The organism is Psychrobacillus sp. (assembly GCF_032154225.1).
In the GTDB taxonomy this organism is placed as follows: Bacteria; Bacillota; Bacilli; order Bacillales_A; family Planococcaceae; genus Psychrobacillus.
The window spans coordinates 692,060-749,730 of the sequence record NZ_JALDYF010000001.1; the positions used below are offsets into that span (position 1 = coordinate 692,060).

48 protein-coding genes and 1 riboswitch (2 of these 49 running past the window's edge) are annotated in these 57,671 nt (G+C 36.2%); of the genes, 15 read left to right on the forward strand and 33 right to left on the reverse strand.

Going from position 1 to position 57,671, the window contains the following annotated elements:
* Nucleotides 1–552, reverse strand: the 5' portion of a protein-coding gene (gene pdhA, locus RUH95_RS03530; protein ID WP_313891433.1) for a pyruvate dehydrogenase (acetyl-transferring) E1 component subunit alpha. Its footprint begins 561 nt before the window's first position; only the first 552 of its 1,113 coding nucleotides appear in the window; its start codon is at nt 550–552; its stop codon lies off the left edge, out of view.
* Between the two features lie 258 nt (nt 553–810).
* On the reverse strand, nt 811–1,455 hold the full coding sequence (locus RUH95_RS03535) for a YkyA family protein (RefSeq protein ID WP_313891434.1): 645 nt from the start codon (nt 1,453–1,455) through the stop codon (nt 811–813).
* 134 nt (nt 1,456–1,589) lie between these two features.
* Between RUH95_RS03535 and def the strand changes: the two genes are divergently transcribed.
* Nucleotides 1,590–2,147 (forward strand): peptide deformylase, encoded by a 558-nt coding sequence (def, locus tag RUH95_RS03540; protein ID WP_313891435.1) that lies wholly within the window; start codon nt 1,590–1,592, stop codon nt 2,145–2,147.
* 660 nt (nt 2,148–2,807) lie between these two features.
* Here the strand turns inward: def and RUH95_RS03545 are convergent.
* On the reverse strand, nt 2,808–3,581 hold the full coding sequence (locus RUH95_RS03545) for a Cof-type HAD-IIB family hydrolase (protein ID WP_313891436.1): 774 nt from the start codon (nt 3,579–3,581) through the stop codon (nt 2,808–2,810).
* A gap of 281 nt (nt 3,582–3,862) precedes the next feature.
* Between RUH95_RS03545 and RUH95_RS03550 the strand changes: the two genes are divergently transcribed.
* Together RUH95_RS03550 and rnjA are read left to right on the forward strand one after the other, a co-directional pair.
* On the forward strand, nt 3,863–4,072 hold the full coding sequence (locus tag RUH95_RS03550; protein ID WP_313891437.1) for a DNA-dependent RNA polymerase subunit epsilon: 210 nt from the start codon (nt 3,863–3,865) through the stop codon (nt 4,070–4,072).
* Between the two features lie 3 nt (nt 4,073–4,075).
* On the forward strand, nt 4,076–5,743 hold the full coding sequence (gene rnjA, locus RUH95_RS03555) for a ribonuclease J1 (RefSeq protein ID WP_313891438.1): 1,668 nt from the start codon (nt 4,076–4,078) through the stop codon (nt 5,741–5,743).
* 694 nt (nt 5,744–6,437) lie between these two features.
* On the opposite strand, the gene RUH95_RS03560 is transcribed toward rnjA, so the two are convergent.
* Complete coding sequence (locus tag RUH95_RS03560) at nt 6,438–7,097, reverse strand: potassium channel family protein (protein WP_313891439.1); 660 nt, start codon at nt 7,095–7,097, stop codon at nt 6,438–6,440.
* Nucleotides 7,098–7,168: 71 nt separating this feature from the next.
* A complete protein-coding gene (locus tag RUH95_RS03565) occupies nt 7,169–7,618 on the reverse strand; it encodes a thioredoxin-like domain-containing protein (protein WP_313891440.1) in 450 nt (149 codons plus the stop codon).
* 230 nt (nt 7,619–7,848) lie between these two features.
* Here RUH95_RS03565 and RUH95_RS03570 point away from each other — a divergent pair, with 230 nt between their 5' ends.
* From RUH95_RS03570 to RUH95_RS03595, 6 genes are all read left to right on the forward strand, one after another.
* Nucleotides 7,849–8,391 (forward strand): helix-turn-helix domain-containing protein, encoded by a 543-nt coding sequence (locus RUH95_RS03570; RefSeq protein ID WP_313891441.1) that lies wholly within the window; start codon nt 7,849–7,851, stop codon nt 8,389–8,391.
* Between the two features lie 15 nt (nt 8,392–8,406).
* Entirely contained in the window at nt 8,407–9,513 is a 1,107-nt protein-coding gene (locus RUH95_RS03575) for an ABC transporter ATP-binding protein (protein ID WP_313891442.1), read from the forward strand.
* A complete protein-coding gene (locus RUH95_RS03580) occupies nt 9,503–10,327 on the forward strand; it encodes an ABC transporter permease (RefSeq protein ID WP_313891443.1) in 825 nt (274 codons plus the stop codon). Before RUH95_RS03575 ends, RUH95_RS03580 begins: the two co-directional genes overlap by 11 nt.
* Complete coding sequence (locus tag RUH95_RS03585; RefSeq protein WP_313891444.1) at nt 10,311–11,114, forward strand: ABC transporter permease; 804 nt, start codon at nt 10,311–10,313, stop codon at nt 11,112–11,114. Before RUH95_RS03580 ends, RUH95_RS03585 begins: the two co-directional genes overlap by 17 nt.
* Entirely contained in the window at nt 11,111–12,184 is a 1,074-nt protein-coding gene (locus RUH95_RS03590; RefSeq protein ID WP_313891445.1) for an ABC transporter substrate-binding protein, read from the forward strand. Before RUH95_RS03585 ends, RUH95_RS03590 begins: the two co-directional genes overlap by 4 nt.
* Before the next feature lie 137 nt (nt 12,185–12,321).
* Nucleotides 12,322–13,497 (forward strand): MFS transporter, encoded by a 1,176-nt coding sequence (locus tag RUH95_RS03595; protein WP_397469471.1) that lies wholly within the window; start codon nt 12,322–12,324, stop codon nt 13,495–13,497.
* A 667-nt stretch (nt 13,498–14,164) separates the two neighbouring features.
* On the opposite strand, the gene RUH95_RS03600 is transcribed toward RUH95_RS03595, so the two are convergent.
* From RUH95_RS03600 to RUH95_RS03655, 12 genes are all read right to left on the reverse strand, one after another.
* Complete coding sequence (locus RUH95_RS03600; protein ID WP_313891446.1) at nt 14,165–16,765, reverse strand: VWA domain-containing protein; 2,601 nt, start codon at nt 16,763–16,765, stop codon at nt 14,165–14,167.
* Complete coding sequence (locus RUH95_RS03605) at nt 16,749–18,506, reverse strand: vWA domain-containing protein (RefSeq protein ID WP_313891447.1); 1,758 nt, start codon at nt 18,504–18,506, stop codon at nt 16,749–16,751. Before RUH95_RS03605 ends, RUH95_RS03600 begins: the two co-directional genes overlap by 17 nt.
* 11 nt (nt 18,507–18,517) lie before the next feature.
* Complete coding sequence (locus RUH95_RS03610; protein WP_313891448.1) at nt 18,518–19,393, reverse strand: DUF58 domain-containing protein; 876 nt, start codon at nt 19,391–19,393, stop codon at nt 18,518–18,520.
* Nucleotides 19,390–20,382, reverse strand: a complete 993-nt coding sequence (locus RUH95_RS03615) for an AAA family ATPase (RefSeq protein WP_313891449.1) — start codon at nt 20,380–20,382, stop codon at nt 19,390–19,392. Before RUH95_RS03615 ends, RUH95_RS03610 begins: the two co-directional genes overlap by 4 nt.
* A gap of 12 nt (nt 20,383–20,394) precedes the next feature.
* Nucleotides 20,395–21,843 carry a hypothetical protein gene (locus RUH95_RS03620; RefSeq protein WP_313891450.1) on the reverse strand — a complete coding sequence of 483 codons (1,449 nt, stop codon included), beginning with the start codon at nt 21,841–21,843 and terminating at the stop codon, nt 20,395–20,397.
* A 10-nt stretch (nt 21,844–21,853) separates the two neighbouring features.
* Entirely contained in the window at nt 21,854–22,705 is an 852-nt protein-coding gene (locus RUH95_RS03625) for an ABC transporter permease (RefSeq protein ID WP_313891451.1), read from the reverse strand.
* A gap of 2 nt (nt 22,706–22,707) precedes the next feature.
* Entirely contained in the window at nt 22,708–23,637 is a 930-nt protein-coding gene (locus tag RUH95_RS03630; protein ID WP_313891452.1) for an ABC transporter ATP-binding protein, read from the reverse strand.
* Nucleotides 23,634–26,054, reverse strand: coding sequence for a hypothetical protein (locus RUH95_RS03635; protein ID WP_313891453.1), 2,421 nt, complete (start codon nt 26,052–26,054; stop codon nt 23,634–23,636). Before RUH95_RS03635 ends, RUH95_RS03630 begins: the two co-directional genes overlap by 4 nt.
* Before the next feature lie 69 nt (nt 26,055–26,123).
* Nucleotides 26,124–26,999, reverse strand: a complete 876-nt coding sequence (locus tag RUH95_RS03640; protein ID WP_313891454.1) for a transcriptional regulator CcpC — start codon at nt 26,997–26,999, stop codon at nt 26,124–26,126.
* A 989-nt stretch (nt 27,000–27,988) separates the two neighbouring features.
* Nucleotides 27,989–28,435, reverse strand: a complete 447-nt coding sequence (gene cbpB, locus RUH95_RS03645; RefSeq protein ID WP_313891455.1) for a cyclic-di-AMP-binding protein CbpB — start codon at nt 28,433–28,435, stop codon at nt 27,989–27,991.
* Between the two features lie 108 nt (nt 28,436–28,543).
* Nucleotides 28,544–29,311 carry a 2,4-dienoyl-CoA reductase gene (fadH, locus tag RUH95_RS03650; protein ID WP_313891456.1) on the reverse strand — a complete coding sequence of 256 codons (768 nt, stop codon included), beginning with the start codon at nt 29,309–29,311 and terminating at the stop codon, nt 28,544–28,546.
* 87 nt (nt 29,312–29,398) lie between these two features.
* Nucleotides 29,399–31,459 (reverse strand): sensor domain-containing protein, encoded by a 2,061-nt coding sequence (locus RUH95_RS03655; RefSeq protein ID WP_313891457.1) that lies wholly within the window; start codon nt 31,457–31,459, stop codon nt 29,399–29,401.
* A gap of 200 nt (nt 31,460–31,659) precedes the next feature.
* Here RUH95_RS03655 and RUH95_RS03660 point away from each other — a divergent pair, with 200 nt between their 5' ends.
* Complete coding sequence (locus RUH95_RS03660; protein ID WP_313891458.1) at nt 31,660–32,130, forward strand: YkyB family protein; 471 nt, start codon at nt 31,660–31,662, stop codon at nt 32,128–32,130.
* A 490-nt stretch (nt 32,131–32,620) separates the two neighbouring features.
* On the opposite strand, the gene RUH95_RS03665 is transcribed toward RUH95_RS03660, so the two are convergent.
* The 7 genes from RUH95_RS03665 to RUH95_RS03695 all read right to left on the reverse strand — a co-directional run bounded on the left by RUH95_RS03665 (nt 32,621) and on the right by RUH95_RS03695 (nt 38,425).
* On the reverse strand, nt 32,621–33,526 hold the full coding sequence (locus RUH95_RS03665) for a chemotaxis protein (RefSeq protein ID WP_313891459.1): 906 nt from the start codon (nt 33,524–33,526) through the stop codon (nt 32,621–32,623).
* Nucleotides 33,527–33,606: 80 nt separating this feature from the next.
* A complete protein-coding gene (locus tag RUH95_RS03670) occupies nt 33,607–34,497 on the reverse strand; it encodes an NAD(P)-dependent oxidoreductase (RefSeq protein WP_313891460.1) in 891 nt (296 codons plus the stop codon).
* A gap of 120 nt (nt 34,498–34,617) precedes the next feature.
* Nucleotides 34,618–35,847 (reverse strand): hypothetical protein, encoded by a 1,230-nt coding sequence (locus RUH95_RS03675; protein ID WP_313891461.1) that lies wholly within the window; start codon nt 35,845–35,847, stop codon nt 34,618–34,620.
* Complete coding sequence (locus tag RUH95_RS03680) at nt 35,840–37,000, reverse strand: DUF58 domain-containing protein (protein ID WP_313891462.1); 1,161 nt, start codon at nt 36,998–37,000, stop codon at nt 35,840–35,842. The genes RUH95_RS03675 and RUH95_RS03680 overlap by 8 nt, the downstream gene beginning before the upstream one ends.
* Nucleotides 37,000–37,935: an AAA family ATPase gene (locus RUH95_RS03685; RefSeq protein WP_313891463.1), complete on the reverse strand. Its 936-nt coding sequence runs from the start codon at nt 37,933–37,935 to the stop codon at nt 37,000–37,002. Before RUH95_RS03685 ends, RUH95_RS03680 begins: the two co-directional genes overlap by 1 nt.
* Before the next feature lie 23 nt (nt 37,936–37,958).
* Nucleotides 37,959–38,120 carry an aspartyl-phosphate phosphatase Spo0E family protein gene (locus RUH95_RS03690; protein ID WP_313891464.1) on the reverse strand — a complete coding sequence of 54 codons (162 nt, stop codon included), beginning with the start codon at nt 38,118–38,120 and terminating at the stop codon, nt 37,959–37,961.
* Between the two features lie 92 nt (nt 38,121–38,212).
* Nucleotides 38,213–38,425, reverse strand: a complete 213-nt coding sequence (locus RUH95_RS03695; protein ID WP_397469472.1) for a hypothetical protein — start codon at nt 38,423–38,425, stop codon at nt 38,213–38,215.
* A 90-nt stretch (nt 38,426–38,515) separates the two neighbouring features.
* On the opposite strand from RUH95_RS03695, the gene RUH95_RS03700 reads away from it, so the two are divergent.
* From RUH95_RS03700 to RUH95_RS03710, 3 genes are all read left to right on the forward strand, one after another.
* Complete coding sequence (locus tag RUH95_RS03700) at nt 38,516–38,704, forward strand: YkvS family protein (protein WP_313891465.1); 189 nt, start codon at nt 38,516–38,518, stop codon at nt 38,702–38,704.
* Between the two features lie 117 nt (nt 38,705–38,821).
* Nucleotides 38,822–39,433, forward strand: a complete 612-nt coding sequence (locus RUH95_RS03705; protein WP_313891466.1) for a CPBP family intramembrane glutamic endopeptidase — start codon at nt 38,822–38,824, stop codon at nt 39,431–39,433.
* Between the two features lie 48 nt (nt 39,434–39,481).
* Nucleotides 39,482–40,063, forward strand: a complete 582-nt coding sequence (locus RUH95_RS03710; protein WP_313891467.1) for a hypothetical protein — start codon at nt 39,482–39,484, stop codon at nt 40,061–40,063.
* 730 nt (nt 40,064–40,793) lie between these two features.
* Here RUH95_RS03710 and RUH95_RS03715 read toward each other — a convergent pair.
* Together RUH95_RS03715 and RUH95_RS03720 are read right to left on the reverse strand one after the other, a co-directional pair.
* The gene (locus RUH95_RS03715) at nt 40,794–41,240 is read right to left on the reverse strand and encodes a MarR family winged helix-turn-helix transcriptional regulator (protein WP_313891468.1); all 447 of its coding nucleotides are present in this window, start codon (nt 41,238–41,240) and stop codon (nt 40,794–40,796) included.
* A gap of 73 nt (nt 41,241–41,313) precedes the next feature.
* The gene (locus RUH95_RS03720) at nt 41,314–42,381 is read right to left on the reverse strand and encodes an ATP-binding protein (RefSeq protein ID WP_313891521.1); all 1,068 of its coding nucleotides are present in this window, start codon (nt 42,379–42,381) and stop codon (nt 41,314–41,316) included.
* 177 nt (nt 42,382–42,558) lie between these two features.
* Between RUH95_RS03720 and RUH95_RS03725 the strand changes: the two genes are divergently transcribed.
* The gene (locus tag RUH95_RS03725) at nt 42,559–44,319 is read left to right on the forward strand and encodes a B12-binding domain-containing radical SAM protein (protein ID WP_313891469.1); all 1,761 of its coding nucleotides are present in this window, start codon (nt 42,559–42,561) and stop codon (nt 44,317–44,319) included.
* A gap of 678 nt (nt 44,320–44,997) precedes the next feature.
* Here the strand turns inward: RUH95_RS03725 and RUH95_RS03730 are convergent.
* The 6 genes from RUH95_RS03730 to RUH95_RS03755 form a co-directional block, all read right to left on the reverse strand.
* Nucleotides 44,998–46,350, reverse strand: coding sequence for a TrkH family potassium uptake protein (locus tag RUH95_RS03730; RefSeq protein WP_313891470.1), 1,353 nt, complete (start codon nt 46,348–46,350; stop codon nt 44,998–45,000).
* 99 nt (nt 46,351–46,449) lie between these two features.
* Nucleotides 46,450–47,220 carry a TerC family protein gene (locus tag RUH95_RS03735; RefSeq protein WP_313891471.1) on the reverse strand — a complete coding sequence of 257 codons (771 nt, stop codon included), beginning with the start codon at nt 47,218–47,220 and terminating at the stop codon, nt 46,450–46,452.
* A gap of 61 nt (nt 47,221–47,281) precedes the next feature.
* A riboswitch (yybP-ykoY riboswitch) is annotated at nt 47,282–47,379 on the reverse strand.
* Nucleotides 47,380–47,445: 66 nt separating this feature from the next.
* A complete protein-coding gene (locus tag RUH95_RS03740) occupies nt 47,446–48,534 on the reverse strand; it encodes an SDR family oxidoreductase (protein WP_313891522.1) in 1,089 nt (362 codons plus the stop codon).
* A 75-nt stretch (nt 48,535–48,609) separates the two neighbouring features.
* Complete coding sequence (locus RUH95_RS03745; RefSeq protein ID WP_313891472.1) at nt 48,610–51,678, reverse strand: efflux RND transporter permease subunit; 3,069 nt, start codon at nt 51,676–51,678, stop codon at nt 48,610–48,612.
* Between the two features lie 674 nt (nt 51,679–52,352).
* The gene (locus tag RUH95_RS03750; protein ID WP_313891473.1) at nt 52,353–53,927 is read right to left on the reverse strand and encodes a peptide chain release factor 3; all 1,575 of its coding nucleotides are present in this window, start codon (nt 53,925–53,927) and stop codon (nt 52,353–52,355) included.
* Nucleotides 53,928–54,015: 88 nt separating this feature from the next.
* Nucleotides 54,016–55,065 carry a M42 family metallopeptidase gene (locus RUH95_RS03755; RefSeq protein WP_313891474.1) on the reverse strand — a complete coding sequence of 350 codons (1,050 nt, stop codon included), beginning with the start codon at nt 55,063–55,065 and terminating at the stop codon, nt 54,016–54,018.
* Between the two features lie 106 nt (nt 55,066–55,171).
* On the opposite strand from RUH95_RS03755, the gene RUH95_RS03760 reads away from it, so the two are divergent.
* On the forward strand, nt 55,172–56,743 hold the full coding sequence (locus RUH95_RS03760) for an ATP-binding protein (RefSeq protein ID WP_313891475.1): 1,572 nt from the start codon (nt 55,172–55,174) through the stop codon (nt 56,741–56,743).
* Nucleotides 56,744–57,384: 641 nt separating this feature from the next.
* On the opposite strand, the gene RUH95_RS03765 is transcribed toward RUH95_RS03760, so the two are convergent.
* Nucleotides 57,385–57,671: the final stretch of a sensor domain-containing protein gene (locus tag RUH95_RS03765; protein ID WP_313891476.1), read on the reverse strand. Its footprint extends 1,894 nt past the window's final position; only the last 287 of its 2,181 coding nucleotides appear in the window; its start codon lies off the right edge, out of view; the stop codon is at nt 57,385–57,387.

The window sequence follows — 57,671 nt, forward strand, 5'->3', positions numbered from 1 at the left end:
ATAGAAATCTCCTTGTGAAGAACCACCATCACCAGTATACGAAATTGCAATCGATTTCTTGCCACGCTTCTGCATTCCTAGAGCAACTCCTGCTGCTTGTATAAACTGTGCACCGATAATAATTTGTGGTGGGAATACGTTTACACCTTCAGGAATTTGGTTCCCCATGAAATGTCCACGAGAGAATAAAAACGCTTGCCATAATGGAAGACCATGCCATACGATTTGTGGCACATCACGGTATCCAGGTAAGATAAAATCTTCTTTTTCAAGTGCAAATTGAGATGCAAGCTGTGACGCTTCTTGTCCAGCAGTTGGTGCATAGAAACCTAAACGTCCTTGACGGTTTAATGAAATTGAGCGTTGGTCTAGAATACGCGTATAAACCATTCGACTCATTAGTTCTACTAATTCCTCATCACTTAGGTTAGGATTTGCTTCTTCGTTAACAATTTTTCCTTCCTCGTTTAAAACTTGGAACATTTCAAACTTTGCTTCAATCTCTTGAAGCGTTTTCTTCGGGTCTAACTGCGGTAACTTGTTTGCAGCCATAATAGCAACTCTCCTATTCTTCTGTATTAAAGATTCTTTTCATTCTTAGTAGTACAATAATAATTCTCCCTTAGTATACTCAAGAATAAATCTACGGTCAATCATATAAATTCACGCTTTAGTTCTGTAAGAAAATTAAGAACCTGTCGGGCTGTACCAGTCATTTATTACACCTGTATTATATCAGATTATCATTTTAACAAATAATATATAACAAAAAAAACAGCCTATTTTAGGCTGTCTTTTTGTTATATCTATTCATTTCTCATCTTGAAGAGCTGTAAAAACCTCTTCTTTTACTTCGTTTAAACGTACCGTTAGTTCATTAAATTGCTCTACATGCTTTTGAACAACTTCGTTTTGCGCGTTTACTTCTTGCACTTTTTCTTGAATCGAAGTCATTTCTGACCCTTCTTCTATTAAGAGGCTGTATAAATCTTCTTGTAAGCTCGCAAGTGAATTATATTGTGCAGTTAACTCCTCATAAGAAGCATATCGATTTTTTAGTACTTCTTCTATTTGTTTCAGTGCTGTCTTTTCTTTTTCTTCTTTAACTTCTGAAATAAGCTTTTCTAAATCTACCATTTTATCTGATGCTAGTTTAATAGAAGCTGCTTCTTTTTCTACAAGTGTCAATCGTTCTCCAAGTAGTTTTTCCGTTTCATCTACTAACTTGGTTAACTCTTCTTTTTGCTCCTGCGTTAATTCCATCATACGTTGAAAATTTGTTTGTTCCTTCTTCTCAAATCCCACTAATTCCGACTGAACACCTCTATAATCTGCTTCTGATTCATAGATTGTTGTTAATATGTTGGATAGCTTTTGATTGGTTGATTCTCCAAAAGAACATGCCGATAATAATGTAAGAAAACATAAAGATAACATAACTACTATTTTTTTCATGAAGCAACCTCCTATTTCCATTCAACTATAATTGTTCTAGCTCCTAAATTCAACTAACGATTTAGCTGTTTTTGTTTAGCAAATCATGACTTTTCGATTATAATAGGATTATGAACACGGAAAGGACGATTATAATGATACTAATGAAAGACATTGTAAGAGACGGACATCCCGCTCTTCGTAAGAAAACAAGTAACATGACATTTCCTTTGTCTGCCGCAGATCAACAGTTAGCAGCAGACTTACTAGAATATGTAATAAATAGCCAGGATGATGAAATGGTCGAAATGTACAAAATAAGACCAGGCATCGGAATAGCCGCACCTCAAGTAAATGAGGATAAAAGAATGTTTGCGATATATTTAATAGACGAAGAGGATAAAGAAGTCAGCTTCGTCGCAGTAAATCCTAAAATTATTAGTCATTCTGTAGAAAAAACATATATTTCTTCAGGAGAAGGTTGTCTGTCTGTTGATGAAGTAATAGAAGGATATGTCCCAAGATATACACGCATTACAGCGACTGGTTTCCATCCAGACGGTACCGCATTTAAAATGCGCCTTAAAGGTCTTACGGCAATTGCATTCCAACATGAACTTGACCATTTAAACGGCGTCATGTTTTATGACCATATTAATAAAGTAAATCCATTTGCAGATATACCAGACGCAGTCCCTTACGACCGAGTATAATACACCAAGAAAAATCGAGTAAAATGACACCAGGTCCTTTAACTTAGCGCCGCAGTTCCCGGCTCACTCTAGGTTTCATATTGTGCTATAAGATGAACGATAAAATTTTTAAAGCTTGTTGTAAGTGGCTGCACCACTTACAACAAGCTTTTCTTCGATCATCGTATGGCAAATGTTCGCCTTGCGCTCGCCAGAAACTTCAGTGCCTAGTAGTTAAATACTTTTGGCAATAGGAGAAGCAAGTCGGTTCTATCTACTTTGCTGGTCGCCAAAGAGACAATTCTGGCGGCTATTTGTAGGTTTTTACAAAGAGACACTTCTACATTTGAACGTAAATTGGAGAAGTAGATGACAGATTTACTTCGTACGAAAATTGCCGGTCTATTTCTAATTAGAAGTGTTGATGAACTTTTTTCTCTTCCTCTTGCATGAAAATGATTATATAGAAAGAACATGAATCCACTCTCATAAGCAGGATGGCTGTAGTGAAAAGCGGCGACTCTAGCGGGAGTAGCGGATGTTCTTTGCGACGAGGAGATTGAAGCCGTGCCTGCCGAACGCGTCCGCTTGTAACTAAATCCCCTTTCCCATCCTCACTTCCTCTCTATAGGTACCGTAACCTCTGTGTTCAGGCTACATTTTTATATACTTTCTTATTTTTTAGATAAGATTTAATTTTTTCATAGCATTAACAAGCCCGTTTTCGGACACATGATCTGTAACAAATGTTGCTTTTTCTTTAAGTTCCTCTACCGAGTTCCCCATCGCAACGCCAGTTCCTACATACTCCAGCATCTCCAAATCATTTAAACCATCCCCAAAAGCAATTGCATCTTCGGGTGTTTTATTTAAATGAGTTAAAAGCAATTCAATTCCTTTTGCTTTCGAAACACCTAACGGTAAAACATCGCATGATACTCGATGCCAGCGAACAAATTTCAAATGAGGAAATGCTTTTTCATATTCTTCTTGAGCAGCAATATCACAAAAAATTAATGCTTGATGCACATCGTTTTCCAAATAGAAATTTTCTTCCGCTCGTGGAAAATCAATTTTCAAAGTAGAAATACTTTCATGTATATCATTATGCTCCAGCAAATTAGAAACCATTTCATTTGTGCCCATATAAACTAACGGCTGTTGTCTTTCCGATGCAAAATCTGTTAAGCGTTGAAGCGCTGTTCGATCAATAACACCACTATGGATAATTTCACCTTTAAATTGAACAACTTGACCATTGTAACAAACGAATGAGTCTATGTTTAACTGTTCAAATATAAATGATGCAGTAAAAGCCGATCTACCCGTCGCAATAACAACTTCATGACCATTTTCTTTCGCTTTTTGTATTGCTTCTACTACTCCGTCCGGGATTTTCTTGTCATGATCCAAAATTGTTCCGTCAATATCAAAAAATAAAATTTTATTCCCCATTAAAAAACCTCTCCCCTTAAATGCGAATAATTTGACTTTTCGGAGCAAATCCTTTACACAACCTATTTCTCCGTATATAATAAGCTTTGAGGAGTGAACAGCCATGTTGAAACGTCTAAAAAAGAAATTATTAAGACGACTCGGTGGATTACTCAGAAAAAAAACGATCGCATAAATTCTTATGCCCTTCATGATTTGGAGGGCTTTTCTTTATTTTAAATAAGTTGCGTGATAATATAAAGAGAATTGAATTATATTGAACGTGAAAAGGAGACTATAAAATGATTTTTAAAGTTTATTACCAAGAAAACGCACTACAAGTACCAGTTCGCGAAAACACACTAAGCCTATATGTGGAGGCAGAAAGCGAGCGCGAAGTTCGTGCTTCTTTAAAAGAGCGCAAGTACAACATCGAGCTAATCCAACTGCTTGAAGGTAATCATTTAGAATACGAACAAGCAAGTCAAAACTTTAAAGTAGAGAAAATTTAAATCATGAAATTTGTAAAGAATGATCAAACAGCTGTTTTCGCCCTCGGCGGACTAGGTGAAATCGGCAAAAACACTTATGCAGTTCAATTTCAAGACGAAATTATTTTAATCGATGCAGGGATTAAATTTCCAGAAGATGATTTATTAGGAATCGACTATGTCATTCCAGACTATACTTATTTAGTAAAAAATGAAGATAAGATTAAAGGACTTTTTATCACACATGGTCACGAAGATCATATTGGTGGAATTCCTTACCTACTGAAGCAAATTAATGTTCCAGTTTACGGTGGAAAGCTTGCACTTGGCTTGCTTCGCAATAAATTAGAAGAACATGGCTTATTACGCCAAACTAAAATGATTGTCATTGAAGAAAACGATATCATTAAGTTTAGAAAAACAGCTGTAAGCTTCTTTAGAACAACTCATAGTATTCCAGATGCATATGGAATTGTCGTAAAAACACCACCTGGAAATATCGTTCACACTGGTGACTTTAAATTCGATTTTACTCCAGTGGGAGAACCAGCCAACTTAACAAAAATGGCTGAAATCGGTCGTGACGGTGTACTTTGTCTATTATCAGATAGTACAAATGCTGAAATTCCAAACTTTACTATGTCAGAACGTAAAGTTGGCGAAAGTATGGATTCTATTTTCCGTAAAGTGAATGGACGTATCATATTCGCTACTTTCGCTTCGAATATTCATAGACTTCAACAAGTAACGGATGCCGCTGTGCTGCATAATCGCAAAATTGCTGTTTTCGGTCGAAGTATGGACAATGCGATTACAATCGGGCGTGAACTTGGTTATATTACTGCACCAAAAGAAACATTTGTAGATACGAGTGCATTAAATCGTCTCCCTGCAAATGAAGTACTTATTCTTTGTACAGGTAGTCAAGGGGAACCAATGGCAGCTCTTTCACGGATTGCTAACGGAACACATCGCCAAATTCAAATCCAGCCTGGAGATACAGTAATATTCTCGTCTTCTCCAATTCCAGGAAATAGAGCAAGCGTTAATCGCACGATCAATCTTTTATACCGTGCTGGTGCAGAAGTTATTCATGGTTCATTGAACAATATCCATACATCTGGTCATGGTTCACAAGAAGAACAAAAGCTAATGCTTCGTTTAATGAAACCAAAATTCTTTATGCCAATTCACGGTGAGTATCGTATGTTAAAAATTCATACAGAGCTAGCCGTCGATTGTGATGTTCTACCAGAAAACACGTTCATCATGGAAAATGGAGATGTTCTTGCTTTAAGTGCAAATACTGCAAATGTTGCAGGTCGTATTCCTTCTGGAGATATTTATATTGATGGTAGCGGAATTGGCGATATCGGTAATATTGTACTTCGTGATCGACGTATTTTATCCGAAGAAGGATTGGTTATTGTTGTAGTTAGTGCCGATATGGAAAAGAAAAAAATTGTTTCTGGACCAGATATCATTTCTCGCGGATTCGTTTATATGCGTGAATCTGGAATGATGATCAATGAAGCGCAACAAATGTTAAACAAACACTTACGCCTTACTATTCAGGATAAACCAATTGAATGGTCTGAGCTTAAAAATGAAATTACTGATGTATTAAGCCCTTATTTATATGAAAAAACAAAACGACGTCCAATGATCTTACCGATTATTATGGAAGTATAAAAAAAACGCTCGAGGAATTTATAATTCCTCGGGCGTTTTATTAAGATAAGAAGTTATAGCATGAACATTAGGTTAAAGGATGGATAGAATGGATTCCGTTACCGGTGGGCACGGCTTAGCCACTTCCCTCGCGTCGCTCAGTCCAGGGTCTTCAGCTCGGTGCTCCTGCGGTTACTCGTCGCAGAAAACATCTGCTTTTCCCAACTGAGTCGCCGCTTTTCACTGCATCCAGCTAGTTTAGAAGAATGTAGTGTTTTATCGCAGTACTTACTATTCTATTTTTTAGACAGTAAACAGCGAATCGAATCTTTTGAGAAAGAGAAAAATTTATCATTCGGTCTTTCTTGCTAAAAATGAAAGGTCCATTTTCATATGCAGCAAATACTCTTTCTCTTTCTAAACAATGGATAGGCATATAGAAGTGTCCCTTTATAGAATTCTTCAAAGAGCTGCCAAAATTGTATCTTTGGCGGCCTGCAAAGTAGATAGAACCGTCTTGCTTCTCCTATTGCCAAAAGTATTTAACTACTTGGCATGGAAGTTTTTGGCTAGCGGAGGGCGAACATTTGCCATACGATGACCGAAGAAAAACCTTGTTAGAAGTGGTGCAGCCGCTTCCAACAAGGTTTTTAAAATATAGCTCAATGTAAAGCCTAGAGTGAGCCAGAAATGGCGTCGCTAAGATGTTTTTTCTTTAAGATAACACTTTCTTTTCAAATCGAATCATATCCACATCTGCACCAATAATAATTAACACATCATGCAGTAACAGCTTTTCTTCTGCAGGCGGAGAAACGATTAAATTTTTTCCTCTTTTCACAGCGACAATATTTATACCATACTTTGCACGAATATCTAAATCGACTAACGACTTCCCGGCAATTTTATCATTCACTTTAATTTCCATAATAGAATGCTCATCAGAAAGCTCTAAATAATCGAGTACATTATTCGATAAAATATTATTCGCAATACGAATTCCCATATCACGCTCTGGATGAACGACTTGATCTGCCCCAATTTTGCGCAACACTTTTTCGTGATAATCATTTTGCGCTTTCACCGTAATTTTTTTTACACCGATCTCTTTTAGCATTAACGTTGTTAAAATACTCGCTTGAATATTATCGCCTATTGCGACAATAACATGTTCAAAGTTTCGAATGCCTAGAGACTTCAGTACTGCTTCATCTGTCGTATCTGCAACAACTGCTTGTGTTGCGATCGTTGCAAACTCATCTACACGCTCCGACACGATATCTATTGCCATCACGTCAGCACCTTGCTCGACTAATTCTTTTACAATACTTCCTCCAAATCGACCTAATCCAATTACAACGAATTCTTTATGCATAAAAAAACCTCCTAGCGATTCGAATGAACTTAGTTTAACATAGCCGAAATAAAAAAAGGAGGTTCACATGATTATTTTTTACCTTCATTGATCATGCGAATAATGCGTTTTTCCAGCATCCACATTCCTTGTTCACCAGATTGGTAATGTCTCATCAATCCATTTTTATCAAACAAATAAAATGCTGGCACAATACGATTTTGAAATTTTTTCGTCATTACTAATTCATCATCTAAGCAAATGGGATGATCTATTTTGAATTGCTGCGCAAGTGTCCTAACTAATTGAACATTGACATCCTCTTTTGTTCTTGGCATATGCACAGCTATAATTACTAAATCATTTTCATACTGCTCTTTCCATTTATGAATGCTACTCATCCCATCTTTGCATAAAGAACAGCTGACAGACCAAAAATGGACTAGTATTGGAACTCCCCCACCCACTTGGCCTTTTCGTATACTTCCGTTTATCCACTCCAAATTACGAGGAAATTCCGGTAACTCCTCTTTTAACTTCATATGCAGCCCCCATCCTCATTCAGATTAAATATGTCCACAATTATCATATGCTTCCTCACAAATATTGACTAATTGCATTACCTCACGGTCTATTTTTAATAAATCAACGTGCCAGTTTATATTTTTTTGATTTTCTTAAAAAAAGTTGTTAAAGTAAACTTAAAGTTGTGTTAAAATAAACTTTGTCTGAAAAATAGACTTAGTTTTATTTCCGAAGGAGCTTAAAAATTATGCAAATAGGAAAGAAAATTAAACGGTTACGACTAGAAAAAGGACTAACGCAAGAAGAACTTGGTGAAAGAACTGACCTGAGTAAAGGATTCATCTCTCAACTAGAACGGGATCTTAACTCCCCTTCCATTGAAACTCTCTTTTCTATACTTAGTGTATTAGGCTCCAAGCCAAAAGACTTTTTCGATGACGAACATTCGCGTACTAAAGTCGTTTATGAGCAACAAGAACAAACAATTTTTGAAGACGAAGAAAAGAACTACAAACTTCGTTGGCTCATTTCAGAGTCAAATGAAAATGAAATGGAACCTGTTCATATTTCGTTAGGTAAGAATGGTCAATTCAAGCAATTTGAGCCTTCCCTATCCGAAACATTTATATATGTGCTACATGGCAGCGTAAAACTAACCCTTGGCAAGCAACAATATACAGCAAAACAGGGAGAATCGATTTATTTCGAAGCATCCGACCATCATTTGATTGAAAATGACTCAGAAGCAGAATCACAAATTATTTACGTTGTAACAAATTCTTACTTATAAAATTGGAGGGTTATTATGTCAGAAATACCTATCATTCGTTTCGAAAACGTCACGAAATATTATGATTCAGAAACGCTTGTACTAGATACTATTAACTTTGAGTTAGAACGAGGAAAGTTTTATACATTACTTGGACCTTCTGGGTGCGGGAAAACAACGATTTTGCGATTAATCGCAGGATTTATGCAACCTACGAGCGGAAATATTTACTTTGATGGCAAACTTATTAACGATGTCCCATCAAATGAACGCCAAGTAAATACAGTATTTCAAGATTATGCACTTTTCCCACATTTAAATGTATTTGAAAACATAGCATTTGGTCTGCGCATCAAAAAATTAGGCAAACAAGAGATTGAAGAAAAAGTAATTGAAGCACTTAATTTCGTTAACTTAGCTGGCTACGAAAATAGAGAAATTGCAGAGATGTCTGGTGGTCAAAGACAGCGTGTTGCGATTGCACGAGCAATTGTTAATGATCCTGAAATCATTTTACTTGATGAACCACTATCTGCACTTGACTTAAAGCTTCGTTCTGAAATGCAATATGAGCTTCGTGAGCTACAACAACGTCTTGGAAAAACTTTTATTTTCGTTACGCATGACCAAGAAGAAGCGCTAGCTATGTCTGATGAAATATTCGTACTAAATGCAGGACATATTGAGCAAAGTGGTACACCAATGGATATTTATGATGAGCCTATTAATCGTTTTGTTGCAGATTTTATCGGCGAATCCAATATTGTAACTGGAACAATGGTCGCAGATTTCCGTGTACAAATTGGCGGTAAGGAATTTGAATGTGTCGATCAAGGTTTAAACCCTAATGAAAAAGTCGATATTGTTATTCGCCCAGAGGATTTAGAAATTACGGCAGTCGAAAATGGAAGAATGAAAGTAAAAGTAGACACTCAATTATTTAGAGGTGTACATTACGAGCTTTCTACGTATGATGACGAAGGAAATGAATGGCTTGTACATTCCACTAAAAAAGCAGAAGTTGGGGAATTTATCGGATTAAATTTCGACCCTGAATCGATCCATGTTATGCGTCTAAATGAAACAGAAGAAGAGTTTGACAAGCGTTTGGAATCATATGGAGAAGACGCACATGCAAACTAAAAACACGAAAGCCTTCTACCTAGTACCCTATTTTGCATGGATTGTTTTATTCGTAATTGCACCGATTGCATTGATTGCATACTACTCGTTTTTTGATTTAAGTGGCAATTTCACATTCGACAATTACAAAAATTTTTTCACTTCTGTTTATTTGAAGCTAACACTTAGCTCATTTTGGTATGCATTTTTAATAACGCTTTTCTCATTAATCGTTGCATATCCAACTGCTTATTGGATTACTAAAACAAAGCATAAACAATTATGGTTGTTACTAATCATTATCCCATCGTGGATTAACTTGCTTTTGAAAACATATGCATTCATCGGTATTTTTGGTCTATACGGTCCTATTAATGCGTTTTTAAACGTTTTTGGTATAGGTGAAAAACAAATTTTATTTACCGATTTTAGTTTTATTTTTGTATCTGTTTATATTTTCATTCCATTTATGATTTTACCTATTTTTAATGCGCTCGATAAGTTGAATCCATCTTTAATCGATGCGAGTAGAGATTTAGGCGCTTCTAGCTGGACGACATTTACGAAAGTTATTTTCCCTTTAACGACGAATGGTGTAAAAGCTGGCATTCAAGCAGTTTTCATCCCTTCCCTGTCGTTGTTCATGATTACACGTTTGATCGCGGGGAATAAAGTAATTACACTAGGTACTGCCATTGAACAGCAGTTTTTAGTGACGCAAAACTGGGGAATGGGTTCTACCATCGCTGTTTTCTTAATCATTTTTATGGTCATTATTATGATTATTACAGGTCAAAAAGACAAGGGGGCTACTTCAAATGGGAACAGCAAGTAAGTCGACAAAATTTTATTTAGCCCTTGTTTTTATTATTTTATATACACCTATTTTGTATTTAATTTTTTATTCATTTAATAGTGCCGGTAATATGAATAACTTTGAATCGTTTACTTGGGAGCATTATGCTGCAGTATTTTCAGATACTCGCCTCCTTATGATTCTTATTAATACGGTTATTGTTGCTCTGCTTTCTGCATTGATATCGACGATAATTGGCGTATTTGGTTCAATTGGTATTGTGTATATGCGCAATAAATCGATTCGAAATGCAGTGCTTTCTTTAAATAATGTATTGATCGTTAGTCCAGATGTTGTTATTGGGGCTTCGTTTTTAATCCTATTTACGATGATTGGTGTTAAATTAGGATTTGCATCTGTATTAATCTCACATATTGCTTTTAGTATCCCAATTGTTGTATTAATGGTTTTACCAAAGTTACAAGAGATGAATAGTTCTTTAATTGATGCTGCTGCTGATCTTGGTGCAACAAAAAGGGAAATATTAACACGAGTTATTATTCCTTTCATTAAGCCTGGAATTTTCGCAGGATTTTTCATGGCATTAACGTATTCACTAGATGATTTTGCTGTAACTTTTTTCGTAACTGGGAACGGCTTCAGTACGCTTTCTGTAGAAATTTACTCGATGGCAAGAGCCGGTATTACGTTAACGATTAATGCATTATCTGGCATTATCTTTATCGTGACGTTACTTCTTGTTGTAGGTTATTATTTCATCAGTCAACGTGGTAAAAACCCTGTTGGAATGGGGGTTCGAAAATGAAAGATATTGTAAGGGCTATGCTCGCTATAGTAATTGTTTGCATTTTATTGTTTGTTGCGAATGATTATTTAAATAAAAGCTCTGGTAAAGCTAAAAGTGATACCGTTACGATTTATAACTGGGGAGAATATATCGATCCCGATTTGCTTACTCAATTTGAAGATGAAACAGGCTATCGAGTGGTCTATGAAACATTCGATTCCAATGAAGCAATGATGACTAAAATCGAACAAGGTGGGACGTCTTACGATGTAGTAGTTCCATCTGAATATGCGATTGAAAAAATGGCTGAAAATGATTTATTAGTGCCAATTGATTATGCTAAAATTCCTAACTTCAGCAATCTTGACCCATACTTTTTAGATTTATCTTTTGATCCCGATAATAAGTTTTCCATTCCATACTTTTGGGGTACAGTAGGAATTGTTTATAATCCTTCTTTGCTTGATGGACAAACTTTTGAAAGATGGGAAGACCTTTGGGACCCATCTTTAAAAGGAAAAGTTTTATTAGTCGATAGTGCCCGTGAAATTATAGGGTTGTCTTTAAATAATTTAGGCTATTCATTAAACTCCACAGATGAAAATGAATTAAACGAAGCAGCAGCTAATTTGAAAAAGCTAACACCAAATGTAAAAGCGATCATTGGTGATGAAGTAACACCACTTATGATCAATAAAGAAGCTGCCGTTGCTGTAACATGGTCTGGTCAAGCAGCAGATATGATGTTTGAAAATGAAGATCTTGACTATTCGATACCAGAAGAAGGATCCAATTTATGGTTCGACAATATGGTAATCCCTAAAACTGTAGCAAATTTAGATGGTGCTCATGCTTTCATTAACTTTATGTTGGATGCAGAAGTATCTGCCCAAAATGCAGATTATGTTGGGTATTCTATCCCGAATGCAGCAGCAGTTGCAATTATGGACGAAGAAGTAACTTCGGATGAGCGTTTCTATCCTATGGAAGAAGACCGAGCTAAGTTAGAAGTGTATAATAATCTTGGCCTCGAAATGCTTGGCGTTTATAATGAGTTGTTTTTAGAATTTAAAATGGCAGCAAATTAATGGTGAAAGTCGTCTTTTTATAGGCGGCTTTTGTTTTTATATGCCTATTTTTTTATTCGAGTTACGAAGTTTTTTATTCTTTCACAAATGTGGTAGAATCGATAGACAAATACAATTTTTTAGAAAGCAGGAAGTTTATGAAACAGAAATCAAGTAAATTCGCACTTTACATATTAATGTTCAATATGTTTATAGCAATGGCTGGAATCGGCTTAGTTATCCCAGTTATGCCACAATACTTAGAATCATTTGGTTTAGCAGGTCAAGCACTTGGATTTATCATTGCTGCCTTCGCTTTAGGCCAATTTATTTTTTCTCCAATAGCCGGTGATTTATCGGATTCACTTGGCCGAAAAAAACTAATTATATTTGGATTAATAGTATTCTCTGCTTCTCAATTATGGTTTGGCTTGGCAACACATGAGTGGATGTTATATGCTGCACGTTTTGTTAGTGGAATTGGTGGAGCTTTTTTAATCCCAGCTACGATGGCATTTGTTGCAGACATTACATCATTTGAAGAACGTGGAAAAGGTATGGGGCTTCTTGGGGCTTCGATGTCTCTTGGCTTTATGATAGGACCTGCATTAGGTGGTTTTCTAGCAAAAGTTAGCTTATCGTTCCCTTTTTATATGGCCGCCTTAGCATCCATTATATCCGCAGTTGTTTCTTTCATGATATTACCGGATATTAAAAACGCAATTAAGGAAAAAACTAAACGATTGTCTATGTTTGCACAAATGAAAAACTCCGTTAAAACACCTTATTTTATGATGCTTATCATTATTTTTGTGTTCTCATTTGGTATCGCAAATTTCCAAACAACTTTTTCCTTATATGTAGATCATAAATATCGCTACACTCCGCAAGATATCGCTGTAATATTAACGGTCGGTGGTTTTGTTGGGGTAATCATTCAAACAGTAGTGATAGGTAAGTTGTTTAAACGGTTCGGTGAACTCAATGTTATTCTAATAAGCTTAGTCGTTGCAGCAGTATCGCTATCAACCTTCTTTTTAGTAGATGGTTTTTGGCTTGTACTACTTGTAGCAACAATATTCTCAACAGCTACTACTTTAATTCGTCCAGCTGTTAATACGGTTGTTTCTAAGCTTGCTGGGAATGAGCAAGGGTTTGCTGCGGGTATGAATAATGCTTATATGAGTTTAGGTAATATGATTGGTCCAGCGCTTGCGGGAATATTTTTTGATATCAATATTAACTCTCCTTTTATCATCGGATCAGTCATTTTATTATGTTCATGGGGAATAACTTTAATATGGATTAAAAAGAAAAACCCAGTAATTCAGTAAAAAAACCACTTGAAGAATTTTCTTTAAGCGGTTTTTCATATAGAAAGTATATGAATGAATAGAGTGGATTTCGTTACAAAAGGACGCGTTCGGTGGGCACGGCTTCAGCCGCTTCCCTCGCGTCGCTCAGTCCAGGGTCTTCAGCTCGGTGCTCCTGCGGTTACTCGTCGCAGAAAACATCTGCTTTTCCCCACCCGAGTAGCCGCTTTTTACTACATTCTTCCTATTTATAGGAGTTCATTCATGTTCTTTCTACTTAAGCCCTCTCATGTAATAGAAGAAAAAAAAGTTCAACAATACTTCTAGTTAGAAATAGACCGACAATTTTTGTACGAAGTAAATTTGCCGACTACTTTTCCACTTCCTATCCAAACGTAGAAGTGTCTTGTTGTAAAAACATATAAATAGCCGCCAAAATTGTATCTTTGGCGGCCTGCAAAGTAGATAGAATGTCACTTGCCTCTCCTATTGCCAAAAATATTAAACAACTTTGTACGGAATTTTCTAGCTAACGGAAGGCGATCATTTGCCATACGATGACCGAAGAAAAAAGCTTGTTGGAAGTGGTGCAGCCACTTCCAACAAGCTTTTAAAATTCTACCGTTCATCGTATAGCCCAATGTGAAGCTTAGAGAGAGCCAGAAACTGCGTTACTAAGTGGTTTTTCTTATCGTCTTTTCTTCCCTTTAATAAGCTTCTCCATATTACTCGCCCCATTAGATACTACAACTTCATCCGTTTTCTTTCCATTCCTTCTAAACAACAACAAAATCTGTGTAGCACCAAACCTTCTAATCGTAATATCTAAAAAGAACAAAACAATCGCTGCAAGCACAAGAAACTGCTGAATAGACTGCTTTTCCAAACTCTTTTTATTCATATCCCTAAAAGCTTCTAGAGGGTCCGTCAGCACTTTTCCTTCCGCTCGGCTCGCAATCATTTCCAGAACTGTCGTATTCGCCTTCTGAACTTTATACTCCTCACTATAAGGAATTGAAATTCCTGCTTGATAGACAGCATTTTGTTCATTAGATACGCGGAAAAATACTAAGCCTGGTTCACTATCAACAGACACTCTTGATTTACCTGGTGCTAACGGCTCCGAAGTAACTGAGAGCTCCTCCCCTTTTTCATTCACAGCAGCAACTTCAATGAAAGAAGACTGGCCACTCGGATCGGTTACCGTATAACTGCCATCGCTCGCTTTTTGAATTGTAAAAGGCACTTCGCTATAAGCCGGTAAAAGGCGCGATACGGCAGTATTCCAAAAATCTCCCCAATTATTCCATCTAGCAAAATCGCCGCTCCATTCACCAGTAGAATCCGATGTAAAGGCTATCGTTCTTCCTAATCCATACATCCATTCTACTAATACTGGATCTTCTTTTTCACTTTCCGCAATAACCGAAGCCGTTTGTTTAGCTGTTGTCGCAATATACGCATTCATTTGTGGAACGCCATCAGCAAATAAACTCGTCCATGCTTGGTCCCCATAAATTTTCGGATAGAAAGGATTATCTTCAATATATGTCCGAGAAATCATTGCCGTTTCTCTTGCCATTATTGCTGGAACAGTAGATTCATCCATTACATCGTAAAAGTTTCCTCCGCCCATTTCAGCTAAACTTTCGAGTAAATTTCGATCCGCATCTTGACCAACCGCAACTGTTGAAATTGTTATTAAATCTTCCGCACCGTCTTCTATTAACGTTTGATAATCATTCGCTGTATACGACTGCCCATCCGTCAATAAAATAATATGCTTTCTTTGCAGCTTTAATGGAGATAAACGTTCATAAGCCAGTGCAAGACTCGCGTAAATTTCCGTACCTCCACCAGCTCCAACAGATAAAATCGTATCCACAGCCTCATGCTTATCCGAAAGCTGAGCTGTTTCGATAATTTCCCAAGGACGATCATCAAAAGCGATAAAACCAAGCGTGTCATCATCTCTTAGCATTTCTACGGAACGTGCAGCTGCTTCTTTTGCATATTCTAACTTCGATCCACTCATACTGCCTGAGCGGTCCATGACAATCATTAAACCTAATGATGGTATTTGATGCTTTCCTTTAATGTCCATTTCAACTGGCAGTAGCTTTTCAATTGGTGTTTTAAAATAGCCACCTAGTCCGTAACTATTATTTCCACCTACCATCATGAAACCAACGCCAAAGTTTTTCACTGCCTGTTCAATTACCGTCATTTTTTGTTCTCCAACTGCATGTCCAGGCACATTATCAAAAATAATCGCATCATACTCTAAATAATTTGAAAGATCAAATGGTAATGCAGTAGCATCGATTACATCGGTCGCAATAACCGCTTGATCGATAACAGTTGGTATATTCGACTGGCGTCCATCAAAGGTCACAACAAGCAATTTGGGTGAGCTTTCTACAGTCGTTACACTCGTCAATTTATTATTTTCGATTAACCCATCACCTGCAACTACTACTTGAACCTCATACTTTAATAATCCTTCTCCAACAGATGAATTACGGAACGTAAAACTATTTGTCCCTTGCTCTAATGCAATCGCTTCACGAGATATTAACTGATCATTTTGATAGAGAAGCAATTCGCCATTTGTATTTGCCGTAGCCTCTAGTTTCACATTTAACTGTTGCTGCTCTCCTTCAAATGCAATTGCTGGTGTTTCAAATGATGTAATCGCCACATCTTCTGATGCTATTCGGTCTAGCTGGACAACATCAATTGTGACATTTCCACCAGCAATTTTTACTAGTTCATCTGCTACGGAGCCAGTCGTTTCTAATGCATCTGTGAAAAGTACGATACGTGTTGCTTTATTCGACTCAACAATACCTGTTGCTAATTGTAAAGCTCTTGCAATATCGGTATTTCCAGAAGCTTTCATCGGTGTAAAAACAGGTAGCTTCACTTCGCCACTCGTTAAAGCTACTTCCGATTGAAAATCTTCGGCAAATGTATAGATACCAACTAGATGAGAATCTTTTCTCTCCGTTAAGCTTTTTTCGATCCACTCCGTCACTTGTCGATCTGTTCCTTGTACAGAAGCCGATCTGTCGACTAAGAACAGAACTTGTTCATCCTTTATTGGCAATAAAATATAAGGATTAGTTAAGCCTAGCAATAAACAAAAAATAGCTACTAGTCGCATATAAAATACAACTTTATGTTCTTTTTTAAAGCCCTTTTTATCTTTTCTCCACGTCCAATAAAAGTAAATAATAATCGGTACTAACAACAAGAGCCATAGTGGTTGGTCAATTCGTAAATCCACGTCGTCTTTGCACCTCCCACTCCATTACAAATAACAACAATAACACTACAAGTAAATATGGAACGAAAGAATATTGCGTATAATTTTCTTGTGCATCTACTTGCTGTCCACCGATTTCATATGAATCACCTTTGACAATTTCTTTTTCTTTTTGAGCTAAAGCAACTGCAAAGTTCTTCTCTTCCTCTTTCGAACGTAAAACATATAAGCCTGGTTCCTTTGGCGCTATAAATGCCCCACCATTTTCAATCGAATATTCATATGAATCGTCTTTCGTATATACTTCCCATTCGTTTGTCGTGCTCCCAAGTGATAAAGGCTTTCGTTCATTTGGCGAGAAAGTCCCTAAATACGTATTGCCCGCTGACAATTGCTCTTTAGCGCTCCACATGAACAATGGAAAAGATGGGTGCAGAGGCCAATCGGTCATTTGTATATCAGCAAGAACAATAATATTTCCTCGCTCTGAAACTTGAACGAAAGGATCTTCCCCAACAGTAGCTATCGTCGTATAGCCCTCTATTGGTGGATAAACAGCACGTACATATACATCGGATAAATTAGCAAACGAAAAAAGGGCGTGGTCTGTTGTTTGAATTTCCCCGTTTACCTCCTTAGCTTGTTGATCATTTCTTCCTATAAATAACGAAGGTCGCTCTAATTGATCGTCCAAAACAAGCTGGTTTGTAACGATAATTCCTTCCTCTTTCAACAAGTTCACTTGCTCTGCTTGTATACTACTCACTTCTATATCCATTGACTGAAAAGCTGTTCGAACTAGCGAATGCAAAGAATTATCTACAAACACTTTTGATAATTGATTTTGCATAAATACAGTCATTGAATTATCTAATGTGTATTGATCTTGTATAGGAATAAATGCTTTTAAATACGTAGACTCTTTTAGTTCATCGAATGATAAAGTGATTGTTTCATTCGGTGGAACTGTAATTTGTTTTTTGACTAACTCTTTTTCTTCATTTGATAAAATCACTTCTGTTTGTTGCTCTTTATTCGATTGATTTTCAACTTGGATTAATGCAGATATACCACTTGCTGTTGTCGTTGCACCAAAACGTTTTATAGACAAATTCAAAGCATCCGTCGTTAAGCCTTTTACATTCCAGCTAACAGTATCAAATTGTAACGGCAAGGATTGTCTGTCTAATTGATCCGTAAAAATATAAACAGAAGTTTCCTTATTTTGAAAAAAAGATTGTGCAAAGTCTAATGACTTCGACATATTTTCTTCCTCATAACTTATTTCTAATTTTGCTAGTTCTTCTTTAATAAGACCCAAATTCGTTTCTTGTCGTACTATTACGGAAGGCTGATTGCCCGTTGTAATAATAGTTAAAGGCTTTCCTGACAGTTGATCTACTAGTGTCATCATTTCTTTTTTATGCTTTTCAAATAAAGTTGTATTATCCGACGCTACCGCCATCGTAGCGGATGTATCCACGATAAATACAATTTGTTCCCCAGCTAATGCCTTTGTTTTCCAAAAAGGTTGAAGCAAAGCCAAAACTAATAAAAGCATTGCAAGCATTTGTAAATAAAACAATGCATTACGCTGTAAATGCTGCAAATACGGAGACGCTTTCGTTTCCTTCATCACTTCTTTCCAAAAAAGCGTGGAAGAAACAGGCTGCTTCGTATATTTTTTACGAAAAAAGTAATAAAGTAAAACAGCTATTGGAAAAATAGCCGTCCATAAAAATAATAATTGGTTAAAGCCCAAATGTTCTCACCTCATTGCACCCAGTTTGCACGTAAAAGTTGATGAAATAATACATGCGAAATACCATCTTCAGCATTTACTTGAAGCAGCTTCACTCCAAATTTCCTACATAATAGTTCTAATCCATGTTGATGTAAAACTCGCTCCTGCTCATATGCTTCTATTACACGAGAAGACATCGATACATTTAATTGCTGAGAAGTTTCCACATCTTCTAGCTGAATATCACCAGAATAATTTGGTACCAATTCTTCCCTTGTTACAACCTGCAAAATGCGAATATCGCCAGCAAATTTAGGCAGTTTTTGAAGCAGCTTTCCCCAAGATTCCAAGTTCTCTAATGCATCCGTAATAACAAATAATACGGTGCTATCTTTTGGAATAAATGAAACAGCACTTTCAGAAAAAGGTGTCGTCATCGTTGGCTGTTCTAATGCAGAGACCGTTTGTGTAAAAGCTTTTCGATACGTCGCACCTTTTCTTCTAAAAACAGGCTTGTTATCGTCTATTACAGCTGAAAAAGATAATCTATCATCCCTTTGTAAAACTAATAGTCCGAGTGACACCGCAAGCTGCTTTGCAAATGTCCATTTCACCGTATCTCCCATTGATTTCGTTGAATCGAGTAATATATGCACGCGCATTTCTTGTTCGTCTAGAAATCGTTTTATAAAATATTTATCCGTTCTCGCATAGACATTCCAATCAATTTGTCGCACATCATCTCCAAGATGGTATTCCCTAAAATCAGAAAAATCGAGTGATGAGCCAAAACGTTGAGAGCGATGGGAGCCTTTATGCTGTCCACGCAATTTCGACTTTGTTGCAATCGACAACCTACTTAATTTTCCTGCCCAGTCTTTCGGTACTAAATGTTCTGTACTCATACGGATTGTCCTTGTTTAATCGTTTGTAGCACGATATCAATTAAATCATCTGCTGTTTTGCCTTCTGCTTCTCCTTCGTAATTAAGTAATAAACGATGTCTAAGCACAGGTTTAGCAACTGATTTAATATCCGCAATAGATACATGATAACGCCCTGCAACGAGTGCACGTGCTTTCGCTAATTTAATAAGACTTTGCAATCCACGTGGTCCGCTTCCATACTGAACATATTGTGCAACTTCAGGAATAACCGCTCCTTCTGGATGTGTTGCCGCAATAATTTCTACAGCATATTCCAACATATCGTCCGCGATTAGTACTTCTTTTACCATTTGTTGTGCATGGACAAGCTCATCTGCATGCATGATTTTATTTAACTGAATTGTATCGCCACCAGTTGTACGTTTCGTTATTTCCATTAACTCTGCTTTTGATGGATAAGTAACGAGTATTTTACAAAGAAAACGGTCCATTTGCGCCTCTGGTAAAGGATATGTCCCTTCCATTTCAATTGGATTTTGCGTTGCTAAAACGAAAAATGGTCTATCCATTTGCTTCGTTTCGCCAAGTACAGTTACTGTTTTTTCTCCCATCGCTTCAAGCAACGCACTTTGTGTTTTTGGCGTGGCGCGGTTGATTTCATCCGCTAATACCATTTGAGAGAAAATCGGACCTTTTTGAAAAGTGAATTGTTGTTTGCCACTTTCTAATCGTTCAATCATACTAGTTCCAGTAATATCAGAAGGCATTAAATCAGGAGTAAACTGAATTCTTGAAAACGATAGATCCAGTACTTCCGAAATTGTTCGGATAAGCATCGTTTTTCCAAGACCCGGTAACCCCTCCAAAAGTGCATGACCATCAGCAAGTACACAATATAATGAAAACTCAACTGCTTCTTTCTGCCCGACGATAAAATGCCCTATTTCCGTTCGTACTTCTTCTAGCCGCTTGCTCATATTCGTATATTCTTCTGTTGTAAAAGACATAAGCTTCCTCCATTACTCACTATTTTCAACTGTTGAAAAATAATCTTGCACAATTCTTTGTAAATCAGAAGGCAATTGCATGCGTTCCGAACTTTTTATATACGAATCACTGTACTCATTCACAACTTCTTCATATGGTCTTGCAGTACCTCGAGTTACAGGAACTTCTCCGGTTTGCTCTCCAGCAGCTTGACCTTCTCCGATCTTACCGCCATCGACAGATGTCTCTCCTATTCCACCAATTCTCGTCGGAATAGATAAAAGATCTCTCCCTCCAGAGCCTTTTCCTGCTCCTTGTCCCTGCCCTTGTCCCTGTCCTTGTCCTTGTCCCTGTCCTTGTCCCTGTCCTTGTCCTTGTCCTTGTCCTTGTCCCTGTCCTTGTCCCTGGCCTTGTCCCTGGCCTTGCCCTTGGCCTTGGCCTTGGCCTTGCCCTTGTCCCTGTCCTTGCCCTTTGCCTTGCCCTTTACCTGGTTCCTTGCCGTCGCCAGGCTTCTTATCGCCATCTTGTTTAGAGCCTTCTTTACCATCTCCGTTAGAGTCCTTTGAACCCTTCGAATCCTTTGCATTAGATTCACTTTGTGCCAGTTCACTCGAAGCGAATGGGAGCTTTTTCCCCATTTTACTTAAAGCAGTTTGAGCAGTAGCCGCATTTTTTGATAACGAAGTAGTAACATTTTCTAAAGAAGCTAATTCCTTTTGCTCTTCAGCTGTTAAAGAAGAATTAGTCGAGCCATCATCTTTCTCGGAAAGTTCCTTCTTTTTTTGTAGTTTTTGCTCTTTTAACTCTAACTCTTTTTGCTTTTTTATTACTTCTTTTAAAGCTTTTTCTGTTGTTTCTGCTTCTTTTAGCTTTTCTTTTAACTCCTGTAATTCTTTTTTAACTACTTTTGATTGTTCTTTTTTCTCTAGTTTATCTACTTCTTTTTTCATCACAGTTACAACTTCTTTTTCTTTTTCAATATCTTTTGCTTCTAGCTGTGTTGCTGCTGGAAATGCATACAAGACAAGCGTAGCAGCAAGAGCAACTAATAATCCGATAATCCATTTCGTTTGGAAAAGTTGCTTTTCTCGTTTTTTAAACGCATCGTATGCAGCATTTGCATTTCGCTCTGCTTTCAAAATCAGTTCCTTCACAAGCGCCGATGTTTGCGAAAAAAATGAAACAGCCGTCACTAATAAATTATCAAAAAAGAAGGCATCTAGTTTATGAAGTGCCTCCTCTTTCGAAGGTCTTTTCCAAATAGCATAAAAAACCACCATGACAAAAGTGAAAGTTCCTGTCGCTATCGCAATTTGCAAATAATAAGGAAATACAAATAAGCGAGAAACAAGCAGAATAGCCGCTGCTAAAGTAAAGCCGTAAAACAAAGCTGCCTGTAGCATACGAATATAATGTTCCGTTGCAAGACTACGCCTAGCTTTTCGTATTAGCCTCCATAACTTTTGTTGGCTATTCATCATCGTCCCCTCCTCATCTCATTTTCTTCATATTAACACGCAACTTTTTCACCGCGATTAATATAGAACAAACCGTTATAAATATATAAAAAATGGTGTAGCCAGCCCATATCGGAAAATCAATATTTGTCGTTTGAGTGATAAAATCATCCGATTGGGTAGGCATGATTAATGTAAGTATTAATACAACTGGATTTATACTTGCGAAGAAATGAGCAATAGGTGCAGGTGAGGTTGCTAATGAACCCGTAGCCATCGTATTCATACCTGTAATAACGAGATATATGAATCCAGTAACACCTGCTAAGAAAATCATTGTTCCATATGTCGCAATCATCGCTACAATTGTTTTGCGAATAATAGTAGAATACATAATCCCTATCCCACCAACTGCAAGCATCGTCAAAAAGAAGAACAAGAAAATGATTCCTAATTGACCTGGTGAAACTCCTCCAAATAAAAACACTAAACTATAAATAGGAAGACCCGCCACTAGTAGTAGCAATAAAAAAGCGATAGAAGAAGTTAGTTTCCCTGTAATAATTTGAAAAGATGTTTGTGCAGTCGTGAGCAGTATATTCAATGTCTGCTTTTCACGTTCTGTACTAATCGCACCGGCCGTTAATCCGGGTGTTATGAACAATATAAGCCCTAATTGAATATACGTAAGCATCGTGAACATAAAGAAACTTTCTTCTGGTCTAAAATATCCAGTTCCAGTAAATGAAGTTGTTAGCATGATAAAACCGAAAACAAATACACACATCGCTAATAAATAAAAAATAATTCCAGTAAAGCTTTTCATTGAGCGAAAGCGAAGTTTTATTTCTTTTATCAAGACCGGGTTAGACAATGCCTGTTTCATCGTTATTTCGCTCCTTTCGTAATTTCCATAAAGACATCCTCAAGATCTGTTTCTGCTTCTGAGAAGGAAATAATACGCAACGAATGATCTAACGCTTTTTTCAGCAACTCAATTTGGTCCTCTTCTGAACCACGATATTTAAATGTAATACTATTTTTTTCGTCATTCATTTCTACTTTCGATACGAACGGATCTTCTTCAAAAAACGTCGATGCATTTTCTAATAATCCTTTTATTTTTACAGTTATTATTCTTTCTCCAGCTAATTGTGATTGAATTTCTGCAACCGAACCGTGGGCGATTAACTTTCCACCATCTATTACGCCAATTTCATCACACATTTCAGCAAGTTCTGGCAAAATATGAGAAGAAATAAGTATCGTCTTCCCCATTCCCTTCAGCTGCTTTAAAATATCTCTCATTTCTACACGTGCACGTGGATCAAGTCCTGACGCTGGCTCATCTAATATAAGTACTTTGGGATCATGAATAAGTGAACGAGCCAAGCATAATCGTTGCTTCATCCCTCTTGATAAAAGATCTACATATTCATAGCGTTTATGCGTAAGATTAACTAAATCTAATAATTGCGGGATTAAAATTTCTCTTTCTGCTTCAGAAATTCCATAGCTCGCTCCGTAGAAATCCAAATACTCATTTGCTTTTAATTGGTCATACACACCAAAAAAATCAGGCATGTAGCCGATTAACTTGCGCACTTCATGTGCATCCTTTTTCACGCTTTTTCCATTAATAAATGCATCACCAGCAGTAGGCTGAAGAAGAGTTGCCAATATGGAGAAAGTAGTGGATTTCCCTGCTCCATTAGCACCAACAAACCCAAATACCGTTCCTTCTTGTAACGTTAGATTTAAATCATTTAAAGCATAAAAAGAACCATATTTTTTCGTAAGTCCTTTGATTTCAATCATTTTGAAACCTCTCCTTTCAAACGTACTTCCGGAAGTTTAGTATACATATCTCCTTGAATCGCTTTTTTATGCAGTTTGTAGTAAACGACCCCGTCCGCATCTACATAATCTTGAATATTTTCATCAATCGTAACTCGGCTTTCCGCAATTTCTTCAAATGCCGCTGTTTTCACATTCCAAATTTCAATCGTTTGCGAATTTCTATCTGTATTTGCTATTTGTAACTGTGTCCAAGTTACTTCATCCATTGGAATTGTATCTGGGATTTTCCAATAGGCATTGTATGTTCCATCATCTAAATGCCACTCTAAATTAGCAGGAGATACTGGCTCCATATACTTGCCGAACTCTTCTGTATTTAAATTGACCGTAAACATTGTCGCTGGTAATACAAAATCTCCTGCAAAAATAACATCCGCTTTAAAAGGTTGAATGATTAAATGCTCTGCTGACATTTCTACTTTTTTGTCTTTAAGCTCAATTGGTATTAAATTGTCCTCCGCATAAGCAATAATAACCGGGCTCGTTCCAGCCTGATTAAATACTTGACTAGACCCAAGTAGCGACTGTCTTCTTTGCTCCACTAAATCTACTGGTGTATTTGTATTGGAAATATTGCCGTATCCATATCCACTATTCATATATGGATTCACAGTAGGTAGCAACATGACGGAGCCTAGTTCTTTATTGACATCTAACTTTTCTCCCGGTTGTAAATCTCCTAGCTCAATCAGTTTACTTCCCGACCAAATCGACACTTTTTTCAAGGCAAACTGAAAATCATTTTTAATCGTTCCAATCGCTTTACTTGCTTCTACTCGAATATCAACATCCATTTTCCCTACATCTTGCAATTGCGTTTCTCCATAAAAAGACGAAACAGACCAGTAGCCTACATCTCTAAAAGTAAGTTCACTATTCGATGCATGTTTTTCTAGCATAATATCTTCATATACATTTGCAGACTGTCCAGTTAACGAATTCGTTGATCTCTGTGCAATCATTGTAGTAGATACTGGTGCCTCAAATGAAAATTCACCACTTCTATTACTTAAAAGCGATTGTGCATAATAACCACTCAAGCTATTGTCTTCATTTACATATAAAAAGGAAGACTGCTGAACTTGTGGTCGAGCGATTCTATCTTTTGCGCCATAGCCAAAAATGGCAGCAGAAGCAATGATCGAAATAAGCGGAATAAACACCCACGCATACTCTCTTTTATCTTTTCTTTTTAAAATAATATAAAGCAAAGGACCAATTAATAGCATATAAATTACGACAATACCTATCATTAAAGGGGTAGACACTTTAAAAGAGCTGAATAATGAATTCGTCGATCCAAGTCCATAAACAAGTTCGTCTTTCCTATTGTTGCCATACATCATCATACTTGATGGCTTCACACCTACTGCTTGTAAAACAGTAGACATTAAATCGCTATAGACAGGATCTTTCGCTAAAGGATCATCTCCTAGTGAAAAGCTTGTTTGAATAATTGCACCACTCCCTAGCTGTTTTTTTGCAGCTAAAAGAGTTCCATCCATATTTAATAACTGAGTTGCTCCTTCATTTAAAGAAGCATCGTAAACAGTTAAATTATTCGATAATGTATTATTTGCTGTAACAGCACGAAGGAGTTCAGGTGATAAACTTGTTGTACTTGATTGAAAAGTAAGCGGTAAATACGCTCCTAGCGTTCCTAATTCAGCGACCGTATTATCAGAAGCACCTACAATGATATAACCACCAGCACTTACATAATCAATCAGTGCTTGTTGCTGTATTTCTTCCAAATCAGCTAATACGAATTCGTCAATAATAATATAATCCGCCATTTTCCAAGCTATTGCATCAGATGGAAATAGGAAGTTATTCAATTGAGCAATATGAATTACTTCATCATTTAATTGGTTTGGCTGTTTTAATTGGTTTAACACTTTCAAGCGATCTGCGCTATTCGTTAAAGTAAAATAAAAAATGGTATTCGGGTCTATAAAACTTGCTTTTAAATTTTTTGTTCCTTTAAAATCAATTGACTTTCCTTTTTCCCAACCACCTTCAAAAAAGTGGATTGTTTGAGCGTTTGACCCTTGATACATATAATCTTCGGTCAATCCAGCTACTGCAATTTGCACTGTTTTCGTCTCTCCAGCACCAATTTCAAAAGGAATTACTTGCCCATTTCCTAAGTTATACGATTCAATAATATCGAATACAAGATCCCCGGTAAATGCATCTCCTTTGTTTTCTACCGTTACTGTGATCGGCAAACCTTCTCCATATTTTGCTTTTCCGTTAAAACCAGTCGTTACTTTGACTTGCAAATTTGGTGCAGCTAGTGCATCCATCGTTGGCAGTATTGTAAAATATATGATTAATGCCGTGATAACCAACGCAAACTTTCGAATTCGCATATGTAGTCCTCCTTTGTTCTTATATGTATTAGTACGTTAATAAACAATCTAGGTTCCTTACTTTCTGACTTATTGGAACTTTTTTGCGTGTTCATTAACAATACTTACAAATGCCTCCACTTGCGGAAGCTCAAAGGCCGAGTCGTAACCTATTAACCAAGTATCTCGTGTTAGCTCAAATTGTTCTTCTTGATTCGTTAATGGTATTTTATTTACTTCTTCATGTCCGTTTAGCGTGATGGATGGAAGAATTGCATACCCTATACCATTCAAAGCCATCTGCTTACATGTTTCTATTTGATCAACAATAATTTGTCTTCTTGGATTTGTCGAAAAATGTTTTTGCCACCATTGTTGTATTTCTTGATAATAATTGGAATCACTTTTAAATTGAATAAACGGTTTGTCCGTTGTTAAAACATCATCAACCGAAGTCATTTCTTTGTCTACTAAGTAAAGCGTGTCACGAAAAAGATGCACTTTTGGCCCTTTCCAATCTGTTTGTCCTCGGACAATTCCAATATGAGCCTCTCCATCATATAAAGACTTAACAATTTCAGAGCTCCATCCTGTAAGCAATGAAATCTTTGCTTCTGGATACGTTTGAACAAAATCCTTCAATACTTTCGGCAGCCAATTTTGCCCAACGATAGAAGCACAAGCAATTTTCAATGTCCCATGTACTTTAGACGATAAAGATTGGATCATTTCATACGTTTCTTCTCTTTCCTGTATCATTTTAATCGCAAATTCGATTACTATTTCTCCTTCTGGAGTAGGAGTTAATCCTTTTTGTGAGCGGAGAAATAATTTGCTATTCCACTCTTTTTCAATTGATTGCAATCTTAATGACAAAGCTGGCTGTGATAAAAACAACCGCTCTGCCGCTTTTCGCATATTTTGTTCCTCTGCTAACACTTTAATAACAAGAAAATCAGACGTCATTTTTTTACCTCTTCCTTTTTTTACATACTTTTCAAAAACACCATAGTAAAGAGTTTCCGCTAGGATTTACGCTGCAGGGGTGGATGCTTTCCGCGGGCGTTGCCTCAGCCGCTTCCATCGCATGCGCTCGGTCCAGGGTCTTCGGCAAACGCTTTTAACGCCGGAGTCGCCAGCCCTTTCGCTTCAATCCAATGGAGCTTGCTATTTATTATAGAATGGAGGGACTATTTCTTACAAAAGAGAAAGTAAATGAAAGCTTTCTTTTCCAACCAAAATACGAAGCGTGGCAAATCTTGAGGCAAATGCAAATAGACAGCATTGAAAAAGTGCAGATCGAAAATTGCCCTTGCTAAATTGGAGATTAATCGTCACTTTTTATAGATAAGCCCAAATCTCCATAAAATAATAACCTGTATAAATAACGAAACACTAATTACCTAGTACAGCAAGGGTATAATAGCTGTTCGTTAAGAAGGTCTATTTTGCTCGCCATTGAAGTATGATCGTTTCACCTTGCGAAAATAGGGCTTTTACTCTAACTAAATAACCTGCCCTAGTGGTTTGAAACGAAAGGGAGGCGACTCCGGTGAAGCGGGACAGGTGAGACTCCGCAGGGCGCGCTAGCGACCGAGGAGGCTCACCGCCAGGCCCACGGAAAGCGTCCTCTCTGCAGCGAAAATCCCAGCGGAAGCTCACTAAGCACGCATTTTATATAGAAAACAGGATTAAGGCTTCCAATAGCCCGACACTAAATAGCGTTAAAAAAGGAACCATTGTAAGTGACTGGTCACTTGCAACGGCTCCTTAAAACCTTATACAAAGGCCTTTTATTGACTGATAAGAATGTATTTGCTTTCCTACTTAGTAATTGTTTAGCTTCGGCGCCTAGCCCCTCGGGTCAAATGTGAATAATCTGCGGTGGCTGTGGAACTGCCTCCTCGCTTTTCCCCATTTGTCTTCCGGGGCAGACATAGGCGCTTCCGCATTTTCTATTGTACTTGTGATTGATATAAATACTTTTTCATTTGTTTTAAAATAACTCTTCGCGTTAAAATTCCTAAAAATGTTTGTTCATCATCTATTACACATATATAAGGATTATTCACTAATAAATCCAAACCTTTTTGGAACTTTTCTTCTATATGAATGACAGCTACATCTGATTTCATAATTTCATCTACTTTTAATGATGGTAATCGTTCATATTCAATATGCTCCATGCCTAAAATTTCATCTGTAATTTGTTGAGCACTGATTAACCCTTGCAGTCTATATTTTATATCTAAAACTGGTATAGAAGAATAACCTGTTTTTGTTAATACTAATAAAGCATGTTCCGCATTATTCCCTAATTGGACATGCGCAACTTTTTCTGCTGAAATAATAAATTCCTTAATCGGAATTTGTAAAAAATCCTTACTAGTTACTGATAACATTGCATTCTACTCCTTCGTTTACATGAAAAAACTACGAAACCTATAAGTCTATCATAGCATACGAAGGATAGAAAAAACTATGAAATCGCTTTCATCTTCTCTACATTTTTAAAACGGGAATTGGTTCAAGCATTGACCGCCATCTAGTGTAACTATTTCTCCGTTCATATAAGTGGCCTTATCAGACATGATGAAAGCAGCAAGCTCTGCAATTTCTTCTGGTTTTCCAAGTCGCCCTAGTGGCACTGATTTTAATGTTCTTTTCGCCGCTTCTTCTGATTCCCAAAGCTTTTCTGCTCCACCAGTTCGTTCAATTGGGCCTGGAGCAATTCCGTTGACACGAATTCCATATTTAGATCCCCACTCTACTGCAAGTGTTCTCGTTAATGACATTACTCCAGCCTTTGCAGCTGCTGAATGAGCCACACCAGCTCCTGCTCCCCAAGCATATGTTGCAAGCATATTCAATATTGCCCCTTTGCTTTCTTTCGCTATCCAGTAGTTCCCAACTGCATGAGAGCAGTAAAATGATCCATTTAATACAATATCAATAACAGCTTTCCATCCATTCGGTGAAAGCTTTTCTGTTTCTACGATAAAATTTCCAGCAGCATTATTTACTAAACCATCAATGTTCCCAAATGTTTTATCTGTAAAAGCAACCATCGCTTCCACATGTTCTGGATTTCGTACATCCATTTGAAATACTTCAATCGTTTTTCCATAAGCCTCAATTTCTTTTTTGGCATTTTCTAGTCTTTCTAAATCACGCCCAGTAATAACGACATTTGCACCTTCTGCAACAAATTTCATCGCCATATACATTCCCATCCCGCTTGAACCACCAGTAACGATCATTGTTTTTCCTTGTAACATTATGCAGCCCCCCTTTTAATTGAATGAATATTCACTCATTATTCTATCATAATTTAAAAAGAAAAGCCGTAAATCTCTAAAAGAAATTTACGACCTTCCGCTTACCATATATGATTCATTAATATCCTGAATAGGCACAGGTCGACCAAATAAATACCCTTGTGCTTTTTGACATTTTGCTAATTTTAAAATGTCCACCTGAACATCTTTTTCTACACCTTCTGCAACAACTTCCATACCTAGACTATGCGCCAGCTGAATAATCGTTGTAGCAATTGCTGCATTTTTTTTATCTGTTTCCATATCCTTAATAAAAGATTGGTCAATTTTAATAATATCAATTGGATACTGCTTTAAATAACTTAAAGATGAATAGCCAGTTCCAAAATCATCAATGGAAATTACTACGCCAATTTCTTTTAACTCCTTAAGCATAACTAATGTATCCGTCATATCGGTCATTGCACTTTCCGTAATTTCAACTTCTAACGAACATGGACTAATTTTGTATTTATTAATTTTATCTCGAATTTTAATAGCAAAATTCTCTTGTTTGAATTGGTTAGGCGAAATATTTACAGCAACGCGTACAGCTCGATATCCTTTTTCTTGCCAATATTTCAACTGTTTGCAAACTTCTTCAAGCACCCAATCCCCTAGATGCATAATAATTCCCGACTTTTCTGCAAGCGGGATAAAATGCATCGGTGTGACATAACCGAATTTTTTATTATTCCATCGAAGTAACGCTTCAAAAGAATTGATCTCGCCTGTAGCAAGATTCACCTGCGGCTGATAATGAATGGAGAGCTCTTCTTTTTCAATCGCTCTTCTTAAATGGGATTCCATAAGAGCTTCATTTGGAAAAGATAAATTCATCTGCTCTTGGTAATAACGATAATGCGCTCTTCCGCGATCTTTCGCTACATATAAAGCCTGATCTGCTTTAATAAGTAACTCATCCATTTGGGAACCGTCGCAAGGAAAAATCGACATGCCGATGGAAGCTGTTACAAAATATTCTTGGTGGTTTAAATAAATCGGCTTCGAAAGTTCCTCTAAAATACTTTTAGCGAAGTCACTAGACTGTTCTCTCGTTTTGCCTTTTAAAATATAAACAAATTCGTCGCCACTTTGTCTATATAAACTACTTGTTTCATCCACATTTAAACCTAGTCGGTCTGCAATTTTTTTCAAAAACTCATCACCGTAATTATAGCCAAGTGATTCATTGATTAATTTAAAACGATCTAAATCAATTCGCATAATCGTCAAATATTCGTTTCGGCTAGTTGCATTCATTAAATTTTCGCGTAAATGCTCTTTTAAAGCACGACGATTCCACAGTCCAGTCAAATGATCGTGATATGCTAAATAATTTAACTGGTTTTGATCGTTCGTCAAACCTAATGTATTTCGTACAATCAAGTGAAATCCTTTTACACTGTCTCCCACTAAGATTGGCACTGTTTTCAAATACACTGGCAGATTATATCCTTTTTGGTGTTGCATTAAGCAACCATGCATTTCAGAAGCATAACCACTTAATGTTCGTTTCAGCATTAACTGAAAGTTACTTACTGACGCACTTTCAATAAGTTCTATAACTGGCTTTTCCAATAAATTTTTCCCCGTATAACCTAATATTTTAAAAGCAATCGAATTCGAGCTCTGAATAAACCCGTTTTCATCGATCGAAAAAACAATATCTAAATTATTGTTCACAATAGAAAGATACTTATCTTTCATTTCAATAAGCGCCGTTTTTTCATCTTCTTCTTTTGTTCGATTCATCATCAATATCCCATAAACCTGAGTCGCTGCTTCTTTTAGTTGTACGATGGAAATATCGAAAATATACAATTTGTTTTGTATTGTAATCGAATGTTTTAAAAATTTTTTTTGTTTTTCACCTGTGTCATATGTAAATAAAATATGAAATTGCTTCCAAACTTCTTCTGAAAAGAATGTTTTGGCATTTTGCAATTTATCTGTAAACATTTTTGCTCCAATGTCATTTGTGTATATGATTGAAAATTCACCTGCATCGTCTTCTTTCAATAAGAAAGTAAACTGTAGTGGATTTTGATGCAAAATATCAAGTAAATATTCACTAACAGCATGGTTTGTGTTTGCGGAATTATTCATAAAATCCTCCAATAGATGTACGTTAGCAAATTCTTTTTGGTACCATTTCTGTTCTTACTTTACCACAATACTTCGAGAATATGACAAGTTTTTTAAGTTATTAAAATTAAGCAAGAAGTCATTTTTTGATTTTTGTATACAATTCACCAAAAAATTGGTATGATATAGAAAATATACTAATTTTGAAAAGGGGGGATTTCATGACAACCACTATAGATGCCGAACAAATAGCCACAGCAATTTATACAGTCAATCGTCATGCAAAAACAGCAATTGATAATAAACCATTATACGACCTAAAGAAAAAAGCACTTTTAAAAATGTTAGCTGAAGAAAAAGCAACCAAAGTTGGACTTCATTTTGTTCGAAATCCTAAAAATAGTCAACAACAATCCTCCGTATTAATACAATGCGCAGACTATTATTTCCACACAATACCCGTGAAAGAAGATTTTAAAAATTTACCTCATCTTGGCCATTTAGATGATACGTATCGAAACCCCATTCGCAAGATGAATTTAAAAACGGCAAAACAATTACTCACTGATTATATTGGGCCCCAACCAAGTATCCGGAATTCCCCAAAACAATCTACGGTGTACTCTCAAAGATATGCGAAACCGATTAATAATAGTAGTTACAAAAAAAGTACGTCTTATTTAGATCGTTAAGTAGGTCTATTTTGCTCGACATAGGAGTATAATCGTTCCTTCTTGCAAAATAGCTAAGTAACCACCCTACTGGATTGAAGCGAAAGGGAGGTGACTCCTGTGGGTTTAAGCGAGACAAATGAGAACCCGCAGTGAAGCGAAACTTAGTTTTGCGACGAGTAACCGCAGGAGTACGAGCGACCGAGGAGGCTCACCGCCCGCCCCACGGAAAGCGTCCTCCCCGCAGCGAAAATCCTAGCCGAAACTCTCTACTACAACCCACTTTATCTAAAGTACAAATGAAAACGTAATGCAAGTCGAAAATGTGTGTTTTAGTATTAAAGGGTATTCATTTTTTTCCTATTAGCACAAATCTTCAAGAAATAGGATAATCAACAGACATGATAACAAAATGAAGGCCACCAAAGATACAAATTTGGCGCCTTCATTTTTTAATTGTAGATTGCAAAAAAAGAAACGGATGCACAATGAATTTTGCATCCGTCTTCTCCTACAATATAAACTTATCTATCTTTAACACTAACTCTGCAATTTCTGGCTTACTAATTTGATCTTCTGCGCCTACTTGATCACCCTTATGACGCAAATCATCCGTGATTAAACTAGAGAAAATCAACACAGGAAGCTTCGTAAGATTTGGATTTTCTTTTACTTTTCTCGTTAAATGATGTCCATCCATTTGAGGCATTTCAATATCCGTTACAAGCATTTGAACATGCTCTGCAATATCAGACGTTACTTTCACTAAACCTTCTAAATACTCTAACGCATCTTTACCGTTTTCAAAAAACTCTAAATTCATATAGCCTGCTTCGTTTAAAGTATCATGCAATAGTTTTCTTAAAAGTGGAGAATCTTCTGCAATTACAATTTTTTTATCCGATCGTTCTCGTTTACCTAACTTTTTAACAGACTCGACATTAATACCAGACTCTGGATTAATATCAACAATAATTCTTTCAAAGTCGAGTAATAAAATCATTTCGTCCTCACGTTTAATAACGCCAATTACATGAGAAGAAGAACCTTGATAAATATCAGATGGTTTTTCTATTTGATTCCATGAAATACGATGAATTTGCGTTACATTGTCTACATGGAAAACAACTCTTTGTTTATTAAATTCCGCCACGATATACTTTTCTTGTTCATCTCTCGTGTTCGTTTGTAAACCAAGCACTTTTGCCATATCAACGACTGGTAAAACTTCACCACGTAACTGAACAATTCCTTCGACATTCGGATGCGCATGAGGAATATATGTAACCGTGATTGGCTGAATGATTTCTTTCACTTTTATAACGTTAATACCAAACTTATTCGTACCAACTTGAAACTCAACGATTTCTAGCTCATTCGTACCACTTTCAAGTAAAATTCCTTTATGATTGCTCACTTGAATCTTCCTCTCTATTAACATATCTATTAATCCGATTGTATCATATTAGGAGTAGTTTATAACTAGTATACGCACAATTATTTATATATTGTAATTAATGCTTGAGTCCCATTATTCTCATATCCTTCAGCAACAAGCTCATCATACATGGACTTCGCAAGTTGTAAGCCAGGAAGTTTTAAATTCATCTTGTCTGCTTCGTCTAAAGCAATCCCCATGTCTTTTACAAAATGTTTCATATAAAAACCGGGCTCATAATCTCCTACAATCATTCTTGGGGCTAAATTGCTTAATGACCAAGAACCAGCCGCTCCGGTTGAAATAGAACATAAAACTTGCTCTAAATCTAAACCAGCTGCTTTTCCATATGCAAGTGATTCACAAACGCCAATCATTGTAGAAGCTATTGTAATTTGATTGCACATTTTTGTATGTTGACCAGCACCAGCGGGACCTTGATATACAATTGTTGTTCCGAAGTAGTTCAAAAATGGAAGCACTTGATCGAAAGTTTCTTGATCTCCTCCACACATAATCGAAAGCTTACCTGATTGAGCACCAATATCTCCTCCAGAAACAGGGGCATCGAGTGATAACATCCCTTTTTCTTTTGCAGCATTATCTATTTTTTGTGCAAGCGTTGGTGTCGAAGTTGTCATATCAATTACAATTAGCCCTTCATTATCCACTCTAAAAATACCATTTTCACCGAAATAGATTTCTTCCACATCATATGGATAACCAACCATTGTAAACAAAATATGTACATTTTTAGCTACTTCACTCGGGTTATGTGCGTATGTCGCCCCAAGTGTTATTAAATCTTCTGCTTTTTCTTTTGTTCTTGTGTAAAAAATTACCTCAAGCCCTGCATTAAGCAAATGTTTTACAAGACTTTTTCCCATTACACCTGTTCCAATAAAACCAACTTTTCTGTTCTCTGCCAATTTAACTCCCCCACAATCCATTTTTACTAATTACATTGTATCAAAAAAAGAGGACCATCCATATACTTTTGGATGGTCCTTAAAAAGGGGGAAATGAGAATGTTGCTGTGTTCTTTATTACTATTCCCATCTGTCCAATTTTTAAACATCTTTTTTGATAAAATAGTTCGTTTTTGTCATTTCTAATGTTTGGATGAACAATTCAGCTTTAGAAGATTCGATTGACTGACCTCCGTACCTCACTGTTTCATAAATACAAAAAAACTGTTCGTCGACAGACCAATCCATTTTTCCAAACCACTCTCGAACTGTTTCGCTTTTTGCTCGTTCGAATCCTACTGTTTTCGCTTCCTGTTCAAATTGTATATATTGCTCTCTCAATAAAGAGGTTTCAACTTCATAAAAAGATGGGTCCGGTTGTTTCTTTTCTTTTTCTGCCGTAATTATTGCTTCACGTTCGTATTGTATATTACTTAACTCTACCTGAAAGTTTTCTCGTTTTCTTTTCATTATTAGCACGATTAAAACAATTAAGACGACAGCAATTAGTGCAAATACAAGCCATTCAAAAGGAAAGTTAACTGCGCCTCCTTCCGAAATAGTATCCCTTTGCTCAATTTCAGATGATTGTCCTACGGGCACTCGATCTCCAAGTTCTACTTGTTGAATACTTAATCCATTTACAACAGCCATTAAATATTCAATGAGTGGTCCAAATGGAATGATCAATACTCCTACAACCAATTCAATGAGCACATCAAATAGTTCACGAATATCATCAATAACGATATAAACAATCCAACTTAACGAAAATAGTGCAAAAACACCTGCCAAATATCCCGAAAATAATTTCAGCATAGACGATTTGCTTGAACTCATACGAATCGTAAACATCCGTATGCCAGCAAAAAACAAAACTCCACTAACTAAAAGTATAAAAAGTGGCGCACTATAATCTTCATACCTCATGAAAAAAAGAAAAAAATACACACATAGAAAAGTAGCAAAAAGAAGTAATGTAAAACCGCTATCAAGCTCCACTTCATTTTGCACAGTATTATATCTTACATACGCACGCCAATTTGATACACCCAATAAAATGATATAAAGCAAAAAAGAAGCGTCCACACTAAATAGTAAAAAGAGAATAACTGCTGGTACAATGAATGCGATGAAAATATTTGGTCCCATTTTGCTATAAATCACTTGCAGCAAAATGGTGATGACTATTTGCAAAGCAATCCAAACAAATGGCAATGACATAGTTGTTTCATGCTGAAATACGACGAGTACTAGTGCAATAATCCATATATCTTGTAAATAGTTACCAAATGATTGTATTTGTACATGTATAGAGCGAGTATCATTCATCTCTATTATTCCCTCCTTGTTGCACTTCAGAGCGATACATAACGTTCGTACGCTCCTCCCAGTGCTGAAGTAAGGGTTTATATTGCTCTAGACGATGTGTCATAATATGAATGGCAACAGGCAGGTCCTCATGCGACTCTAAGTACGTAATAATTTTCTCGAAAGGTATGAAACTATCATTTTTCGATAAAATAGAAAGAAGCTCTAACGCCTTTATACGATGTGCATCTCCACTTCCAGATGGCAGAAAGACAAACGGCGTCTTACCAAACGTGCGTATATTAATCGCGAATGCGAAAGGAATATTTTGTTTATAACAAGCATCTATATGCGAAGCTAGCCATTCAATTTTATCCTCAAAGTCCGCAACAACACTATACTTTTCCACAACATTTACGACGAACAATACAGAAACATTTGCCACTTTTGTAAACACCTTTGTTTGTAGCTGCTGCATTTTTGCACTAGCCTTCCAATGAATATGATGAAATTGATCTCCTGGAACATATTCTCTTGTTCCAATCGGGAAAAAAGGATCGTCGAAAAGAGATGAAGACAACTCTAAATCTCCTTGCTTAAATTTTGATGGAAGAAGCGTTTCTTGCATTTTATTAATCTGTGGAAATACAATTGCATCCACTAGAATAAGGCGTTGATAATGTAAAATAACAGAGCCTGCCGTTAAAGGATGTGGTATTTGTACTTCTAATTCCTTTATTTTCGAAATGCCCCGTTGAACTCCTTCAATTGGAACTTTCACCGTTATTCTTTTTTTATAGCCAATAGACAGTGGAATGCGAATCTCGTGTAAATGAGTTGTATTTACTTGCGTCCCGATTGGTGCAACGGCAGTTTGAAAAGCAATGATTACGCGGCTATTCCATATTGGTAAGCCTTTATTTTCGAAAGTAAGTTCAAAAAAATTAGCAGAACCTTTCATTAAACGAACTCTTTTCTTTACGTTCACTAATTCCAGCTTTTTTCCGACATTCCGATAATAATAAACTTGCATAAATCCGACCATTAACAATAAAAAAATAACAGCAACAAATACATACTGCTTTAAAAGTACGCTTATCAAAAAAGAAACGACGAGTAGTTGAACGTACATTTTCGTGTTTCTCATTCCAAAATCTTGCCGAGACCAAATCATTAAACACTCGCCTCTACTGGCGCTTCAATCGAATCTACTATTTCTTTCATAACTTCCGAAAGCTCATGAATAAGCATTCCTTCAGAAGACAGCTTCATACGATGCAAAGATACTGGCCCCACCACTTTCTTCACATCATCTGGCGTTATATATGTTCTATTGTTTATAAAAGCACTTGCTTTAGCCGCTTGTAACAACGCGAGTGATGCTCTGCTACTGAGCCCAAGCTCTATGTATGGATGATTTCTCGTTTCATGCACAATCCGAATAATATACGTCATAATATCATCATGAACCTGTACATCTTTCACTTGCTCCGACCATTGTTGCACTTCTTCTAAAGTAACAATTGGAGTCGTTTTCACTTCCCCAGGAGAACGACCGAATTCTTTTAATATAATTCTTTCTTCTTCCATGGAAGGATAGTCTATTGTTAATTTAAATAAAAAACGATCTAGTTGCGCAGCTGGTAAAGGGAATGTCCCTTGCTGAGATTCTACTGGATTTTGCGTTGCAATAACCATAAAAGGAGTTGGCAGTTTAATCGTTTCTCCGTCAATCGTTACTTGTTTCTCTTCCATCGCTTCTAGTAAGCTCGATTGCGTTCTTGGTGTAGCTCGGTTAATCTCATCCGCTAAAAGTATATTGCTCATAACAGGTCCAACTCGTAAAATAAATTCTTGCTGTCGTGGATGAAAAAAGCTGATTCCTGTTACATCTGAAGGCAGTACATCGGGTGTAAATTGCAATCGTTTAAATTCCCCTTGAATCGCTTCTGCAAACGTCTTTGCCATCATTGTTTTTCCTGAACCAGGTACACTTTCAAGTAATACATGACTTTGAACTAATAACCCCATTAACATTAATTCGATTTCTTTCTCTCTACCAATAATCGATTTATTCAATTCTTCTTGAAGTAATTTTAATTTTTGCATGAACATATTCCCCTTTTTGATCGTTAAACGTCTCTGTCATCCTCTAAAAATTGAAATTCATTTAATAGTGTATCTAATTCCGTACTTAAACAAATAGTCTTTTGATCTAAAACTCCATTTTCTAATGCAGATTGAATCATTTTTTCCCTTGTACTCTCCACTCGCCTCAAAAGCGATTCCAGCATACTATCCGCCCCCACACATTAAATGCTTTCCATTTAGTATACATTTTATTTTCCTTATTTAATCATATTTATTATCGACAAAAGACGACAAACTAGCTTCTTTCGACACTTAAATATGTATAAATAACATGTCCTCCTTGTGCCGCACTTCCAGAAAAGTGTTTAAAATCCTGTCTTTTGATCAATACTTCTCTAAATGCAAGAAAGTCATTTTTCGACACTTCCAATGATTGTATGTCACCATTTTGTAATAAGTTTAATTTTTCTTCAAATGAATTCATCCGAATCACTTCTTTCTTTTTCAAAAATGTATTTCTTGTAGTTAAAATACTTTACGTAGACCTTTTTTTAAGGCAAACTGTATTGTATCAAGTTCTTAAAGGGAGGGGTCATCTATGCAAATTGCAGAGATAGGTAATATTATTGAGTTTAAAGATGGTCTTCAAGGTATAGTTGAAAAAGTTTATGATAATTCGGTTATCGTTAATTTGACTTACATGGAAAATTTCGAAGAATTAGCTATGGAAGAAAAAACCGTTATTAATCATAAGCATTATAGAATATTATATAGCAATGTAGAATAAACGTCATTCCGTTCTTCTCATAATAGAAGAACGGTTTTTTACTTAATTTACTTATCTCTGTGGATGTTGGATATAAGCCATTGAGAATTTGATAAAATTATTAGGATGTGCTTTTTTATGAATCGACAATCACCCAACTGGTTACTAATCCCAGCATTATTAACTGCTTATGCACTTACTTGGGTAACTTTTTCAAACGAAAAAGTTTTTTGGTATTTTTACACTTTTACGATCCTTTTTCTCATGTCATTAGTGTTCTATTACGCTAAAATTGAAGATAAGGTAAAAACTTTAGAGTATCTGTTATATGGAATCGCCTTTGGAATACTCCTATATGGAGTACTTGCAGCGGGATATAAAGCGTTAGAGCTTGTTCCTAGCTTTTCTACAACTACTGTAGATCGCTTTTTCCAAAAGTTTGGTCCTACATCACTTTGGAACTACTTATTACTAGTGTTTATAATAGCGCCTGGAGAAGAATTATTTTGGCGGGGTTTCATTCAGCAACAGTTAAAACGCTGGCTTTCGCCTTTTTATGCTATTGTTGCAAGTTCCATGTTATTTGGCCTTTCGTTACTTTTTAGTGGTTTTTGGTTAGGTATGCTTGGAGCTTTCGTTATCGGCCTTATTTTGGGTGCTTTATACGAGTGGAAGAAAAGTATGCCACTTATCATCTTGGCCCATATTACAATGATTGTCTTACTATTTTTAGTGCTACCATTTACGTGAAACCTTTACCTGTACATCTCGTCTATTTTACAAAGGAGCTGAACTGCAATGAAAAAAATAACTTCTTGGTTATCCATTTTGTTACTGACAGGAATACTAGCAGCATGTAATACAACAACAGGATCAGAAAATACTTCTTCCGAGCAGCCACCTGATACAGAAGTAAGTGAAACAACTTCTGGTAATACTTCTGAAACGCTTGAAGGCACATTAGTTGAAAGTGATAGTCAAAATTATTCTATTACTGTCGTAGATGGCTTTGAATTAACTGGCGAAGAACCAAACAAAGATATGCTTATGTATACAGCAAATAATCAACAATCGATGCGTATTGAAACTTTTGATATAAGTGAAGTAAATATAAGTGATATTACAAGTGATGTATTGGCTGGAATTGAAGCTTCTAATGAGCAAGAAGAAGCTGTTGAGATTACAGATGAAGTTTTACTTCCGAGTGGGGAAGGCATTGTAGACGTAAAAGGTTTCCAAATCAAAACTAATGATGGGAATGTTTCAGGATACGCTTATGAAAAAGGAGACTTAATCGTGAAGTTGACGATTTTCGACCTAACAAAAGAACCATTAACAAAAACGTTTATACAAATGGCAGAAACGATTAGTTCTAAGTAATAAAAAACGTGCTGTAAGTAGATTTCTACTTACAGCACGTTTTTTTATTGTTTATCAGCAAACCGTTTATTTCCACTGAGATTTTCTCTACAGGGGTGGACGCTTTTCCCGCTGGAGTCGCCACCCCTTTCACTCCAATCTAATGGAGAATGCTCCTGCGATTACTCGTCGCAAAAAAGAATGCTCCTGCGATTACTCGTCGCAAAAAAGAATGCTCCTTATTTAAAATTGAAAATGAACGGGAAATGAGAAACTAAAAGTATATAACAAGTGCAACTTGCAAGATGAAATATCACATATTTTATAAATGGGCTGCCGTGATTACTAACCTATATAAATTGCGTAATACTTATTACCTAACGCAGGAAAGATATAATAGCTGTTCGTTAAAAAGGTCTATTTTGCTCGACATTCTTCTTGCAAAAATAAGGCTTTCATTCTAACTAAATAACTTGCCCTAATGGATTAAAGCGAAAGGGAGGCGACTCCTGTGTGATTAAGCGGGATAAGTGAGACCCCGCGGTGGCGCTAAACTTAGTTTTGCGACGAGTAACCGCAGGAGCACGAGCGACCGAGGAGGCTCACCGCCCGCCCCATGGAAAGCATCCTCCCTGCAGCTTAAATCCTAGCGGAAGCTCTCTACTACGACGTGCTCTATTATATTTCTATTCTTTTATTCAACAAAAAATCCCTGCGACTTTTCACAGGGAAATCGTAGATAATTATTTCATTAATAAGAAAGATCTTTTATCGACAAGCCTAGCTTTTTCACAAGCTCTATTGCTTGTAGCTTCTCTTCTTCTGAAAGTGCACCCATCAACTCAACTAATTGTTCCTCATGCTTAGGAAACATTACATCCATAAATGCAGTTCCTTCTTTTGTAATCTCCGCATAAGTAACACGTCGATCCGAATCACTCGAAACCCTACTAATATATCCTCTGCCTTCTAACTTATCTACTACATATGTAATAGACCCGCTTGCCAACAGAATTTTATTGCCGATTTTTTGAAGAGGCTGTTTACCTTTGTGATATAAAAGTTCTAGCACAGCAAACTCTGTTGGATTCAAACCATTTTCTTGAAAAAATTGAAACGTACATTCATGAATTACTTTATGAGCACGCGACAATACAATAAATAGTTTCAATGCATTGCTCGATTGTTCATTTGTCATTCCTCGTCATCCTCACCTATTGAATACATTACCTACCATTATATATGGGATATCATTATATTGTCAAAATAGGTTAATATCCAATCTCTGTAGGAATAATATATTTAAAGGTAGTACCTTGTCCAATTGCACTCTCCACTTCAATTGTGCCATTATGCTTTTCAATTACATCCTTTGCATGTGACAAACCAAGTCCTGTCCCAGCAGATTTCGTCGTAAAAAAAGGATTGAATATTTTCTTTAAATTGTCCTGATCGATTCCACAACCTTGATCTTCAATTGAAATAGTAACGTAATTAGCTACTAAGTCGTTTATAAGTATGTTAATGGTTCCGCCATTAGGCATAACTTCTATTGCATTTTTTATAGAATTCATAAACACTTGCTTCAACAAACTTCGATCAGCAACTATTTTACATGCACTTGTGATATTAATTTGAATAATAAGTTCAATTCGTTGCATTAATGCTTGTGGTGCCATAAAATTAGCTACTTCTGTAACTAAATCTTGCACATCGAAATACGTATATTTATATTCTGTCGGTTTGGAAACTTCCAAAAACTCCGTTAGTATTTCTTCCATCCGTTTTATTTCATCATCAATGACAGATAAGTATCTTCTACTATCTTCTGTTGCGGTCTTGTATAATAGTTGAGTGAAACCTTTTAATGAAGTCATTGGGTTTCGGATTTCATGTGCAATACTCGCTGCAAGTTGACCAAGTGTGCTTAATGACTCCGTATGGTCTAATCGTTGTTTTAAATGCACTTTTTCCGATTCATCTTCGACAACTGTTAAATACACATTCGCATCTTTTTGTTTGGAAACACGGATATAGATATATCTTGGTTCTCCAAGGAATGTTTGCATTTCGCATTTAAATTCTGCTTCGCCATGGTGAATCAATTCTTTTAAAAATTCTTTCTTACTTGTGAATGAAGTCCCTTTAAATAACTCAATAATACTTAATACATTCATACCAATTAATTCGGTTCTGTTGATTTGAAATATTTCTTCTATTTGGGAATTTACTTCTAAGATTTCACCTTTACCATTTAAGAAGATAAGTCCACTTGAAAAAAGTTGAAAGACATGTTCAAATTTTTGCTTATACTCATATTCCACTAGCACAAACGTCACCAAACCTCTCATCACCTTTGAATATAAAAAATAACAATAAATCAACCTTTTATTTAATATTTCTATTAATTCTGATTATTTCATAACATTTTCAATAAGGAAATAATCATATTTACCTATATTGTCGACAATGAACATACTTGATACAATATATACTAGAAAAAGGAGCTATAAAAAATGAATATTATTTTAGCAACACTGAACGCAAAGTTTATCCATACCAATTTAGCACTTCGCTGTTTAAAAGCATATGCAGAACCCGAGTTTTCACCAATAATAGCGGAATATACGATTAAAGATCCTACATTCAATATCGTTTCTGACCTATATCAGAAAAAACCTCAAGTAGTTGGTTTTAGCTGTTACATTTGGAATATAGAAGAAACGATTAAAGTCGTTAAAATGTTAAAAACAATTGACCCTTCTATCATCATTGTCTTAGGCGGACCTGAAGTCTCATACGATACGAATATATGGTTAAAAAAAATAGTTGAAATAGACTATATCATCGTAGGTGAAGGGGAACAATCTTTTAAAGATTTATTATTATTTTTAAATGCTACAAAAACGTTAAAAGAAGTTCCTGGTGTAGCATATGTAACAGAAGACAAGTTTATACTTCACCCACTACCACCAAAATTAGATTTAAGAGAATCACCGTCCCCTTATCGCTTTCCTGAAGATTTACCAAATCTATCGAAGCGAATCGTCTATATCGAAACAAGTAGAGGCTGCCCTTTCTCTTGCCAGTTTTGCTTATCTTCTATCGAAGTTGGAGTCCGATATTTTAACCGAGATAAAGTAAAGGAAGATATTCGCTTTTTAATGGCTAATGGTGCAAAGATTATTAAATTTGTAGATAGAACTTTTAATATAAGTAGAAGTTATGCAATGGAAATGTTCCAGTTTTTAATCGATGAACATCAACCAGGAGTTGTTTTTCAATTTGAAATAACGGCTGATATTATGCGACCTGAGGTTATTCAATTTTTAAATGACAATGCTCCAGCTGGACTGTTCCGTTTTGAAATCGGTGTTCAATCGACAAATGATTTAACGAATGAACTTGTTAAACGAAGACAAAACTTTGAAAAACTAAAACGCACAGTAACAATGGTTAAAAGTGGTGGAAAAATAGACCAGCACTTAGATTTAATCGCTGGATTGCCAGAGGAAGATTATCATTCCTTTAGAAGAACGTTCAATGAAGTATTTGAAATGCGCCCTGAAGAATTACAACTTGGATTTTTAAAATTACTTCGTGGAACTGGTTTGCGTGTCGAAGCAGAGAAATATGGCTATGTTTATGTCGATCAAGCACCTTATGAGATCTTCTCTAATAATGTTCTAACATTCGACGATATTCTACGTATTAAACAAGTAGAAGACGTTCTAGAGAAGTATTGGAATGCACATCGTATGGATAATACACTAGAATATTTATTCGCCTCTGTTTTTGAAACACCATTCGACTTTTTCCAACAGTTCGGAACATTTTGGGAAAATAGAAATTGGTCAAGAATCGGGCATCAGCTCGAAGATTTATATACAAGATTAAATGCATTTTTTGAAACAGTAGAAAATATTTCATTGCCAGTCGTACAAAGTGTTATGAAGCTCGATTATTTATCTAAACAAAAATTCCAACCACGTAAGCCTTGGTGGGAGTCCGATATGACGAAAGAGGAGCAATCTTTCCTTTATAAGCACCTGTTGCAAAATCCGTCTATTGCTGGAGAAGAGTTTACTGCACTTGGGCTAAATGAGCGTGATTTATACAAACAGACATTTATTACGCCGATTTCGATTTGTGTAGATTCTTATAAACAAGGTATTGTGAAAGAAAGAAAAGGCTATTTATTGGCTACATTTGGTCAAGGTAACAGTCCTCACTTTTCTTTTATCGAAGCAGAAATAACAGATCTGGTTTTATCCTAATAATAAGAAAAAACATCTTAGCGATGTAGTTTCTAGCCCGCTTCAGGCTTCCCATCGGGCTATACTATGATCGGAAAATTTTAAAAGCTTGTTGGAAGTGGCTGCGCCGCTTCCAACAAGCTTTTTCTTCGGTCATCGTATGGCAAATGTTCGCCTACCGCTCGCTAGAAACTTCTGTACCAGGTAGTTAAATGCTTTTGGCAATAGAAGAAGCAAGTTTCTTTCTATTTAGTAAGTTGGCCTCCATAGATACAATTTTGGCGACTCTTTGTAATCTCTTTTGCGACGAGTAACCGCAGGAGCAGGTTTTTACAAAGCGACACTTCTACATTTGAATATAAAGTGAAGAAGTAGATGACAAATTTACTTCGTATGGAAATAGCCGGTCTATTTCTAATTAGAAGTGCTAATGAACTTTTTCTCTTACATGAAAGGGCTTAAATAGAAAGAGCATGAATTCCACCCATAAACAGGATGGATGTAGTGAAAAGCGGCGACTCGGGTGGGATTAGCGGACAGGTGAGACCCCGCAGTGAAACGAGAAGGCTCACCGACCGCCCCACCGAAAGCGCCCACTTATAACGAATTCCACTTCACCGGTCCCTTCATGGAACATTTTTATACACTTACTCTTTGAAAAAAAGCAACCTAATCTTGGAATGGATTAGATCTCTTTTTTTATCCAATAATAACACGCTCTTTCGGATAACGATATTTTGTTTTATTACTCTTTCCTCCTAATGTAAACAAGAAGGAAATTAACCCAACACGGCCGATAAACATAAGAATCATAATGATTACTTTACCTACACTAGACAAATCACCTGTTATACCTAGCGTCATTCCACAAGTACCGAAAGCCGATGTAATTTCAAAAATTAAGGAAGTAATCGGAACATCTGGTTCTGTTACAGTCAACAATATAGTCGCCGTAAAAACCATGATTAACGCTACCGTTATAACCGCAAATGCTCGAAAAACATCAATTAAATGAATTTCTCGATTAAAAATTTGAATATTTTCTTTCCCTCTAGAAAAATTAATCAAAAATAAAATAGCAATTGCAAAAGTTGTTGTTCTAATTCCCCCACCAACCGAGCTAGGAGACGCTCCTATGAACATTAGCACACTCATCAAAGAATGGGTTCCCTCATTAAATAATGTTACGTCAAACGTTGTTAAGCCCGCTGAACGTGTTGAAACAGAATGGAAAAAGGCAGTAAAAAACTTCTCATGCCAAGGCATTCCTTTAAAAGAGTTAAACATTTCTAATAAGAAAATCATGAAAGTACCAAATAGTAAAAGGATACCATACGTCAATGTTGTTAATTTTGTAAATAAAGAAAAGCGAAAGTTTTTATTTTTATTGGACAAAAATTCTTTTACTTCTATTAATACAGGAAATCCAATTGCCCCAAATACGATAAGGAAGCTCGTAATAATTTGGATGAAATAATCATTATGGTAAGCGGCTAATGATTCTCCTGTAATATCAAACCCTGCATTTGTCGTAGCCGATACGGAAGTAAAGATTCCGTGCATCATTGCCTCTTCAAATGAATCATAATACTGTGTAAAATATAATGTTAATAACAATGCACCTAATGCTTGAATTAATAAAAGGATTTTCACAATTTCTCGGATTAAGTGAACTACCCCTGACAAACTAGACTGATTATGGTCAACCATAATTAGTTGTCTTTCTCTTAAACCAATTTTCTTCCCTGAAATAAGCCATACAAATGTACCTAGTGACATAATTCCAATTCCACCAAGTTGTAAAATAAGAATGATCATCACATAACCAAATACACTATATGTTTCTGATATATCAATAGCCGTTAATCCCGTTACACTTACGGCACTCACTGCTGTAAACAAACTATCGATAAAATCTACTCTTACTCCTGGCCTATGAACTCCTGGTAACCTTAGCAATAAAACGGAAACAGCGATTGCCAAAAAATAATAAATGACAATCATTTGTGCTGGTGTAAATTTAATTTTTGATTTAAACTGCAATTGCTTCATACATTTAAATTCCTTTCAAACAATCCTGTTTCCTCATTGTAAGAAAAAAAAGGATAAAAAGATAGTCGTAATACACTATCTTTTTATCCTTTTCATTTTTTATATATTTTGTTCTTTTTTGTTTTTTACTACACCAAGAATATAACCTCCAACTGCAATACTAAGTAGTACAGTCCAGAAAATGATAGTCCAAGTTGTCGAATGAGGGAAATCCTCGCTTAATACTCCTAGTTTTGGATGAGCTAAAGTTAACACTGCAAGTTTTACCCCTACCCAACCAACGATTAAAAATGCCGCTGTTTCTAATGAAGGCATTTTTTCTAGTAATTTCACAAATTTATGTGCAGCAAAACGCATGATGATTAATCCAATGATACCGCCAAGTAACATAACAGAGAACTGACCACCGTTAATACCACCAATTTCAAAATCACCTAAATGAGGCAATGTTAAAGCAATCGCTACAGCTGCAAGCATAGAATCAATCGCAAACGCTATATCTGCAAGCTCTACCTTTAATACCGTGAACCAAAAACCAGAACCTTTAGAATTAGCTGTTTCTACCTCTTGCTCTTCTTCTTCTTCTTTCTTGCGTTGATCATAAATATGTTTAATCGAAATGAATAGTAAATATGCAGCTCCAATTGCTTGTACCTGCCAAACATTTACCAAAAACGTAATCATAAATAATGCTAAAAATCTAAATACAAACGCACCTAGTAAACCGTAGAACAGTGCTTTCTTTTGCTGCACCTTCGGTAAATGCTTCACCATTACTGCCATAACAACCGCATTATCGGCTGCAAGTAGCCCCTCTAACCCAATTAATACAAGTAGTACCCATGCATATTCTAATAATATCGCTTCCATTTTCTTCCTCCTTTTTTACATATAAAAAGACCCTTGCCTTGGATAAGGCAAAGGTCTTGCTAAGCAATTAGTATAATTGCTATCATAACCGGTGGTAAAAACCACGTAATGACGACTATGAAATAGGTTTCCCTATAGCTACTCCCCTTTGACAGAAGTCAAAAGTCTATTTAGTTATGTAATATAAATTAATATACCACACGATTTATTTTTTGTAAATTATTTTTACTTTATGGGAATATGAAATGAGGGATCTTCTTTATGTTTATTGTAAAAGTCAATCATAGATGGGATTGATGAGATAAAATCCGCACATTTAATATTTCCTTTTTGTAAAATACTTTCTGCTATTGTTGTATCAAAAGTTGATTGCCAAGTTAAGTAATCTAGCGTTTCTTTCTCGACTTGTAAGATTTTACGAATTGGGTAAAGAGAAACGGATGCTTTTGCAATGATTAATGGAATTCTCCCTTTCGGATATTTTCCTGTAATCTCTTTTACAAATGCACGGTATACCTCTTCTACTGGATATGGCTTTGGATCAGTTAAATGAAGGGTTTTCGAAATCGCCTCTTCACTAAAACTACAATAGATTGATCCTTTCGTAATATAGTCACTCGGTACTACATTAATATAAGCATTGCTCTTCCCTAAATAAGGGAAAATAGGAAGCTTTCGAAGATGGGTAATCATATTTACAAAGAAATACGGACCATCGAATTTAATCGTTTCTCCTGTTATGGAATTTCCGCGCACAATGCCTGGACGAATAATCGTAACAGGTAACTTGTCTTTTAATTGTTCCACAAGTAGCTCTGCCTCATATTTTGTTTCTTCATAATGATTTTTAAATCCCATAGGTTTTATTAGTTCCGTTTCTAATAGTTTACCTTCTCTTTTACCAGCGACATACGCCGTACTAAAATAAACGTATCTTTTCAGATGAATAAACTGCATAACAAGCTCATTAAACAATTTTGTTCCCTGCACATTAACTCTCCAGGCAATATCCTTTGGTACAGCTAAATCGTAAATAGCTGCTAAATGCCAAATATATTCGACCTCTTTTACTAATTGTTGTAATATTTCATTGTTAATATTAGCATTTGGGATTGTAATATCCCCTTCTATGATTAAGATCTGTTGCTCTACTTTTCCGTCTGTATAAATTTCTTCTATCATTTCTTTTGCCTTATCTACTTGATATGGCAGAACAAGAACGTAAATTGTCGAAAATACTTGTTGAAGACGAAGCTCTTTTACTATATTTTTCGCTAAAAATCCTGGAAATCCCGTTATTAATGCCGAAGTCATATACATCATTCCCTTTCCAATAACCAGCTGAGCTAAATTATACAAAAAAAGGGTCTCCAATTGAAGACCCTTCCATTAAATATTTTCAGATTTTTTCGTCATCATTGTTTTATTATCGAAAAAACTATAAATAATAGGAACAATGTATAGCGTAAATAGAGTAGAACTTAATAAACCACCAATAACTGTTATAGCCATTGGTTGATTGATCTCAGTACCTTCTCCTATCCCTAAAGCTAGTGGTACTAAACCAAGTATCGTTGTTAAGGAAGTCATCAATATCGGCCTTACACGATCTCGTACAGAGGTCGTAATCGCTTCAAGAGATTCCATACCTTGCTGCTTTCGCTGATTGATATAATCGACTAAAACAATTCCGTTATTTACAACAATCCCAACTAATATAAGAATCCCAATAATCGCCGAAACACTAATTGGTGTACTGGTAGCAAACAAACCGATGAATATTCCTATCACGACTAGTGGAACGGTAAACATAATAACAAATGGATATTTAAACGATTCAAATTGCGCTGCCATGACAATATACACTAAAATAATCGCTAATATAATTGCCATGATCAAATCATTTTTCGCATTATCAAGCAATTCACGATCTCCCCCAAATGTTATAAAAACATTCTCGGGCAAATCAGCTCTTTCAATTGCTTTATCAATGAATGAAGACATTTCTCCAAGCGAAAGAGTCGAATCATATTTGATCGTATACGAAACTGCATTTGCTTGATCGACTCGTCTAATAGCTACAGGTCCTTTAGCAACTTCTATATCCGCAACTTCTTGCAGCTCAATATACTGACCAGAAGGTGTTCTTATCTTTAGTTTTTTCAATTGTTCTACACTATCTCGATATACTTCATCATATTTTACATATACACCGTAAACATCTTCTTGTTCAGAAATAATTTGTGTTGCAAAAACTCCTCTTGTTACATTGTTTATAGTTTGTGCTATTTGAACAGGTGCTAAGCCTAATTCAGTCGCGGCTTCTCTATTTACCGTCATTTGCACTTCATCAATTGTTTCTGTTAAATCATTCGATAAATTCGTAATTCCTGTTATTTTATTTATTTCTTCATTAACAGAGTTGACTGCATGATCCAATAATTCATTGTCTATTGAATACATAGTAAACGAAACAGTATTTGGAGCTGACCCAGCCGCCGATTGCAGGCTAAAGTTAACATCCACGTTGTCACCCGCTGCTTCGACGATTTTAGGTTGAACTTCGTCTACAAATGTGAATACAGAACGATCACGCTCATTTAGCGGATTTAGTTTTACGTAAATTTCTGCAACATTGGACTTCGCAGTTCCTCGGGATTGTGCTTCCTGACTACCTCCAACAAAACTCACATATACATCCACATCTTTTTCTTCTTTTAATATATGTTCCATTCGCTTTACGACCGCATCCGTAGCAGAAAAAGCAGAGCCATTTTCAAGCTTCACTGCGATTGTCACCGAACCTTCATCTGTAGCAGGTAAAAATTCTACCCCAACTCTTGTTAAGCCAAATGCCGATACTCCCAACAATAACACCGTAATACATAAAATAATTGCACGATGAGACAACGCCCATTTCACCGATCGCTCGAAATTATTATACGATTTTGAACGACGTCTTTTCGCCTCTATATTCCCTTTTGGCTTTTTCAACATTTTACTAGCCATCATCGGAATAACTGTAATAGCAACAATCAATGAAGCAAATAAACTAAAGGAAATAGTTAAAGCAAACTCCGTGAAAATTTGTCCAATCAGGCCAGAAAGAAATATTACTGGAACAAAAACAGCAACTGTTGTTAAAGTTGACGCAGTAATTGCTCCTGCTACCTCTTTTGTTCCGACAAATGCAGCTTCTTTTGGCTCCTTACCTAACCCTAAATGCCTTTCAATATTTTCAATAACGACAATTGAATTATCAACGAGCATTCCAATACCTAACGCCAGTGCGCCTAACGTCATAATGTTTAAGGAGAATCCTGCAAAGTACATTAACACAAATGTAACAATGACAGAATAAGGAATTGCAACCCCTACAATAATTGGACTCCTTACACCTTTTAGAAAAACAAACAGAACGAGCATTGCTAAAATGCCTCCACCTATAAGTGTTTGTCCAATGTTTGCAATAGCAAGCTTCACATAATCCCCTTGGTCAAACATTATATCCGCAGTAACACCTTTAAATTCTTCTTTTTCAAGCTGCTTTTCTAACGCTTTTTTAAACGCTGTTGAAACACTTGCTGTATTTGCACTCGATTCCTGCAATACAGAAAGTAAAACGGCTGGCGTATCGTTTGCTCTCGTCTCAGAAGATGTTTCTTGCTCTGTCAATGAAACAGTCGCAACATCTCCAATCGTTATTTTTGTTCCATCGAGAGGATTAACCGTCACTACTAAATTTTTTATATCGTCTACAGTCGTAAGCGTACTAACTATTCGAGTAGTTAATGATTTTGCATTTTCTGTTTCGACTGGATTCCCTTGAAAAGAAATATTATTTGCTTGAATTAATTGAACAATATCGTTTTGAGTTAATCCTTTTTCTTCTAAAACTTGTTGATCCAATAATATTTGAACTTCTTCTACCAAGGAGCCAGAAACATTTACGCTAGCGACTCCTTCTGTACTAATCAGTTCCTTTTCTAATCTTTCCGCTATTAATCGAATATCTGTAGCGGAATTATCTGCACGCAAAGATAGCTGAATAACTGGAAATTGGGATGGGTCAAACTTTAAAAACCTTGGCTTAGTTGCTCCATCAGGTACAGAAATCGTGTCAATTCGTTGCATAATATCTAATTGAATATCATCCATATTTGTTGCCCAATCAAATTCTAATAAAAGAAAGTTTGCACCTTCTGATGAGCTACTACTAACTTTTTTTATGCCTGGTAAAGTGCCTAATGTTGATTCTAGTGGTTTTGTAAGTTTTTCATTTACTTCTACCGGGCTTGCACCAGGATAGCTAGTTACGACAACAGCAATCGGCGGGCTTAAATTCGGTATGAGTGTGACTGGTACTTTAAAAAATGAAACTCCGCCTAGTATAATGACTAAAAACATAATAACAGTTGTGAATATTGGCCTTTTTATAGAGAAATCGCTTATTTTCATTTTTTTGACCACCTTTTTTTCGCTATTTCTATCATATGCGCTTATTCACCATAGTTCAAATATGAATTAGGTTACTAGCATCCTGCGCTAATTATTTTTCCAACTAAACCTCTCATTTTTCCAACTTAGAAAAACATCTTTGTTTCCCAGTTTCTGGCTCGCTTCAGGATTCCCATTGAGCCATACGATGAACGGTGAAATTTTTAAAGCTTGTTGGTTCTATCTCCTTTGAAGGAATTTATAAAGTGGCACTTCTACATTTGGACAGAAAGTGGAGAAGTAGATGACAAATTTACTTCGTATGAAAATAGTTGGCCTATTTTTAATTAGAAATGTTGATGAGCTTTTTTCTCTTACATGAAGGAGGGAAAGTAGCAAGAACATGATTACACTCCCATAAGCAAGATGGATGTAGTGAAAAGCCGCGACACCAGCGGGAACAGCGGATGTTTTCTGCGACGAGTAACCGCAGGAGCACCTAGCTGAAGACACTGGACTGAATGCAGCGAAGGAAGCGGCTGAAGCCGTGCCCGCGGTAAGCATCCGCTTGTAACGAAATCCACTCCCTTCCTTTTTAAATATGTACCGTCCCCTGTGTTCTTGGAGCATTTCCATATACTTTCCTTTTCTCAACTAAAAAAGACTACCTCGTCAAAGGTAGCCTTTCTTCTATATTACAGTAAATTATACAACTTAATATGCTCATATTTATCTTGGAACCAACGAGTTGCAAACTCATTTTCAAACAAAAATACATAACGATCATAACGGTCTTTTACTAACATGCTTCTTGGACCAGTCATCGATTCTTTCACATCTGCTTCATTTTCAATCCATCGAGCTACTTTCGAACCAATAGACTCCATACGAACTTCCACATTATACTCATTATTCATACGGTGCTCAAACACTTCAAATTGAAGCTGACCAACCGCTCCTAAAATAACTTCTTCTGTATGAAGCGTTTTGTAATATTGGATAGCCCCTTCTTGCACTAACTGTAAAATCCCTTTATGGAAATGTTTCGATTTCATAACGTTCTTCGCAGTTACTCGCATAAACAGTTCTGGCGTAAATTGTGGTAGTTTTTCAAATAAGAACGTTTTTTTACCACCAACAACTGTATCCCCAATTTGATAATTACCTGTGTCATACAATCCAATAATATCTCCTGCAACTGCCGTATCTACTGTTTCACGGTCATCTGCTAAAAATTGTGTAGACTGAGTAACTTTAAATGATTTGCCTGTTCGTGAAAGCGTCATATTCATCCCACGCTCAAATTTACCAGAAACAATACGTACAAATGCAATTCTATCTCGGTGAGCAGGGTTCATATTCGCTTGAATTTTGAAAACAAAACCTGAAAATTCTTCATTTAACGGATCAATAATTTGCTCATCTTCCGTCAATCTTGGCTCAGGAGTTGGAGCAAATTGTAAATATGTTTCTAAAAATGTTTGTACACCAAAGTTTGTTAATGCACTACCAAAGAACACTGGTGTCAAATCTCCTGCAAGTACTTTTTCTTTATCGAAATCATTACCTGCTTCATTTAACAGCATGATGTCATCCATCGCTTGCGTATAGTAAGACGTTTGTTTCATCGAATGTTCAACAGCCAATTCTCCCTCGACATCTAAAGGAAGATATCTGTCCTTTTCATCTGTGCGGAATTGCTCAATTCGATTGTTGAAACGATCGTAAATTCCTAAAAACTCTTTCCCCATACCGATTGGCCAATTCATCGCATAAGATTGAATGCCTAATACTTCTTCTAGCTCCTCCATTAACTCAAGAGGCTCTTTCCCTTGACGGTCAAGTTTGTTGATAAACGTAAAAATTGGAATACCTCTCATACGACAAACTTTAAATAATTTTAATGTTTGTGCTTCAATACCTTTTGCTGCATCGACAATCATCACTGCGCTATCGACAGCCATTAATGTACGATACGTATCTTCACTGAAATCCTGATGTCCAGGTGTATCTAAAATGTTAATACGACAATTATTAAAATCAAACTGCATAACGGAAGAGGTCACTGAAATTCCACGTTGTTTTTCAATTTCCATCCAGTCAGATGTTGCAAATTTCCCTGATTTTTTCCCTTTTACTGTTCCTGCATCACGAATTGCTCCACCAAAGTATAGAAGCTTCTCTGTAATAGTTGTTTTACCAGCATCCGGGTGGGAAATAATTGCAAAAGTTCTTCTTTTTAATATCTCATCTTGTAATTTAAAATCCATTCTGTTATATCTCCTTCTTATTCACTTATTTATCATATGGATTTAACGCCAAAAAAACAAGTAAAAAAGAATCGGTTTTAGCCGATTCTTATAAAATGTTTGTATTCACATATGCATATAAAAGTTGTGCAGTGTTTTTCAGTGAATCTACATGTGTACGTTCGTATGCATGAGAAGACTCAATACCTGGTCCAAATAGCGCATGCTTCACATCATAACCTGCACGAATAGCTGCTGATGCATCTGATCCATAATATGGATAAACATCTAACTTATAGTCAATACTCTCTTTTTTCGCAAGCTCTACTAATTGACGTGTTAGTTCATAATGATATGGTCCTGATGAATCTTTTGCACAAATCGATACAGTATACTCATCTGATGTTTGGCCGTCACCTATAGCTCCCATATCAACTGCGAGATATTCAACTGTTTGGTCAGGAATATTCGAGTTACCACCATAGCCAATTTCTTCATTGTTCGAAATATAAAAATGTGTCGTATGCGGTAAAGTAATCGCATTTTCTTGAATTGATTTGATAAGCTGAAGCAATAATGCTGTACTTGCTTTATCGTCTAAATGACGTGATTTAATAAAGCCTGTGTCCGTTTGTTCAAAACGTGGATCAAACGACACGAAGTCGCCTACTTCGATTCCTAACGCAAGTGTACCATCTGCAGTAGTTACTTTCTCATCTACACGCACTTCTATATTTTGTTCGTCTCTCTTCAAGTCACTCGCATTTCTGTAAACATGCACAGAAGTTTGGTGCATTAGAATTGTGCCACGGATTTTTTTGCCCGAAGCTGTATGAATTGTACAATATTCGCCTTCCACTGCGTTCCAGTTGAAGCCGCCAACCATCGTCAACTTCAAACGCCCGCTTGCTTTCACTTCTTTTACCATAGCACCTAGCGTATCTGTATGGGCAGTTAATAAACGATGCTTATCGTCATTTTCCCCTTTGATTGTTGCAATAAGCGCACCTTTATTTGTGCGTATATAGGAAACTTGTAAATCCTTTAATATATTCTCCATAAAATCCATTATTTCTTTCGTAAATCCTGATGGACTTGGAATTTCCACTAATTGTTTAAGTAATGAAATCGTTTCTTGTTCTTGAAAAGTAAATGACATGCTAACTCCTCCTTTTATTCTATTTTATCTTAACAAATTCTAACATTTTCATAAAGGAATAAATAAGATATTATCATTATACAGTCTATATTACTTGGGGTGGAAAATGAATTTAGAAATTTTAAATAAAAAGAACAAAGTCATATTTTTAGCGATTATTAGTTGTTTTACAGTTACACATCTCCTTCTTTCTATTTTTCTTCCCTTAAGCTTTACGGAGTCCTTCTTTTATTGTTGCATCATGCATTTATTGCTATTGGCATTTTTATTTTCAGGTTATAATCGAAGTCCTTTAATTCGACCATTTTTGTTAGTTGTTTTAAATATATATGGCTTATATTTAAACATACATGGCGATAGTATTATTTTCCTTATCACTTTAACTTTTCCGATTTACATTTCACTGCTTTATCGCTCAGTTCTTTCAAGTATTACTATTACTGCAATAACAATGGTAGAGATGAGTATGGTAATTTACTACAAGTATGAATTATCGTATCTCCAAACATCTCTAAATGATATTATCCATCTTTCAATTTTTTTATTGTTATTAATTACCACTTCTATTTTCTATTTGGGAATTGAAAAAAAGCATTGGATTACTATTTCCAAACAGAACGAGATGATGCGACAAGAATTACATTCTCGAGATAGTTATTTGCAATTATTTTTTGAAAATGCGAAGGATAGTATTGCAGTATTTGATTTAAATAATAAAGTAATCGAAGCGAATCAAGCTTTTGAAAAACTTTACGGCTGGAAGCGTGAAGAAATTATTGGTCGTTCTATTGATCTCGTCCCTCCTAAAAATATCAATGCTGCTGCAGAACGTCAGAAGGAAGTACTTAATGGCAATAGTCTTCATTTTGAGACAGAAGATATGAAAAAAGATGGAAGTTTCTTTGATGCACAAATTACCCTTTCTCCTATTTACGACCATGCCAACAAACTAATTGCCTCGTCTGTTATTACAAGAGATGTAGGCTACAAAAAAGAAGCGGAGAGATTGCTCATTCAATCAGAAAAGCTTAATATAGCTGGTGAATTGGCGGCAGGTGTTGCCCATGAAATTCGCAATCCAATGACTGCCATTTCTGGTTTTATCCAACTAATGAATCAAGATAAAAGCCAACCTTATTATGAATATACAAAACTAATAGCGTCCGAAATTGAACGAATCAATTATATTATTGGGGAATTTTTAGTTTTAGCAAAGCCGCATGTAGCCATGTCTAGGAAATATAATTTCAAGGAAACAATAGATGATGTGATCATGCTATTCCAACCAGAGTTGAATTTGAAAAATATTAAGTTGTCTAAACAAGGGTTATCCGAAGATATGTTTATTTTTGGGGAAGATAGCCGAATGAAACAAGTGCTTATTAATATTATTAAAAATGCCGTTGATGCTATTCAAACGAATGGAGAGATTTCAATCATTGGGACTATTCTTTCGGATAATGGATTAATGATTAAAATTATCGATAATGGTATTGGAATGGACAAGGTGACGTTGGAAAAGTTTTTTGATCCTTTCTTTACGACGAAAGAAAAAGGAACTGGGCTAGGTATGATGATTTCTCAAAAGATTATTCATCAGCATGGCGGCAATGTGTTCATAGAGAGTGAACAAGGCATAGGAACGACCATTACAATTCAACTACCTTATCAGACATAAACTCAAACAAGCATTGGAAATACAAGAAAAGTGGAAACATCCTTTAAAACCAAAACATTAGTTTACGGCTCGCTCTAGGCTTCTCATTAGGCTATAAGATGAACGGGGAATCTGTTAAAAGAGAGTTCATCGTATGGCAAATGTTCGCCTTCCGCTCGACTTTAACTTCGACGCTAAGTAGTTAAATACTTTTGGCAATAGAAGAAGCAAGCCCATTCTATCTAGTAAGCAAGCCGCCAAAGATACAATTTTGGCGGCTATTTGTAGGTTTATAGAAAGAGACACTTCCACATTTGGACATAAAGTGGAGAAGTACATGACAGATTTACTTTGTACGAAAATTGTCGATCTATTTTTAACTAGAAGTGCGGATTAACTTTTTTCTCTGCTCCTTAGATGAAAGTATTTAAGTAGAAAAAACATGAATACATTCCTAATTAGCGGTATGGAAGTAGTGAAAAGCGGCGACACCAGCGGGAATAGCGCGAGCTGAAAGCCCCGCAGGAACGCAGTGACGAGGAGATTGAAGCCGTGCCCACGGTACGCGTCCGCGTGTAAGGGAATCTACTTCTCCCATTCCTTTACTCCATTTCTATATGTAGCTTAAACCCTGTGTTTGTGGAACATTTTTATATACTTTTTTACTGATTAATCGTATAAGTCGGCACTTCTTCTGCTCTCATTGGTTTTGAATAATAAAATCCTTGCACAGAGTGACAATTATGCACTCTTAAGAAATCAATCACTTCTTTATTTTCAACACCTTCAGCTACTACATCTAGCCCTAAACCTTGTCCAATTCGAATAATAGAAGAAACAATCACTTCATCTCGATTTTCTAAAACTCGCTTCATGAACATTCGGTCTATTTTGAGCGTATGAATCGGCAACTCGCTCAAATATCGGAAATTCGAAAAGCCTGAACCAA

What these genes read in the sequence shown, in the direction of transcription:
- RUH95_RS03535 (WP_313891434.1), bottom strand. Translation starts at nt 1,455, where the DNA reads ATGAAAAAAATAGTAGTTATGTTATCTTTATGTTTTCTTACATTATTA.
- def (WP_313891435.1), top strand. Translation starts at nt 1,590, where the DNA reads ATGATACTAATGAAAGACATTGTAAGAGACGGACATCCCGCTCTTCGT.
- RUH95_RS03545 (WP_313891436.1), bottom strand. Translation starts at nt 3,581, where the DNA reads ATGGGGAATAAAATTTTATTTTTTGATATTGACGGAACAATTTTGGAT.
- RUH95_RS03550 (WP_313891437.1), top strand. Translation starts at nt 3,863, where the DNA reads ATGATTTTTAAAGTTTATTACCAAGAAAACGCACTACAAGTACCAGTT.
- rnjA (WP_313891438.1), top strand. Translation starts at nt 4,076, where the DNA reads ATGAAATTTGTAAAGAATGATCAAACAGCTGTTTTCGCCCTCGGCGGA.
- RUH95_RS03560 (WP_313891439.1), bottom strand. Translation starts at nt 7,097, where the DNA reads ATGCATAAAGAATTCGTTGTAATTGGATTAGGTCGATTTGGAGGAAGT.
- RUH95_RS03565 (WP_313891440.1), bottom strand. Translation starts at nt 7,618, where the DNA reads ATGAAGTTAAAAGAGGAGTTACCGGAATTTCCTCGTAATTTGGAGTGG.
- RUH95_RS03570 (WP_313891441.1), top strand. Translation starts at nt 7,849, where the DNA reads ATGCAAATAGGAAAGAAAATTAAACGGTTACGACTAGAAAAAGGACTA.
- RUH95_RS03575 (WP_313891442.1), top strand. Translation starts at nt 8,407, where the DNA reads ATGTCAGAAATACCTATCATTCGTTTCGAAAACGTCACGAAATATTAT.
- RUH95_RS03580 (WP_313891443.1), top strand. Translation starts at nt 9,503, where the DNA reads ATGCAAACTAAAAACACGAAAGCCTTCTACCTAGTACCCTATTTTGCA.
- RUH95_RS03585 (WP_313891444.1), top strand. Translation starts at nt 10,311, where the DNA reads ATGGGAACAGCAAGTAAGTCGACAAAATTTTATTTAGCCCTTGTTTTT.
- RUH95_RS03590 (WP_313891445.1), top strand. Translation starts at nt 11,111, where the DNA reads ATGAAAGATATTGTAAGGGCTATGCTCGCTATAGTAATTGTTTGCATT.
- RUH95_RS03595 (WP_397469471.1), top strand. Translation starts at nt 12,322, where the DNA reads ATGAAACAGAAATCAAGTAAATTCGCACTTTACATATTAATGTTCAAT.
- RUH95_RS03610 (WP_313891448.1), bottom strand. Translation starts at nt 19,393, where the DNA reads ATGAGTACAGAACATTTAGTACCGAAAGACTGGGCAGGAAAATTAAGT.
- RUH95_RS03615 (WP_313891449.1), bottom strand. Translation starts at nt 20,382, where the DNA reads ATGTCTTTTACAACAGAAGAATATACGAATATGAGCAAGCGGCTAGAA.
- RUH95_RS03620 (WP_313891450.1), bottom strand. Translation starts at nt 21,843, where the DNA reads ATGATGAATAGCCAACAAAAGTTATGGAGGCTAATACGAAAAGCTAGG.
- RUH95_RS03625 (WP_313891451.1), bottom strand. Translation starts at nt 22,705, where the DNA reads ATGAAACAGGCATTGTCTAACCCGGTCTTGATAAAAGAAATAAAACTT.
- RUH95_RS03630 (WP_313891452.1), bottom strand. Translation starts at nt 23,637, where the DNA reads ATGATTGAAATCAAAGGACTTACGAAAAAATATGGTTCTTTTTATGCT.
- RUH95_RS03635 (WP_313891453.1), bottom strand. Translation starts at nt 26,054, where the DNA reads ATGCGAATTCGAAAGTTTGCGTTGGTTATCACGGCATTAATCATATAT.
- RUH95_RS03640 (WP_313891454.1), bottom strand. Translation starts at nt 26,999, where the DNA reads ATGACGTCTGATTTTCTTGTTATTAAAGTGTTAGCAGAGGAACAAAAT.
- cbpB (WP_313891455.1), bottom strand. Translation starts at nt 28,435, where the DNA reads ATGTTATCAGTAACTAGTAAGGATTTTTTACAAATTCCGATTAAGGAA.
- fadH (WP_313891456.1), bottom strand. Translation starts at nt 29,311, where the DNA reads ATGTTACAAGGAAAAACAATGATCGTTACTGGTGGTTCAAGCGGGATG.
- RUH95_RS03655 (WP_313891457.1), bottom strand. Translation starts at nt 31,459, where the DNA reads ATGAATAATTCCGCAAACACAAACCATGCTGTTAGTGAATATTTACTT.
- RUH95_RS03660 (WP_313891458.1), top strand. Translation starts at nt 31,660, where the DNA reads ATGACAACCACTATAGATGCCGAACAAATAGCCACAGCAATTTATACA.
- RUH95_RS03670 (WP_313891460.1), bottom strand. Translation starts at nt 34,497, where the DNA reads ATGGATTGTGGGGGAGTTAAATTGGCAGAGAACAGAAAAGTTGGTTTT.
- RUH95_RS03675 (WP_313891461.1), bottom strand. Translation starts at nt 35,847, where the DNA reads ATGAATGATACTCGCTCTATACATGTACAAATACAATCATTTGGTAAC.
- RUH95_RS03680 (WP_313891462.1), bottom strand. Translation starts at nt 37,000, where the DNA reads ATGATTTGGTCTCGGCAAGATTTTGGAATGAGAAACACGAAAATGTAC.
- RUH95_RS03685 (WP_313891463.1), bottom strand. Translation starts at nt 37,935, where the DNA reads ATGCAAAAATTAAAATTACTTCAAGAAGAATTGAATAAATCGATTATT.
- RUH95_RS03690 (WP_313891464.1), bottom strand. Translation starts at nt 38,120, where the DNA reads ATGCTGGAATCGCTTTTGAGGCGAGTGGAGAGTACAAGGGAAAAAATG.
- RUH95_RS03700 (WP_313891465.1), top strand. Translation starts at nt 38,516, where the DNA reads ATGCAAATTGCAGAGATAGGTAATATTATTGAGTTTAAAGATGGTCTT.
- RUH95_RS03705 (WP_313891466.1), top strand. Translation starts at nt 38,822, where the DNA reads ATGAATCGACAATCACCCAACTGGTTACTAATCCCAGCATTATTAACT.
- RUH95_RS03710 (WP_313891467.1), top strand. Translation starts at nt 39,482, where the DNA reads ATGAAAAAAATAACTTCTTGGTTATCCATTTTGTTACTGACAGGAATA.
- RUH95_RS03715 (WP_313891468.1), bottom strand. Translation starts at nt 41,240, where the DNA reads ATGACAAATGAACAATCGAGCAATGCATTGAAACTATTTATTGTATTG.
- RUH95_RS03725 (WP_313891469.1), top strand. Translation starts at nt 42,559, where the DNA reads ATGAATATTATTTTAGCAACACTGAACGCAAAGTTTATCCATACCAAT.
- RUH95_RS03730 (WP_313891470.1), bottom strand. Translation starts at nt 46,350, where the DNA reads ATGAAGCAATTGCAGTTTAAATCAAAAATTAAATTTACACCAGCACAA.
- RUH95_RS03735 (WP_313891471.1), bottom strand. Translation starts at nt 47,220, where the DNA reads ATGGAAGCGATATTATTAGAATATGCATGGGTACTACTTGTATTAATT.
- RUH95_RS03740 (WP_313891522.1), bottom strand. Translation starts at nt 48,534, where the DNA reads ATGACTTCGGCATTAATAACGGGATTTCCAGGATTTTTAGCGAAAAAT.
- RUH95_RS03745 (WP_313891472.1), bottom strand. Translation starts at nt 51,678, where the DNA reads ATGAAAATAAGCGATTTCTCTATAAAAAGGCCAATATTCACAACTGTT.
- RUH95_RS03750 (WP_313891473.1), bottom strand. Translation starts at nt 53,927, where the DNA reads ATGGATTTTAAATTACAAGATGAGATATTAAAAAGAAGAACTTTTGCA.
- RUH95_RS03755 (WP_313891474.1), bottom strand. Translation starts at nt 55,065, where the DNA reads ATGTCATTTACTTTTCAAGAACAAGAAACGATTTCATTACTTAAACAA.
- RUH95_RS03760 (WP_313891475.1), top strand. Translation starts at nt 55,172, where the DNA reads ATGAATTTAGAAATTTTAAATAAAAAGAACAAAGTCATATTTTTAGCG.